Annotated in this window: 54 protein-coding genes and 1 pseudogene (2 of these 55 only partly in view); 15 read left to right on the forward strand and 40 right to left on the reverse strand. The window is 66.3% G+C overall.

The window, feature by feature from the left end; translation table 11 throughout:
• The 8 genes from AB0O89_RS01415 to dnaE all read right to left on the reverse strand — a co-directional run.
• Positions 1-262: the beginning of an alanine racemase gene (locus tag AB0O89_RS01415; RefSeq protein ID WP_363493550.1), read on the reverse strand. Its footprint begins 770 nt before the window's first position; 262 of the gene's 1032 nt are visible here — the first part of the coding sequence; the start codon lies at positions 260-262; its stop codon lies beyond the left edge, outside the window.
• Positions 259-972, reverse strand: a complete 714-nt coding sequence (locus tag AB0O89_RS01420) for an alanine racemase C-terminal domain-containing protein (RefSeq protein WP_363493552.1) — start codon at positions 970-972, stop codon at positions 259-261. The genes AB0O89_RS01415 and AB0O89_RS01420 overlap by 4 nt, the downstream gene beginning before the upstream one ends.
• Positions 969-1988: a sugar-transfer associated ATP-grasp domain-containing protein gene (locus tag AB0O89_RS01425; protein ID WP_363493554.1), complete on the reverse strand. Its 1020-nt coding sequence runs from the start codon at positions 1986-1988 to the stop codon at positions 969-971. Before AB0O89_RS01425 ends, AB0O89_RS01420 begins: the two co-directional genes overlap by 4 nt.
• A gap of 81 nt (positions 1989-2069) precedes the next feature.
• Positions 2070-3050 (reverse strand): TauD/TfdA family dioxygenase, encoded by a 981-nt coding sequence (locus AB0O89_RS01430; protein WP_363493556.1) that lies wholly within the window; start codon positions 3048-3050, stop codon positions 2070-2072.
• Positions 3051-3204: 154 nt separating this feature from the next.
• The gene (locus tag AB0O89_RS01435) at positions 3205-4233 is read right to left on the reverse strand and encodes a quinone-dependent dihydroorotate dehydrogenase (protein WP_363493558.1); all 1029 of its coding nucleotides are present in this window, start codon (positions 4231-4233) and stop codon (positions 3205-3207) included.
• Positions 4234-4235: 2 nt separating this feature from the next.
• Positions 4236-4709, reverse strand: coding sequence for a transcriptional regulator NrdR (gene nrdR, locus AB0O89_RS01440; RefSeq protein ID WP_292708129.1), 474 nt, complete (start codon positions 4707-4709; stop codon positions 4236-4238).
• 12 nt (positions 4710-4721) lie between these two features.
• Complete coding sequence (gene hisD / locus AB0O89_RS01445) at positions 4722-6023, reverse strand: histidinol dehydrogenase (RefSeq protein ID WP_292708126.1); 1302 nt, start codon at positions 6021-6023, stop codon at positions 4722-4724.
• A 65-nt stretch (positions 6024-6088) separates the two neighbouring features.
• Positions 6089-9607: a DNA polymerase III subunit alpha gene (gene dnaE, locus AB0O89_RS01450; RefSeq protein ID WP_363493561.1), complete on the reverse strand. Its 3519-nt coding sequence runs from the start codon at positions 9605-9607 to the stop codon at positions 6089-6091.
• Between the two features lie 67 nt (positions 9608-9674).
• On the opposite strand from dnaE, the gene AB0O89_RS01455 reads away from it, so the two are divergent.
• A complete protein-coding gene (locus AB0O89_RS01455; RefSeq protein WP_363493563.1) occupies positions 9675-10172 on the forward strand; it encodes an NUDIX domain-containing protein in 498 nt (165 codons plus the stop codon).
• Positions 10173-10227: 55 nt separating this feature from the next.
• The gene (locus AB0O89_RS01460) at positions 10228-10821 is read left to right on the forward strand and encodes a vitamin K epoxide reductase family protein (RefSeq protein ID WP_363493566.1); all 594 of its coding nucleotides are present in this window, start codon (positions 10228-10230) and stop codon (positions 10819-10821) included.
• A 21-nt stretch (positions 10822-10842) separates the two neighbouring features.
• Here AB0O89_RS01460 and AB0O89_RS01465 read toward each other — a convergent pair whose 3' ends face one another.
• The 9 genes and pseudogenes from AB0O89_RS01465 to murC all read right to left on the reverse strand — a co-directional run bounded on the left by AB0O89_RS01465 (position 10843) and on the right by murC (position 18685).
• The gene (locus tag AB0O89_RS01465) at positions 10843-11772 is read right to left on the reverse strand and encodes an RluA family pseudouridine synthase (protein WP_363493568.1); all 930 of its coding nucleotides are present in this window, start codon (positions 11770-11772) and stop codon (positions 10843-10845) included.
• A 303-nt stretch (positions 11773-12075) separates the two neighbouring features.
• A pseudogene (gene lspA / locus AB0O89_RS01470) lies at positions 12076-12594 on the reverse strand (signal peptidase II); the annotation flags it as partial.
• Between the two features lie 8 nt (positions 12595-12602).
• The gene (locus tag AB0O89_RS01475; protein WP_363493570.1) at positions 12603-13190 is read right to left on the reverse strand and encodes a DivIVA domain-containing protein; all 588 of its coding nucleotides are present in this window, start codon (positions 13188-13190) and stop codon (positions 12603-12605) included.
• A gap of 97 nt (positions 13191-13287) precedes the next feature.
• The gene (locus AB0O89_RS01480) at positions 13288-13587 is read right to left on the reverse strand and encodes a YggT family protein (RefSeq protein ID WP_341579554.1); all 300 of its coding nucleotides are present in this window, start codon (positions 13585-13587) and stop codon (positions 13288-13290) included.
• A gap of 3 nt (positions 13588-13590) precedes the next feature.
• Positions 13591-14055, reverse strand: coding sequence for a cell division protein SepF (sepF, locus tag AB0O89_RS01485; RefSeq protein ID WP_228178597.1), 465 nt, complete (start codon positions 14053-14055; stop codon positions 13591-13593).
• Positions 14056-14086: 31 nt separating this feature from the next.
• A complete protein-coding gene (locus tag AB0O89_RS01490) occupies positions 14087-14761 on the reverse strand; it encodes a YggS family pyridoxal phosphate-dependent enzyme (protein WP_363493671.1) in 675 nt (224 codons plus the stop codon).
• A 58-nt stretch (positions 14762-14819) separates the two neighbouring features.
• Complete coding sequence (gene ftsZ, locus AB0O89_RS01495) at positions 14820-15953, reverse strand: cell division protein FtsZ (protein WP_363493573.1); 1134 nt, start codon at positions 15951-15953, stop codon at positions 14820-14822.
• A 180-nt stretch (positions 15954-16133) separates the two neighbouring features.
• On the reverse strand, positions 16134-17102 hold the full coding sequence (locus AB0O89_RS01500) for an FtsQ-type POTRA domain-containing protein (protein ID WP_363493575.1): 969 nt from the start codon (positions 17100-17102) through the stop codon (positions 16134-16136).
• A 176-nt stretch (positions 17103-17278) separates the two neighbouring features.
• Entirely contained in the window at positions 17279-18685 is a 1407-nt protein-coding gene (gene murC, locus AB0O89_RS01505) for a UDP-N-acetylmuramate--L-alanine ligase (protein ID WP_363493578.1), read from the reverse strand.
• Between the two features lie 105 nt (positions 18686-18790).
• Between murC and AB0O89_RS01510 the strand changes: the two genes are divergently transcribed.
• Genes AB0O89_RS01510 through AB0O89_RS01530 form a run of 5 tightly spaced genes read left to right on the forward strand, consistent with a single transcriptional unit; the run spans position 18791 to position 21877 of the window.
• Positions 18791-19159, forward strand: coding sequence for a helix-turn-helix transcriptional regulator (locus tag AB0O89_RS01510; RefSeq protein ID WP_363493580.1), 369 nt, complete (start codon positions 18791-18793; stop codon positions 19157-19159).
• Positions 19156-20490, forward strand: a complete 1335-nt coding sequence (locus AB0O89_RS01515; RefSeq protein ID WP_363493582.1) for a hypothetical protein — start codon at positions 19156-19158, stop codon at positions 20488-20490. Before AB0O89_RS01510 ends, AB0O89_RS01515 begins: the two co-directional genes overlap by 4 nt.
• Before the next feature lie 53 nt (positions 20491-20543).
• Complete coding sequence (locus AB0O89_RS01520) at positions 20544-21095, forward strand: hypothetical protein (protein ID WP_363493584.1); 552 nt, start codon at positions 20544-20546, stop codon at positions 21093-21095.
• Positions 21096-21098: 3 nt separating this feature from the next.
• Complete coding sequence (locus AB0O89_RS01525; RefSeq protein WP_363493586.1) at positions 21099-21503, forward strand: hypothetical protein; 405 nt, start codon at positions 21099-21101, stop codon at positions 21501-21503.
• On the forward strand, positions 21500-21877 hold the full coding sequence (locus AB0O89_RS01530) for a GntR family transcriptional regulator (protein ID WP_363493588.1): 378 nt from the start codon (positions 21500-21502) through the stop codon (positions 21875-21877). Before AB0O89_RS01525 ends, AB0O89_RS01530 begins: the two co-directional genes overlap by 4 nt.
• Before the next feature lie 112 nt (positions 21878-21989).
• Here the strand turns inward: AB0O89_RS01530 and AB0O89_RS01535 are convergent, their stop codons facing one another.
• From AB0O89_RS01535 to AB0O89_RS01580, 10 genes are all read right to left on the reverse strand, one after another.
• Positions 21990-23060, reverse strand: a complete 1071-nt coding sequence (locus AB0O89_RS01535; RefSeq protein WP_363493590.1) for a UDP-N-acetylglucosamine--N-acetylmuramyl-(pentapeptide) pyrophosphoryl-undecaprenol N-acetylglucosamine transferase — start codon at positions 23058-23060, stop codon at positions 21990-21992.
• A 45-nt stretch (positions 23061-23105) separates the two neighbouring features.
• Positions 23106-24338, reverse strand: a complete 1233-nt coding sequence (ftsW, locus tag AB0O89_RS01540; protein WP_363493592.1) for a putative lipid II flippase FtsW — start codon at positions 24336-24338, stop codon at positions 23106-23108.
• Complete coding sequence (gene murD / locus AB0O89_RS01545) at positions 24295-25845, reverse strand: UDP-N-acetylmuramoyl-L-alanine--D-glutamate ligase (RefSeq protein WP_363493673.1); 1551 nt, start codon at positions 25843-25845, stop codon at positions 24295-24297. The genes ftsW and murD overlap by 44 nt, the downstream gene beginning before the upstream one ends.
• The gene (mraY, locus tag AB0O89_RS01550) at positions 25842-26951 is read right to left on the reverse strand and encodes a phospho-N-acetylmuramoyl-pentapeptide-transferase (RefSeq protein WP_363493594.1); all 1110 of its coding nucleotides are present in this window, start codon (positions 26949-26951) and stop codon (positions 25842-25844) included. Before mraY ends, murD begins: the two co-directional genes overlap by 4 nt.
• Entirely contained in the window at positions 26948-28360 is a 1413-nt protein-coding gene (gene murF, locus AB0O89_RS01555) for a UDP-N-acetylmuramoyl-tripeptide--D-alanyl-D-alanine ligase (RefSeq protein ID WP_363493596.1), read from the reverse strand. The genes mraY and murF overlap by 4 nt, the downstream gene beginning before the upstream one ends.
• 23 nt (positions 28361-28383) lie before the next feature.
• Positions 28384-30168, reverse strand: coding sequence for a penicillin-binding protein 2 (locus AB0O89_RS01560; RefSeq protein ID WP_363493598.1), 1785 nt, complete (start codon positions 30166-30168; stop codon positions 28384-28386).
• Positions 30165-30752 carry a hypothetical protein gene (locus AB0O89_RS01565; RefSeq protein WP_363493600.1) on the reverse strand — a complete coding sequence of 196 codons (588 nt, stop codon included), beginning with the start codon at positions 30750-30752 and terminating at the stop codon, positions 30165-30167. Before AB0O89_RS01565 ends, AB0O89_RS01560 begins: the two co-directional genes overlap by 4 nt.
• Complete coding sequence (gene rsmH, locus AB0O89_RS01570) at positions 30749-31702, reverse strand: 16S rRNA (cytosine(1402)-N(4))-methyltransferase RsmH (RefSeq protein ID WP_363493675.1); 954 nt, start codon at positions 31700-31702, stop codon at positions 30749-30751. Before rsmH ends, AB0O89_RS01565 begins: the two co-directional genes overlap by 4 nt.
• 99 nt (positions 31703-31801) lie before the next feature.
• Complete coding sequence (gene mraZ / locus AB0O89_RS01575; RefSeq protein WP_363493602.1) at positions 31802-32233, reverse strand: division/cell wall cluster transcriptional repressor MraZ; 432 nt, start codon at positions 32231-32233, stop codon at positions 31802-31804.
• Between the two features lie 283 nt (positions 32234-32516).
• Entirely contained in the window at positions 32517-32882 is a 366-nt protein-coding gene (locus AB0O89_RS01580; RefSeq protein ID WP_363493604.1) for a DUF3040 domain-containing protein, read from the reverse strand.
• A 66-nt stretch (positions 32883-32948) separates the two neighbouring features.
• On the opposite strand from AB0O89_RS01580, the gene AB0O89_RS01585 reads away from it, so the two are divergent.
• A complete protein-coding gene (locus tag AB0O89_RS01585) occupies positions 32949-34043 on the forward strand; it encodes a polyprenyl synthetase family protein (protein WP_363493606.1) in 1095 nt (364 codons plus the stop codon).
• A 22-nt stretch (positions 34044-34065) separates the two neighbouring features.
• On the opposite strand, the gene AB0O89_RS01590 is transcribed toward AB0O89_RS01585, so the two are convergent.
• Positions 34066-34422, reverse strand: coding sequence for an Rv2175c family DNA-binding protein (locus AB0O89_RS01590; RefSeq protein ID WP_363493608.1), 357 nt, complete (start codon positions 34420-34422; stop codon positions 34066-34068).
• Between the two features lie 117 nt (positions 34423-34539).
• Between AB0O89_RS01590 and pknB the strand changes: the two genes are divergently transcribed.
• The gene (gene pknB, locus AB0O89_RS01595) at positions 34540-36513 is read left to right on the forward strand and encodes a Stk1 family PASTA domain-containing Ser/Thr kinase (protein WP_363493610.1); all 1974 of its coding nucleotides are present in this window, start codon (positions 34540-34542) and stop codon (positions 36511-36513) included.
• Positions 36514-36552: 39 nt separating this feature from the next.
• Here the strand turns inward: pknB and AB0O89_RS01600 are convergent, their stop codons facing one another.
• Together AB0O89_RS01600 and AB0O89_RS01605 are read right to left on the reverse strand one after the other, a co-directional pair.
• Positions 36553-37890: a class II 3-deoxy-7-phosphoheptulonate synthase gene (locus AB0O89_RS01600; protein WP_363493612.1), complete on the reverse strand. Its 1338-nt coding sequence runs from the start codon at positions 37888-37890 to the stop codon at positions 36553-36555.
• Positions 37891-37894: 4 nt separating this feature from the next.
• Complete coding sequence (locus tag AB0O89_RS01605) at positions 37895-38608, reverse strand: lysophospholipid acyltransferase family protein (protein WP_363493614.1); 714 nt, start codon at positions 38606-38608, stop codon at positions 37895-37897.
• Positions 38609-38807: 199 nt separating this feature from the next.
• Here AB0O89_RS01605 and AB0O89_RS01610 point away from each other — a divergent pair, with 199 nt between their 5' ends.
• Positions 38808-40634, forward strand: coding sequence for a long-chain fatty acid--CoA ligase (locus AB0O89_RS01610; RefSeq protein ID WP_363493616.1), 1827 nt, complete (start codon positions 38808-38810; stop codon positions 40632-40634).
• Between the two features lie 22 nt (positions 40635-40656).
• On the opposite strand, the gene AB0O89_RS01615 is transcribed toward AB0O89_RS01610, so the two are convergent.
• Genes AB0O89_RS01615 through AB0O89_RS01625 form a run of 3 tightly spaced genes read right to left on the reverse strand, consistent with a single transcriptional unit; the run spans position 40657 to position 46046 of the window.
• A complete protein-coding gene (locus AB0O89_RS01615) occupies positions 40657-41148 on the reverse strand; it encodes a peptide deformylase (protein ID WP_363493618.1) in 492 nt (163 codons plus the stop codon).
• 7 nt (positions 41149-41155) lie between these two features.
• Positions 41156-42679, reverse strand: coding sequence for a MinD/ParA family protein (locus tag AB0O89_RS01620; protein WP_363493620.1), 1524 nt, complete (start codon positions 42677-42679; stop codon positions 41156-41158).
• Positions 42639-46046, reverse strand: coding sequence for a pyruvate carboxylase (locus AB0O89_RS01625; protein WP_363493622.1), 3408 nt, complete (start codon positions 46044-46046; stop codon positions 42639-42641). Before AB0O89_RS01625 ends, AB0O89_RS01620 begins: the two co-directional genes overlap by 41 nt.
• Positions 46047-46117: 71 nt before the next feature.
• Between AB0O89_RS01625 and AB0O89_RS01630 the strand changes: the two genes are divergently transcribed.
• Positions 46118-46927: a ParA family protein gene (locus AB0O89_RS01630; RefSeq protein WP_228178571.1), complete on the forward strand. Its 810-nt coding sequence runs from the start codon at positions 46118-46120 to the stop codon at positions 46925-46927.
• Between the two features lie 87 nt (positions 46928-47014).
• On the opposite strand, the gene AB0O89_RS01635 is transcribed toward AB0O89_RS01630, so the two are convergent.
• From AB0O89_RS01635 to AB0O89_RS01645, 3 genes are all read right to left on the reverse strand, one after another.
• Positions 47015-47560, reverse strand: a complete 546-nt coding sequence (locus AB0O89_RS01635) for a MerR family transcriptional regulator (protein ID WP_292708342.1) — start codon at positions 47558-47560, stop codon at positions 47015-47017.
• Positions 47561-47653: 93 nt separating this feature from the next.
• Positions 47654-48346 (reverse strand): MerR family transcriptional regulator, encoded by a 693-nt coding sequence (locus AB0O89_RS01640; RefSeq protein ID WP_300593953.1) that lies wholly within the window; start codon positions 48344-48346, stop codon positions 47654-47656.
• The gene (locus AB0O89_RS01645; protein WP_363493677.1) at positions 48346-48822 is read right to left on the reverse strand and encodes an FHA domain-containing protein; all 477 of its coding nucleotides are present in this window, start codon (positions 48820-48822) and stop codon (positions 48346-48348) included. Before AB0O89_RS01645 ends, AB0O89_RS01640 begins: the two co-directional genes overlap by 1 nt.
• A 155-nt stretch (positions 48823-48977) precedes the next feature.
• On the opposite strand from AB0O89_RS01645, the gene lpdA reads away from it, so the two are divergent.
• Positions 48978-50378 (forward strand): dihydrolipoyl dehydrogenase, encoded by a 1401-nt coding sequence (gene lpdA / locus AB0O89_RS01650; RefSeq protein ID WP_363493625.1) that lies wholly within the window; start codon positions 48978-48980, stop codon positions 50376-50378.
• Between the two features lie 15 nt (positions 50379-50393).
• Here lpdA and AB0O89_RS01655 read toward each other — a convergent pair whose 3' ends face one another.
• From AB0O89_RS01655 to AB0O89_RS01670, 4 genes are read right to left on the reverse strand one after another with little or no spacing between them, the layout of a single operon-like run.
• On the reverse strand, positions 50394-51026 hold the full coding sequence (locus AB0O89_RS01655) for a CYTH domain-containing protein (protein WP_363493627.1): 633 nt from the start codon (positions 51024-51026) through the stop codon (positions 50394-50396).
• A 16-nt stretch (positions 51027-51042) separates the two neighbouring features.
• On the reverse strand, positions 51043-52278 hold the full coding sequence (locus AB0O89_RS01660) for a YihY/virulence factor BrkB family protein (RefSeq protein WP_363493629.1): 1236 nt from the start codon (positions 52276-52278) through the stop codon (positions 51043-51045).
• A gap of 42 nt (positions 52279-52320) precedes the next feature.
• Positions 52321-52806: an A24 family peptidase gene (locus tag AB0O89_RS01665; RefSeq protein ID WP_363493631.1), complete on the reverse strand. Its 486-nt coding sequence runs from the start codon at positions 52804-52806 to the stop codon at positions 52321-52323.
• Positions 52807-52817: 11 nt separating this feature from the next.
• Positions 52818-53804 (reverse strand): LacI family DNA-binding transcriptional regulator, encoded by a 987-nt coding sequence (locus AB0O89_RS01670; RefSeq protein ID WP_363493633.1) that lies wholly within the window; start codon positions 53802-53804, stop codon positions 52818-52820.
• A gap of 154 nt (positions 53805-53958) precedes the next feature.
• Between AB0O89_RS01670 and AB0O89_RS01675 the strand changes: the two genes are divergently transcribed.
• The 3 genes from AB0O89_RS01675 to AB0O89_RS01685 all read left to right on the forward strand — a co-directional run.
• Positions 53959-55494: an ABC transporter substrate-binding protein gene (locus AB0O89_RS01675; protein WP_363493635.1), complete on the forward strand. Its 1536-nt coding sequence runs from the start codon at positions 53959-53961 to the stop codon at positions 55492-55494.
• Positions 55495-55567: 73 nt separating this feature from the next.
• The gene (locus tag AB0O89_RS01680) at positions 55568-56509 is read left to right on the forward strand and encodes an ABC transporter permease (protein WP_363493637.1); all 942 of its coding nucleotides are present in this window, start codon (positions 55568-55570) and stop codon (positions 56507-56509) included.
• Positions 56506-57107, forward strand: partial view of a dipeptide/oligopeptide/nickel ABC transporter permease/ATP-binding protein gene (locus tag AB0O89_RS01685; RefSeq protein WP_363493639.1) — the beginning only. The gene runs 1279 nt beyond the window's last position; 602 of the gene's 1881 nt are visible here — the first part of the coding sequence; the start codon lies at positions 56506-56508; its stop codon lies beyond the right edge, outside the window. The genes AB0O89_RS01680 and AB0O89_RS01685 overlap by 4 nt, the downstream gene beginning before the upstream one ends.

Here is a 57107-nt window from a genome sequence, read left to right on the forward strand (position 1 = left end):
TCTCGGGCGGCGTGACCGTGACCCAGGAGAACACCCGCGCTTCCGCGCCTGCCGCGGCGCGTGCCCTCACGCCCATCGGCACATCGAAGGCGCCGAACCAGCGGACGCCGTGAGCTGCCGCAGCCGCGACGACACGATCGACGCCGTGACCGTACGCGTCGTTCTTGACGACGAGCATGTAATCGGCCGGCGCGATGCGCTCCCGCAGCACGTCGATATCGGCAAGGATCCGACCGAGGTCGATGACCATGCGCGCGCTCACGCGACCACCTCGCGCGGTAGCCGCAGACCCAACGCACAGACGAGCTCGGCAGCCGCAAGTCCGGATGCCGCTTCCCACGCTGCCAGCGCTGATCGTGCCGGGCCCTGGCCACCGAAGTAGATGACCTCGTCACCGCGCGCGATGTCGGCCTCACCGATATCGACGACGCAGACATCCATAGCGACGCGGCCGACGATGGGGTACAGCCCGCCGCGGATCTCGACGGTGGCGTGGTTGCCGAGCGAGCGGGCCACCCCCTGGCCGAACCCGCCCGAGACCAACGCAATACGCGTGTCCTGCGACGCGATGTGCGTGTAGTTGTATGAGACGCCCTCGCCGGCGCGGAGCGCCTTGATCGAGAGCACGGAGCCGAGGAGGCTCATGACGGGCCCGGGGGCGTCTTCGGTGTCGCCGCCCGCCCCGGTAGAGGCACCGGGGAAACCGAAGACGATGGCTGGATCCAGCGTGGGTGCGTCCGGGACCGCCGCGATCCCGACGCCCTGCGCCACGTCGACCGACTCCGGATCGAGCACTGCGGCACGGATGCCGACCTGCGCGAGAGTCTCAGCAACGAACAACACCCCGTGGCCGTAGGCGTCGCGGCGAAGGTCGGCGACGGCATCCGCTCCCCCGGCCTCGATCGCCTGGCCGACGCCGGCGACGAGCGCCGAGCGGCTCAGCCGAACGCGCGGCCCGGTCGGACTGATCAAAAGCCCATCGCCTTCTGGTACCGCGGGCGGTGTCCGGTGCGGATGCCGAGCACGCTCGGCTTGTTCTCGTAGACGCCCGTGGCCCAGTTTCCCTCGATGAGCACGGGGCCGTCGGGTGTCACGGCGATGTCCCAGCCGACGTACTGCACCTGGGGGACGTGACGCGCCACCTTGTCGACGAAGGCGATGACCTCATCGAACATCGGCAGCTGGAAATCGGCGACCGGGTAGCCCGAATCGGGGTGGAGCTTGTGGACATGTCCGTGCGAGTCGTAGCCGTCGCCGAGCGAGGCTCCGGTCTCGGGATCGAGCATCGTGTAGAAGCCGCCAAAATCCATCTGGTCTGCCACCTGACCGCGACCGAACTTCTGCGCGATTGCCAGGATGTGGGTCTTTTGACCGTCGAAGAAGGCAGCAACACGGGTCGAGTTGACCGTACCTGCACAGACGGCTGCGACATCCGGATGCTGCACGATGTTCTCTTCGATCAGCAGTTCGCCGCGCTCGCGCAGCTGCGCGTGGAAGTCGGCCCAGTCCTCGATCTCGGTCGAGTAATACCGGTTGATGGCCGCGCCCGATCGACCCGCCTGCTTCTTGGTGATGAGCACCGGGTGTGCCTCGCCGAAGGCGCGCAGCTCGTCGACGTTCTCATCGGTGACCATCATCCAGTCACGGCCGAGGTACTCCGAGAAGACGCGGTCGAACTCCCACTTGTCGTAGAAGATTCCACGGTATTCGGGGTCATCGAACGTGTAGGAGTACTTGTTCGAATGGGGGTGCGTCATCATCGTGCGCCGCTCACGGCGGTTCAGGATGGCGAAGTCGTAGTCCACGTAGTCCTGGAAGCCGACCTGGTGGAACGTCGCCTGCCAGAACATGTCAACGACCACCGCGGGTGTCCACTTGTGGAACTGCGTTGATACTTCCCGGGCCCGCTCGATGACCGAGGGGAGGTCGATGACCTTCAGCCGGGCCACCATGTATCCGAAGCGCGAACCGAGTCCTCGCGATGCCATCGATCTCTCTTTCCGAAGGGTGCTGCCCTCACACGTCGGCCGGCACCCTCGGGGGCGCCGGCCGCGTGCGATCAGCGAATGTCAGGCGCTTACCAGCTCGTTTTCGACCACACGGTGGTGGTTGATGCGGCGGTCGGCCGAGCGGCCGAGGTCATCGGTGATGATGACGCGCTGCAACCAGCGGTCGGTGCCGTCGTAGCGGGGTTCGAAGGGGGTGCGAGCGTGCATGACGCGGCGGTTGTCGAAGAGCAGGATGTCGCCGGCGCCGAGGGTCACGTAGATACCCTCCTTGTCGGCGCCGTCGTGGAACGCCTTCAGCGCCGCGGCAGCCTCGTCATCGCCGGTGACGGCGGCGGCGCAGTCCATGTCGATGCGAACGAAACGCTTGCCGTCCTCGCCGTAGAGCGCCGCACCCTGGACGCCGTCTTCGGGGCGACCCGTTCCGCCGGATGCCTTGTCGATGCCGTGCATGAAGCGCGGCTGACGGAGAACCGCCTCGTCGTCGGCCGAGAGGTCGATGCGGTCGACCGGCGCCAGCGCCGTCTGAACCCGCTCGTCTCCGCGGACGCAGAACAGGCCGACGAACTGCGGGTGCGCGTCGTCGAAGGCATCCTCGGAGTGCCAGTCGAGCAGGCTCCGGCTCCCGGTGCCGACGGCGTCGTACTCGTGGCCGGGGATCGGCGTGACGTTCTGAATCAGCGCACCACGGTGCTGCCGTGCGAACGAGAAGACCTCACCGGCGACAGCGGCGAAGGCCAACAGTGCAGCCTCCGTTACGGGGTCACGATCCTTGCCCTCGAACGCCACCGGGTCACGCGGGCTCTCGCCCATGTCGTCCTGGTCGACCGTGAGTCCGTGGAAGAGCACTCCCCCGTCCGGGACCTCGGCCCGCGCGAACTGACGGATGATCTCGACGGTCTCGGGGTCGGCTGCATCGAAAGCCGCCTTGGCATCGGCGAGCAGGTCCTCGAAGGCTGCGTCATCGGAGTAGATTCCCCGACGGCCGCGGGCGACATCGATGAAGATCGCGGCGACTTCGGGCTTGATGTGACGTTCGATCACAGAGGTTCCTTCCCATGGCGCGACTGCCGCGCTGAAGCACTCGACGACGCGAATGCCGGTGTTGTGCTGTCGGGAGTATATCCGAGGAGGTTCCTCGGATCCCGGATGAAGTTAGGGTTTCCTAAGTCTTTTCGAGACGGTGTGTGACATACCGTCATCGGCGGACAAGACCCCGATTGATCTGTCGCGCCCAGAGCGGGCCGCGGTATAGAAAGCCGGTGTATCCCTGCACCAGGGTTGCCCCGGCATCCAGTCTCTCGCGCACATCGGCAGCGGTCTCGACCCCGCCAGCGGAGATGACGCAGAAGCTGTCGGGCACGAGAGAACGAACGAGCCGCAGCACCTGCACGGCCCGCGGAGCGAGCGGCTTGCCCGACAGTCCACCGGCGCCCGCGGCGGCGATGACCGCCTCGTCAGTCACGAGCCCCAGGCCCTCACGCGCGATCGTCGTGTTCGTCGCGACGATACCCTGCAGGCCGAGCTCGAGAGCCAGGGCTGTGATGTCACGGATGTCATCGTCGGAGAGGTCAGGCGCGATCTTGACGAGCAGCGGGGTGTCCTCGGCAGCATCCTGCACCGCGCTCAGCAGGGGCCGCAGCGACTCGACGGCCTGCAGGCTCCGCAGCCCCGGGGTGTTCGGCGACGACACGTTGACGACGAGGTAGTCGGCGACAGGCGCGAGCAGGCGCGTACTCGTGACGTAGTCGACGACGGCGTTCTCGACATCCACGATGCGACTCTTGCCGATGTTGACGCCCAGAACCGTGCGGTGACGCCGACGACGGGCACGCTCGAGCCGAGCGGCGGCCGCGTACGAGCCGCGATTGTTGAAACCCATACGGTTGATGACAGCCCGATCGGGAATGAGGCGGAACAGGCGCGGCTTCGGGTTTCCCGTCTGCGGGATCGCGGTCAATGTTCCGACTTCGACATGGCCGAATCCGAGGGCGTGCAGGCCGTCGACGCCCACGGCATCCTTGTCGAACCCGGCTGCCACGCCGAACGGCGCCTCGAAAGTCAATCCGAGCGTCTGCACGCGCAGCGACGGATCAGGCTTCGTGAGGGCTCTGGCCGCCCACGAGAACGGCGGGAAACCGAGCAGCCGGATGACGAGCATCGCCGAATGGTGCGCTGCCTCGGGGTCCATCTTCGAGAGGAACGTGCGAAACAGCCACGGGTACATGCTTACTCCTCGAGATCGGATGCCAGGCGATGATGATCCGCGCGCAACTGTGCGATCGCCGATTCAAAATCCTCCAACGTATCGAACGCCTGGTATACGCTCGCGAACCGGAGATAAGCGATCTGGTCGAGTTCCCGGAGTGGACCGAGGATTGCCAGGCCGATCTCGTTGGTGTCGACCTGCGACGAACCAGTCTGCCGGACCGCCTCTTCGACCGTCTGCGCCAGGACGGCAAGATCACCCTCGGTCACCGGGCGCCCCTGGCACGCCTTGCGCACACCCGACATGACCTTTTCCCGGCTGAACGGTTCGATCACACCCGACCGCTTGATGACGTTGAGGCTCGCCGTCTCGATGGTCGAGAATCGACCACCGCATTCTGGACACTGGCGGCGACGACGGATGCTGAGACCGTCGTCGCTGGTGCGGGAATCGATCACGCGTGAGTCGGAATGACGGCAGAAAGGGCAGTGCATAGCAGCCCCAGACTACGCGGTGAAGCGCGCGCGGACGGCTTCGCCGTGCGCGGGGAGCACCTCGGCGGTCGCAAGCGCCACGATCGCGTCGGACACCTCCGCCAGGGCATCCCGGTCGTACTCGATGACCTGCTGCGGTCGCAGGAACGTCGAGGCAGAGAGCCCCGCAGCGTACCGCGCCTGTCCGCCCGTGGGGAGCACGTGATTGCTCCCCGCGAGGTAGTCGCCCAGGCTCACCGGCGAATACGGGCCGACGAAGACGGCCCCGGCGTGCACGAACCGGTGCGGCACGGGGTCGGCGAGGTGCAGCTCGAGGTGTTCAGGAGCGTACGCGTTGGAGAAGTCGACCGCGGCGTCGAGGTCGTCGACGAGCACGATCGCGGACTGCGGGCCCGTGAGCGCCACCTCGATGCGCGCGGCGTGGAGAGTCTGTGCAGCCAGCGCGGCCACCGCGGTCTGCACAGCATCGGCAAGCTCCGCCGACGCCGTGACAAGAACCGCGGATGCCTGCTCGTCGTGCTCGGCCTGACTGATGAGGTCAGCTGCCACCAGCCGAGGGTCCGCCGTGTCGTCGGCGACGATGAGGATCTCGGTGGCACCTGCCTCCGAGTCGGTGCCCACGCGACCGGCCACCGCGCGCTTTGCGGCAGCGACGAAATTGTTCCCCGGCCCTGTCACGACATCCACCGGATCCAGGCTCAGGCTTGCTGCCCCGTATGCGAAAGCGCCGATCGCACCAGCGCCTCCCATCGCGTAGACCTCGGTGACCCCGAGGAGTTTCGCGGCGGCGAGAATCACGGGGTGGACTCGCCCACCCTCCGCCCGCTGGGGCGGGGATGCGAGGGCGATCTGTTCGACACCGGCTGCCTGAGCCGGCACGACGTTCATCACGACGCTCGAGGGGTACACGGCCTTGCCGCCGGGCACATAGACCCCGACGCGGCGCACGGGCTGCCACCGCTGGTGCACGAAGGCTCCCGGGGCAAGCGTCGTGGTGGTCGGCGGCGGAACCTGCACGGCAGAGGCCGCCCGCACACGATCGATAGCGCGCTCGAGGGCCTCCCGAACCGCAGGATCGAGAGCATCGAGCGCCTCATCGAGGTGCGCGGCGGGCACGCGGATGTCGTGACCGGTCACCCCGTCGAACTGTTCGGCCTGCTCGCGCAGCGCCGTTTCGCCGCGAGCGGCGACGTCATCGACAAGGCGCGCGGCGGTGGCGAGCGCCTCGGAACGGGCGGCGGTCGCGCGGGGAACGGCGGCGAGCAGCTCTGCGGGCGTCAGGGATTGCCCGCGCAGATCGAGGGTGCGAAGCATCCATCTACGCTATCGCCCGCGCGGGGTGTGGATCGCCGGGGCGCGGTGCAGCGGCGGCACCGAGGCTACCCGAGGCACTGCGGCCCGAGCAGGCCCTTGAGTTCGCCGTACAGGTCCGCGGTGACGGTCACCGGGTGCGGCACCTCGAAAACCTTCGCCACGCCGCCCTTGTGAAGCTTGATCGTGACCTCTGTCTCGCCACGATGGCGGCGCAGGCAATCGGCAAGATCGCCGATGACTGCTTCGGTTGCACGCTGCTCCGGGATCATGAGCACGAGCGGTCCGGATGCGTCGACGGAGCCGAGGTCGGGTGAGAACGCGGCCTGCGCGTGGAGGTTCATGCCGTCGTCGCGCCGCGACACGCGTCCTCGAACAACGAGGATCGAGTCAGCCTGCAGCATCGGCTGGAACTCCGCGTAGGTCTTTCCCATGAACATGACGGTGATCTCACCGTCGAAGTCCTCGACCGTGATCATGCCGTAGGGATTGCCGCTGGATTTGGCGACGCGGTGCTGCACGCTCGTTACCAAGCCCGCGATGGTCACCTGATCGCCATCCGCCAGGTCTTCGGAGGCCAGGAGGTCATGGATGTTGATCGATGCATGCTTGGCAAGCGGTACCTCGAGGCCCGCAAGTGGATGATCCGAGACGTAGAGCCCCAGCATTTCGCGTTCGAACGCCAGCTTGTCTTTCTTGGTCCACTCCGGACGCTCGGGAACCTTGTTGACCTGCTGCGGCTCGTCCTCCCCCCACAGCGAATCGAAATCGAACCCGACCTCGCCGTTGGCCTCGCGGCGCTTGTCAAGCACAGCCTGCTCGGTCGCGTCCTCGTGGATCTCCAGGAGTGCGCGGCGGGTCGCACCGAGGGTGTCGAACGCGCCGGCCTTGATCAGTGACACCACCGTTCGCTTGTTCGCGACCGACACCGGCACGCGAGCGAGGAAGTCGTGGAACGACACGAAAGGCTCATCCGCGCGCGCCTGCACAATCGCTTCGACGACATTCGCACCGACGTTGCGCACGGCACCGAGCCCGAAACGAATGTCGTCGCCGACTGCCGCGAAGTAGCGGATCGACTCGTTCACGTCCGGCGGCAGCACCCGGATACCCATCCGTCGACACTCGTTGAGGTAGACGGCCATCTTGTCTTTCGAGTCGCCGACGCTCGTGAGCAGCGCCGCCATGTACTCCGCGGGGTAGTGGGCCTTGAGGTACGCGGTCCAATACGACACGAGCCCGTAGGCGGCGGTATGAGCCTTGTTGAACGCGTAATCGGCGAACGACTCGAGAACCTTCCACAGGGTCTGCTGGGCGGCATCCGAGAACCCGCGCTCGGTCATGCCGCCGAAGAAGACCTCCTGCTGCTTGTCGAGCTCGGACTTCTTCTTTTTTCCCATCGCGCGGCGAAGGAGGTCAGCCTGACCGAGTGTGTAGCCGGCGACGCGCTGGGCGACGGCCATGACCTGCTCCTGATAGACGATGAGGCCGTAGGTCGTGTCGAGGATGTCGGCGAGGGGTTCTTCGAGCTCTTTGTGGATCGGCTCGATCTCTTGCTGCTTGTTCTTCCGCAGCGCGTAATTGATGTGCGAGTTCACGCCCATAGGGCCCGGGCGGTAGAGCGCGAGGACCGCCGAGATGTCCTCGAAGTTGTCGGGCTTCATCAGGCGAAGCAGCGATCGCATGGGGCCGCCGTCGAGCTGGAAGACTCCGAGAGTGTCTCCCCGAGCGAGCAACTCGTACGATGCTCGGTCGTCGAGGTCGAGCTCCTCGAGGATGAGCGGCTCGCCGCGGTTGGCTTCGATGTTGTCGAGCGCGTCGTTGATGATCGTGAGGTTGCGAAGCCCCAGGAAGTCCATCTTGATCAGGCCGAGCGACTCACACGACGGGTAGTCGAACTGGGTGACGATCTGGCCGTCCTGCTCGCGGCGCATGATCGGAATGATGTCGATCAGCGGTTCACTGGACATGATGACGCCGGCGGCGTGGACACCCCATTGGCGCTTCAGATTCTCAAGACCCACCGCCGTATCGAAGACCGTCTTGGCTTCCGGGTCGGTCTCGATGAGCGTGCGGAACTCCCCCGCCTCCTTGTAGCGGGGGTGATCCTTGTTGAACATGTCGGTCAGGGGGACGTCCTTGCCCATGACCGCCGGAGGCATCGCCTTGGTCAGGCGCTCCCCCATGCTGAACGGGAAGCCCAGCACACGGCCGGCATCCTTCAGCGCCTGCTTGGCCTTGATCGTGCCGTACGTCACGATCTGCGCCACCCGGTCGTCGCCGTACTTCTCGGTTACGTACTGGATCACCTCGCCGCGGCGACGGTCGTCGAAGTCGACGTCGAAGTCGGGCATCGAAACGCGGTCGGGGTTGAGGAACCGCTCGAAGATCAGGCCGTGCTGCAGCGGATCAAGATCGGTGATGCGCATGGCGTAGGCAGCCATGGAACCGGCTCCCGACCCACGGCCCGGACCGACGCGGATGCCGTTGCGCTTTGCCCAGTTGATGAAGTCGGCGACGACGAGGAAGTAGCCGGGGAACCCCATCTGCACGATGACGCCGACCTCGTACTCGGCCTGCTTGCGAACCTCGTCGGGGATTCCTGCCGGGTAGCGCTCCTCGAGCCCCGCCTCGACCTCTTTGACGAACCAGCTCTCCTCGGTCTCGCCGTCGGGCACGGGAAAGCGGGGCATGTAGTTGGCGCTGGTGTTGAACTCGACCTCGCAGCGCTCGGCGATCAGCAGCGTGTTGTCGCACGCGTCGGGATGCTGACGGAAGATCTGGCGCATCTCGGCTGGGGTACGGATGTAGTAGCCGTCGCCGTCGAACTTGAACCGCTTCGGGTCATCCAGTGTCGACCCGGACTGAACGCAGAGCAGGGCCGCGTGACTGTTCGAATCGTGCTGGTGGGTGTAGTGGGAGTCGTTGGTCGCGAGAAGCGGGATGTCGAGGTCTTTCGCGATCCGCAGCAGATCGGTCATGACCCGGCGCTCGATATCGAGGCCGTGATCCATGATCTCGGCAAAGTAGTTCTCTTTACCGAAGATGTCTTGGAACTCCGCCGCCGCAGCACGGGCGGCGTCGTACTGTCCCAGGCGCAACCGGGTCTGCACTTCGCCGGAGGGGCATCCGGTGGTCGCGATCAGACCCTTCGAGTAGGTCTCCAGAAGCTCGCGGTCCATGCGGGGCTTGAAGTAGTACCCCTCCATCGACGCCTTCGACGAGAGCCGGAAGAGATTGTGCATCCCCGCCGTCGTCTCCGACAGCAGCGTCATGTGCGTGTATGCGCCCGATCCGGACACGTCATCGTCGCTCTGCTCGGGAGACCCCCATCGCACCCGTGACTTCTCGGACCGGTGCGTACCCGGGGTCACATACGCTTCGATGCCGATGATCGGTTTGATGCCGACATCCTTCGCTGCCTTGTAGAACTCGAAGGCGGCGAACGTGTTGCCATGGTCGGTGACGGCGATCGCCGGCGACCCCTGAGCTGCAGCTTCCTGCACCATCGCCCCGATGCGGGCGGCTCCGTCGAGCATCGAATACTCGCTGTGCACGTGCAGGTGGACGAAGGAGTCGGACGCCATGCCGAGAGTCTACGTTCGGGCTCCGACGCCGGCTCACCCGGCCCGCCGGGGCGGCTACGGTTACCGTGTGCCAACTCCCGACTTCATCCTTGAGCTCCGCCAGTTCATCGGAACCCGCCCGCTCCCGCTCGTGGGCGTCACCGCTGTCATCATCCGCGGTGACGAGATCCTCCTCGGTCGCCGCTCCGACAATCACGCCCTCACCCCGATCACCGGCATCGTCGATCCCGGGGAGGAGCCGGCCGACGCCGCGGTGCGGGAGGCAGCCGAAGAGGCAGGTGTCGTCATCCGTGCCGACCGCCTCGCGTGGGTCCATCAGATCCCGAGGATCACCTACGCCAACGGGGACCAGAGCGACTACCTCGACCTGACGTTCCGATGCACGTGGGTCTCCGGCGACCCGGTTCCCATCGACGGCGAGATGACAGAGGTCGGCTGGTACCCGCTCGATGCGCTGGGAGACGTGGGGCCCGACATGCGTGCGCGCATCGATGCCGCGATCGCGGAACGCGGCGAAGCGCAGTTCGTGTCCGCCGGCAGCGGGGCGCAGCATCCGTCGGCCTGATTAAGTCCGGCTCGGCCGGCCACGCAGCGCCCTGACCGGTGCCGACAATGGGCGGGTGGCCCTGCACCGACCCACCGTCCCCCTCGCCGTCTTCTGGATCGTCGGCGGCATCCTCGGTGCCGTCGTCGCGTTCCTCCTGTACCTGGAGTACATCGGTCAGCTCACCGGCGCGGATGCGATCATCTCGTGTCAGTGGGGCGTGCTCGTCACGTGCGGACCCAACCTGCTCTCCCCCGGCGGCAACATCCTCGGATTCAGCAACTCGATAGCGGGGATGGTGCTGTTCCTCGGACCCGTCTACGCCGGCGTCAGCGGGCTCGCATCGCCATCCGGCCTTCGTCGCTGGTACTGGCGGACGTATGGCATCTTCGTGGCCGGGGCTTTCGTTCTGGTGCACTACTTCGCGTTCGAGAGCATTTTCGTCTACGGGTCGCTCTGCCCCTGGTGCATGATCATCTGGCTCGTCACGATTCCGATCTTCTGGTTCACCACGGGCTGGATGCTGCGCGACGGCGTGTGGACCGAAGCGGTCGCAGCGCGTCGCGTGGGAAGCGCGATCTTCTCGTGGGCGCTGCTTGCCACCGTCCTGGACTACGCCCTCATCGCGATCACGGCGCAGCTACGACTCGATCTGCTCGGCAGCTTCTGAGCCCTCAGGGCGTCAGCTCGCTCAGTCGAGCTCCTCGCCGCGGAGGATCGCCAGCGCATGAGCGAGATCGGGTGCATACGGCGAATCGAACGAGACCCGCTCCCGTGTTGCGGGATGCGTGAAGGCAAGCGTATGGGCGTGCAGCCACTGGCGGGTAAGTCCGAGGCGCTCTGAGAGCGTGGGGTCGGCTCCGTAGAGCGGATCACCGACACACGGATGCCGGTGCGCCGCCATGTGGACGCGGATCTGGTGGGTCCGCCCGGTCTCGAGGTGGATCTCCAGCAGTGAGGCCCCGGGGAATGCCTCGATGGTCTCGTAGTGGGTGACCGAGGGTTTGCCGTCCGGGGTGACCGCGAACTTCCAGGAGTGCGACGGATGACGTCCGATCGGCGCATCGATCGTTCCTGCGAGCGGGTCGGGGTGCCCCTGAACCACCGCGTGATAGATCTTCTCGACGGTGCGGTCTTTGAAGGCCGCCTTCAAGACGCCATAGGCGTGCTCCGACTTGGCCACGACCATGAGCCCGCTGGTGCCGACATCCAGGCGGTGAACGACGCCCTGCCGCTCGGGGGCACCGCTCGTCGCGATCTGGAATCCTGCCGCCGCCAGCGCCCCGAGCACCGTGGGGCCCTCCCAGCCCACCGACGGGTGCGCCGCAACGCCCGCGGGCTTGTCGACGACCACGATGTCGTCGTCGTCGTACACGATGCCAAAGCCCGGCACGACGACAGGGACGACCTCGGGCTCGCGACGATCGGTCCACTCGACCTCGAGAACCGTTCCTGCCGTCAGTCGGTCTGACTTCCCGAGGATCCTGCCGCCTTCGCTGACACCTCCGGCCTCAGCGACGTCGGCCGCAAAAGTGCGCGAGAATCCCAGCATCTTGGCGACTGCCGCATCGACCCGGGCACCATCGAGTCCGTCCGGCACCGGCAACATCCGCGCCGGCACGTCAGCCTCCGCCTGGATCGCGTCGGCGGTCGGGAACAGCAGCTGCTCGCCTACCGAGACGACTCACGAGTCGCGGCGGGATTCCTCGTCGGCGATCCGGTCGGCCTCCCGTGCCACAGCCTCCTGCTCGGCCTCCGTGAGCGGAGGAAGCCCAATCTCGTCGCGAGGCACGCCCGCGTAGGGGTCGGCGACGGGGAACTCCGAGTCGAACCCGCCGGCGACACCGCCACCGGGAGGAAATTCGTCCCCAGCGGCGCCGAGAATGGTCTCCTCTTCGGCGGGATTCGTTTCATGGTGATGGTGTCGCTTGCCGTCCATCTGTACTCCTACGATCACGAGCAGGGCCACGCCGATCATCATCGACACGATGAAGATGTCGGCCACGTTGTAGATGGCGGGGCTCATCCAGAACCACATCCACGGTGTGTTGATGAAGTCTACGACGTGCCCCACGGGGAATCCGGGCTCCCGGAAGAGGCGGTCGGTGAGGTTTCCGAGCACACCTCCGAGCAGCAGTCCGAGCACGATCGCCCAGAGGCGTGACTGCACGCGGGTCACGGCGAGCCACACGATCACACCGGCAACCACCGCGAGGGCAATCGTGAAGATCCAGGTGTATCCCTCCCCGAGCGAGAAGGCTGCACCCGGGTTCTTGACCAAGTAGAACTGCAGAAATTCCCCGAGCACGGGAACCGATTGCTGCAGCGGGAGGTTGCTCAGCGCAAGGTATTTGGTGAACTGGTCGACGGCCAGCACCAGGATTGCGAGCAGCGCAATCGTGATGCCGGCCGCCGCGTGACGCAGAGGTGGCCGAGACGCCAAGAGCGTCCTCAGTTCGTGATGTTCGCGACCGACGCGCTGTCGGTCGAGGAGGAGTCGAGGTCCTTCAGGTGGCCCTCGATGAAGCCGCGAAGCTGCGAACGATAGTCGCGTTCGAACTGGCGCAGCTCGCCGATGCGGGCATCCAGCTCGGCCTTCTTCGCCTCCATGCGGGCGATCTCGTCGCGACCGCGAGTTTCAGCGTCGGAAATGATCGAGGCGGCCTGGGCCTGGGCCTCGGCGATGAGCTGGTCGTGGCGCGCCTGGCCTTCGGCGACGTGCTCGTCGTGCAGGCGCTGGGCAAGCTCGAGCAGGCCGGCGCTTGCCACCGTGGGAAGCGGGGTGCCCGCAGGAGCTGCGGGGGCGGGCGCGGGAGCGGCCTCTTCGACCGGGGCCTCTACAGGTGCGGCGGGGGCGGCGGGAGCGCCCGATTCGAGCTCGGCGATACGAGCCTTGAGCTCTTCGTTCTCGGCCAGGGCCTTACGCCACTCGACCACGATCTCGTCGAGGAAGTCATCGACCTCGTCGGGGTCGAACCCTTCCTTGAACCGGACGTGCTGGAACTGCTTGGTGACGACGTCATCCGGAGTCAGTGGCATTTCTTCCCTCTTTTGTTCGCCCGACCACTGGCCGATCGTGCGTTCCGGCACGCGGTTGTGGACGGTTGATAACAGCAAAGCATAGTCGTGGGTGGATTCATCCTGCGAAGGCGCGTGTCACCGACAGGAGGATGAAGCACGACAGCATCGTGAGCGCGAATGCGAAGTCGATGGCAACGCTTCCGATGCGCAACGGCGGGATGAAACGACGGAGGAAACGGATCGGAGGGTCCGTCGCCGTGTACACACCTTCAGCGACGACCAGCATCGCGCCACGAGGACGCCACTCACGGTCGAAGACGGGGATCCACTCGAAAATGAGCCGAGCCAGCAGCACAAGAATGTAGATCAGGAGTGCCGCATTGAGGATTCCGGCGACGATCTGGATGACGTTCACGTATCAAGTCTGCGGGAAAGGAACCGCCTCCGGATCCGCTTGCGCCACGGCACCCTCGCCTGACACAGCGACGTTCTCGGGCGAGAGCAGGAAGACCTTGCTGGTCACGCGCTCGATGCGGCCGTACAGACCGAGTGACAGACCGCTCGCGAAGTCGATGAGGCGCCGTGCGTCGGCGTCTGACATCTGCGAGAGGTTGATGATCACGGGAACGCCCTCACGGAAGCTCTCGGCGATGACCTGAGCGTCGCGATACTGCTTGGGGTGCACCGTGACGATCTCGTTGAGAGCACCCACTGCGGGCTGACGAACAACCGCCGGGCGATGGATCGGCGTGACCGGAGCGGCCTTCTCGACGGATGCCGCAGCAGACTTGCGCGTCGGCGCGGGCGCCGGCGTCTCGTCGTAGACCTCTTCCTCATCGGCGAGGCCCAGGTAGACCATGGTCTTCTTCAAGGGGTTCGACATCGCATCCTCCGTTTGCTCGTCTGCTCCGAGGTTAACCGCGCACAGGGCGCGGACCCGTGATTGCCGTGCCGATGCGCAGGTGTGTCGCGCCGGCATGAATTGCTGCTTCGAAATCGCCGGTCATTCCGGCCGAGATCCAGGTGGCATCCGGAAAGACACGGCGGACGGTCTGCGCGTGGCCGGCAAGCCGTTCGAACGCCGCCGCGGGTTCCTCGTCAAGGGGAGCAACCGCCATGACGCCTCGGACGCGCAGTCCCGCGCAGCCTGCTGCGTGCTCGGCGAGCGCTGAGAGATTCTCCGGAGCGACTCCCCCACGACCGGGGTCGTCGGTGAGGTTCACCTGGATCAGCACGTCCAGCGGCGCCTCACCCTCGACATCCAGCGCGTCAGCGAGCTTCGCCCGGTCAAGTGAATGGATCACCGAAACCACGCGTCGAACCGCTCGTGCCTTGTTGGTCTGCAGTTGCCCGACGAAATGCCACCGCAGGTCGGGAAGATCTCCGACCTCGGCGACCTTCTCCAGAACTTCCTGGACCCGGTTCTCGCCGACGTCGCGCACGCCGAGGCCGTAGAGGTCATCAACCAGCGCTGCGGGATGGAACTTCGTCACCACGATGCGCGTGATGTCTTCGGCTGGGCGTCCCGCTTGTCGTGCGGCAGCGGCGATGCGGTCGTCGATCGACGCGAGACGATCAGCGAGCGGCACCTCCGACCCGCTCACGCCTGTCGCCTCGAGCCGCACACTCCCGCTGGTGCGGATGCTGTCACTTCAGGAAGTCCGGGATGTCGAGGTCGTCGTCCCCGAACGCCGAATCGTAGGCTGCATCCGAGATCGAGGGCACCGGAGCCAGCTGCTCGGGACGCTGCGGCTCGTCCTCGGAGCTTGCGGCTACCTGCTGCTCGACGGGCTCACGACGGATCACCGGCGTGGCATCCAGGCGCGTCTGCGGCTCACCGCCATCGAACCCTGCTGCGATCACCGTCACCCTCACCTCGTCACCGAGGGTGTCGTCGATCACGGTACCGAAAATGATGTTGGCCTCGGGGTGGGCGGCTTCCTTGACCAGCTGCGCCGCATCGTTGATCTCGAAGATGCCGAGGTTGGACCCCCCCTGGATCGACAGCAGCACGCCGTGTGCACCCTCGATGGATGCCTCCAGCAGCGGCGACTCAACGGCAAGCTCTGCAGCCTTGATCGCGCGGTCTGCGCCGCGCGCCGAACCGATGCCCATGAGGGCTGAGCCCGCGCCCTGCATGACCGATTTGACGTCGGCGAAGTCGAGGTTGATGAGCCCGGGTGTCGTGATGAGGTCGGTGATGCCCTGGACACCGGCCAGCAGCACCTGGTCTGCCGTCGCGAAAGCTTCGATCATCGAAATGCCGCGGTCGCTGATCTCGAGCAGACGGTCGTTGGGCACCACGATGAGGGTGTCGACCTCTTCCTTCAGCCGCGACACACCCGATTCGGCCTGGCTCTGGCGGCGGCGGCCTTCGAACGAGAACGGCTTGGTCACCACACCGATCGTGAGCGCACCGATCGACTTCGCGATCTTCGCGACGACGGGCGCACCGCCCGTGCCGGTTCCGCCACCTTCACCGGCGGTGACGAACACCATGTCGGCACCGCGGAGAGCTTCTTCGATCTCTTCCGTGTGGTCCTCGGCGGCACGTCGCCCCACCTCGGGATCGGCGCCGGCTCCCAGGCCTCGGGTGAGTTCACGCCCGACGTCGAGCTTGACGTCGGCATCGCTCATCAGCAGCGCCTGAGCGTCAGTGTTGACGGCGATGAACTCGACCCCGCGCAGGCCGAGCTCGATCATCCGGTTCACGGCGTTGACGCCTCCGCCACCGACGCCGACCACCTTGATGACTGCAAGGTAGTTCTGGTTCTGGCTCATGCCGACTCCTGTGCTCGTGTCCTGCAACCTTCAACCTCAACTGGAGGTATAAAGTATTGCTGGGTATGTATTTCCTAGACACGAAGCTAAGCGTCGACTCCCCCGATTCCGCGCGCTTGCGGGGGCGTGTCGCACATCCCGTTCGTTCGTGCGCCCGCTCGGGCCAGTGCATTCAGCAGATCACTGGATGACGACAGCTGAGGGCGACGAGACGTCGTAGCGCGACACCGTGTCGGGCGGCCGCGACTTCATCGCCGCAGCCAGCGCGACCGCCTTGTTCGAGGACTCGTCAGCGTTGCCCCAGACGATCTGGGTGCCGGTTCCGCCGAGGGTGAGGGTCACGTCGTTGGGTGTCGTCGCCGAGGCCTCCGTCACCTGAGACATGATCGAGTCGGGCAACGATCGCAGTACGTGGCCGACTGCCTCGAAGGCTTCGGATGCCGTTCCACCCGCGATCTGCAGCACGGGCCTTCCAGGCGCGGGGGTCTGCGTGGTCGAGAGCGCCACTCCGGCGGCATCCACGAGGGTGTACCCGGCAGGGGACGCAATGACCCCGATCGGGGTGCGTTCAACGACCCGTACGACCAGATCATGCGGCGGTCGAGCTTCCACGGTGTAGGACTCGACGAGCGGGAACGCGATGAGCGCCGCTTTGATGGCGCTTTCGTCCACGAGCGGTAAGGGGGTACCCAGCTGCGACGACAGCGCGTCGGACACTGCCGCGGCATCCAGTTGCTGAGCCCCCGCTACCGTGATCGTCTCGACCGCGAAGAGGGGGCTGTATGCCGCGGCGACACTGCCCAGGGCGACCAGCACGACAGCAGCGATGGAGCCCAGCCACACGGCGCGTCGCCGACGAGCGCGAACGGTGAATCGACGCACCTCGGACTTGAGCGCACGCCGCCGAGCACGCGCAGCCCGCCACACGTCGCGCATACCGACCGCTTCGGGCCCGGCCGCCTCCGACGCGTCCGACTCTCCCGGGAGCGGGTCGGTGGCTCCAGGCTCTCCGCCTCCGATACCCGCTGGTGACAGATCCGGAGGGACGGATGCTGCATTCGGCGCCGGGAGGCCGGTGTCGGCATCCGGCGGAAGGGGCCAAATCGGCGCGGGACCGGCAATTCCCCGGAGATCGATCGGCTCCGTCACGGCACTCTCGACGGAAACGGATGCCGGTTCAGCCGCCAGCTCAGCGCCGGCGGATACTTCCGCTTCGGGTGACTTACTGCGCCTCCCCCGCCCGCCGGACTGCGGGGGCGAGGAGGCCTTGTCGTCAGAGCCCGAGGGAGGCCCGGAGGACGGGAGCGGGGTCGGCCGGCGCACGGCTACTCCGCCGGTGCGCCCTGCTGGCCGAGCGCGGCGAGCACATCGGGAATGATGAGGTAGACGTTGCCGCAGCCGAGAGTGATGATGTAGTCCCCGTCCCGCGCGACCGAAGCCGTGTAGGAAGCCGCGGCAGCCCAGTCCGGTTCGAAGTGGACGCGATCGGCATCCGTGAACCGGCGCGAGACGAGTTCGCCGGTAACTCCCGGGATCGGGTCCTCTCGTGCGCCGTACACATCGAGCACGACGGTGTGATCCGCGTGGGTCTCGAGCACCTCGGCGAACTCCGCGGCCATCTGTTGCGTTCGCGAGTAGGTGTGGGGCTGGTGCAGCGCGATGATGCGTCCATCACCCACGACGGTGCGGGCCGCAGCAAGGGCCGCGGCGACCTCGGTCGGATGATGGGCGTAGTCGTCGTAGACACTGACGCCGCGTTCGATCCCGTGCAGTTCGAAGCGGCGCACCGTTCCGCCGAAGCTCTCGACGGCCTTCACGGCGTCGGAGAAGTCATGCCCGAGGGCCAGGAGCACAGCGACGGCTCCCGCAGCGTTTACCGCGTTGTGCTCACCGGGGATGGCCAGGGCGGCCGAGACCGTGCGCCCGTCATGGGTCAGCTCGAACGACACAGGCCCGTCGGTGCGGATGCCGTGCACGCGCACGTCGGCGTCCTCGGCCTTTCCGAAGGTCACGACCCGCGGGTGGGTGAGGTGGGGAAGGATGCGACGCGCACCCTCGTCGTCGGATGAGAGAACAACAGCCTCGCGCGCCTTGTTCGCGAAGCTCGCGAACGCGGCATCGAAGGCTTCCCGACTGCCCCAGTGGTCCAGGTGGTCGGGGTCGATGTTCGTGATGAGCGCGATCGCGGTGTCGTAGAGCAAGAACGTGCCGTCCGACTCGTCGGCTTCGATGACGAACAGGTCGTCGGCACCGGTGCCGCTCGAGACACCGAGATCAGCAATGACTCCCCCGTTGACGAAGCTCGGGTCGGCACCGAGCGCACGCAACGCCGTGACGATCATCCCTGTCGAGGTGGTCTTGCCGTGCGCACCCGCGACAGATACCAGCGGGCGGCGACCGATCAGCCAATAGAGCGCCTGCGAACGATGGATGACGGGCAGTCCCCGTTCCTTCGCCGTGACGAATTCGGGATTCTCGGGCCAGATCGCCCCGGTGTGGATGACGGTGTCGGCATCCTGCAGATGCGCAGCGTCGTGGCCTACGTGGACGCGCGCTCCGCGGGCAGCGAGAGCCTGGAGTGCCGCACTGTCAGCGCGGTCGGATCCCGAGACGCGGATGCCCCGATCCAGGAACATTCCCGCCAGGCCCGACATCCCCGAGCCGCCGATACCGATGAAATGCGCTGCCTCGATGGACTCGGGAATCGGGAGGCTGAGGTCGGGTCTGATCATGACCCGACAATCCTAGGTCGGACCCGCTGTGGATCTCCCTCGGCGCGCTGTGTGGCTGGCTCGCGGCACTTGTTATATTCCGTTATCGGGAATATGCTCGCAGACATGAGCACCTCTCGACCTGACACGACATTCTGGATCCTGACGGCGCTCGCGAGCGGTCCGCAGCACGGCTACGGCATCCTGCGAGGCGTGTCCGAGGCGTCGCAGGGCACAGCGACGCTGAAGACCGCGACGCTCTATGCGACCCTCGATCGCCTCACTGCCAGTGGCGCCGTCGAGGAATCGGGGGAAGAGATCGTGGATGGGCGCGCTCGCCGCTACTTCCGCCTCACACCCCACGGCCGGACTCAGCTCGAGAGCGAAACTGCTGAGCTCGAGCAGCGGGTGGCCGCCGCGCGCAGGGCGCTGAGCCTCGCAGCAGGCGGGGGCGCGAGACCGCGGCCCACTCATCCGCGGAGCGCTCTGGCATGAGCCTCGACCGAGACCGCTTCGAGCGCCTCGTCCGCTGGTACCCGCGCTGGTGGCGCGACGCGAACGCTGCGACGTTCGTGGGCACCGCGATGGATGCTGCAGACGCAGCCGGTCTGCGCGCACCATCGCGCGGTGAGCGCATGGCGGCCGCACTGGCGGGCCTGGGTACCCGGCTCGACGCCACCACCGCGCGCGTTGCAGGCGTTGCAGCCCTGTTCTTGTCGGCGCTCGTCGCAGCGGCTGGCCAGTTCGGGCTCACCTACGCTACCCCCTGGCTGTCCACGACGATTCTTGTGACTCAGGTCGGGCTGGTTCCGGCTCTGTGGTGGACAGTCGCGCTCGCCTGCGCGCGGCACCGTCTTCATCTCGATCCAACCCGCACGCTCGTCGCGCTTGGCATCGCCATGATGGCGACAACCGGCGCTGCACTCGCCTTCGCGTCCTGGGGCGTCGGCTTTGATGAGGCAGACGCCGGCGACCCACGCTCGCTCTTCGCGGCTCTGTTTCCTGCTTTCCTCGCACTCGGATCGACAGCAGCAGCCTGTGCGGTCGTCGTCGCGATGAGCGACCGGCTCCCGCGTCGCCGCGGGATGCGGGTACTGATCGTCGTCACGAGCATGATGGGTGCCGCGCTTTCGCTTCCCTTCGTGGCAGTCATGCTCGCGTCACCGATCACGACGCTCCTCGTCTCCGCCGGGGCTGTCGTGATCATCGCTCTCGCCTGGCCCGACCACCGCGAGCGCAGCAGTCCCCCATCCTCGACGGCCGACACCGACGCGGACGTGGTCGAACGACGACGCGCAGCGCGCGCGCTCGCTATTGCCGCCGGCATCACGTCACTCCTGGGGATCGCCTTCGCGGTTTCGGGGTCGCTGTATACGAGCCTCGACGGCACCGAGGCGATGATCGTCGGCATGCGTGCCGCGGCCGGGTGCGGCATCCTCGTCATCCTCGCTCTCGCTCTTCGCGCTCCGCGGCGGACCGCGACGCAGCAGAGGGCAGTGTGGGGGGCTGCAACGTTAGGTGCACTGACTCTTGTGCTCGTCGTGACCGGATGGGGAACGATGCTCCCCTCGGGCAACCCTCGCCTGATCGGCGCCGTGGTCTGGCTTCTTCCGGCGGCAGCGATCGTCTGGCTCGTGTGGGCCGCCTCGTGGCGAAACCGATCCCTCGCCCTGGCCATCAGCCTCATCGCCGCAGTGTCGTTGCCGATCATCGGGCAGATGCTTGCGGCCGTTCTCGGCATCCTGACGCCGATCGTTGCGATCGTGGTGGTGTTCTTGCGTGTGAGGGCACCAGCGCAGCAGCGAGTGCAGGTCGAACCCGCCTGAACCATTCATGTCAATGTATCGACACATTGCGACAATGTTGATACAAAAGAGACATGTCTTTCGAGTTCGACATGGTCTGGTTCACCGCCGTGATCCTGTGCGCGCTGGCCCTGGTGCCGATCATCTACCTGATCGCCAGTCGGCGGAGGAATCTGAGCGCGCAGCAGGCTGCGCAATATTCGCGGTCCTCGAAGCTCCCGTTCGGCACGGGGGAGAACTATGTGCGGGTGCGCGAGCGGCTCGGTCGACGCGGCCGCGCATCGATGTGGGGCGTGCTGGTCGCGCTCGTCGTCTGGAGCCCCTTCGTGCTTTGGGGCGCTTCGTGGGGCTCGTCACTGGTCATGTGGCTGGTCACGCTCTCGATCGTCATCGGCGTACTGACTGTCTCCTCAGTGGCTGAGACCATTCGCGATCAGCTGCGGGCGCCGAGCGCGGATGCCCCGCGCGTCGCGCACTCACGGCAACTCACCGCGCGGGATTATCTGCAGCCCTGGCGGCGTGTTCTGGCCCCGATAGCACTCGGTGCCGCAGCCGCGGGTGTGGCAATTGTCGTCGCATGGTGGATGGCGCAGCCCGGCCGCATCGCGACCGACACCGTCTGGTAGTCTGTGGGCTTTCTCGCCTTCGCGATCATCGTTTTCGTCGTGATGCAAGTGTTGGAGCGCGTCGTCCTGTCCCGGCCGCAGCTCGCGAGCGATGACCTTCAGCTCGCGTGGGATGACCTGTTCCGCGCCGATGCGCTGTGGACCTTACGCAGCGCCGCGACGATGGCCTCAGCACTGCCCCTGGGGATGGCGGCAGGAGCGCTCATGCTCACCCCGCTCGCCGTTTCCCCGCCGGACCTCACGACGATCATGAGCACCTGGACTCCGGTGTTGATCGCCGCGGCCCAGGTGACGTACTCCCTGGGGCTCGGGAAGATGGCGGCATCGCGCTATCCAGCCACATTCCGCCCTCAGAGTCGGCGACTCGCGAGCCCGCCAGTCGAGCTTGCCCGGGGAGAGAGCGCATGATCGTCATTGACCCCGCCTCGCCCACTCCTCCGTTCGAGCAGCTGCGCGCGCAGTACGTTGCGGCGATAGCGAGCGGCGAACTGCCCCCGGGATCACGGCTTCCCACGGTGCGCCGACTCGCCGGCGACCTCGGACTTGCGCCGGGCACGGTGGCTCGGGCCTACCGGGAGCTCGAGACCGCGGGCCTCATCGAGACCCGCGGCCGCCACGGCACGTTCGTCTCCGTCGATGAGAACGCCGCTCTCGGCCAGATTCAGCGAGCTGCCGCAGCCTTCGCGGAGCAGGTCCGTGGCCTGCGCGTCGACACCGATCAGGCCGTCGCGGCTGTGATTGCGGCCCTCAAGACGACCGAAACCGACGAACTCCCCGCCTGAGGTCGCGGCGCCGGGTCCAGATTCGGTCGGAGGATGCCGTTTCTGTCGGATCCGCGAGCCTGAGCCATCCGACAGAAGGCAGCGTCTCCGACGCAATCGTGCGCGGCGACGGCTAGGCGAGGGCCTCATCGATCATCGCGATGAGGTTCTCGGTGCCGGTGCGGATGCCGATCTCCGAGGCACGATCGGCCATCCGCGACCGCTCGTCGGGATCGGTCAGCAGGGGCAGGATGCGGCCTCGGACTGCCTCCGGGGTGAATTCGGCGTCCGAGATCAGGACCGCGGCGCCATGTGCCACCGCCGAGGAAGCGTTCAGCGCCTGCTCGCCGTTGCCGACGGCGTAGGGCACGTAGACGGCGGGGATGCCGAGGGCGCTGATCTCGCTGACCGTTGCGGCCCCCGACCTCGAGACGATGAAATCGCACGCCGCGAAAGCGAGGTCCATCCGGTCGACGTAGCGGCGGAGGGCGTAGCCCGACACGCCTGGGTCCTCGAGGTCAGACCGGTCGCCCGTGACGTGGATCAGCTGCCAACCGGCATCCAGCACCTCGCGCCAGGAACCGGCGAAGGCCGTGTTCAGCCGCAGCGCCCCGAGAGACCCCCCGAAGACCAGGAGCGTCGGGCGGTCGGGGTCGAGTCCGAAATGCGCGGCTCCCTCTCGACGCAGGGCAGACCGATCGAGATCCTCGATCTCGCGGCGAAGCGGCATCCCCACCAGTCGCGCCCGCGGCAGCGGCGTCCCCTCGAAAGCAACACCCACGCCGGCGGCACGCCGCGCACCGAGTCGGTTGGCAAGCCCCGGTCTCGCGTTGGCCTCGTGGACCACTAATGGGATGCCGGCGCGCCGAGCGGCGACGTAGGCGGGCGCCGACGCGTATCCGCCGAACCCGACGATGACATCGACCTCGTGCCTCGCGATGTGTTCACGGACCTGGGCGACCGCGCGACGGAACCTGCCGGGAAAGGTTGCTGCCGCACGGTCGGGTCGCCGCGGAAACGGCACCTTGTCGACGACGAGCAGCTCGTAGCCGCGTTGCGGCACCAGCCGAGATTCCAGACCCTCTGCTGTCCCGAGGACGCGCACATCGGCATCAGCATCGCGCGCGCGGAGGCCGTCGGCAACGGCCAGCAGGGGGTTCACGTGCCCGGCGGTCCCGCCGCCGGCCAGCAGGTAGGTCGTCACCGTCCGACCCTATCTCGCCCCACGGAACGTCGGCGGGCGACGGCCTCAGCGGCGAGCCGCGGCCCGGGGTGCTTGCCGCGTCGTCACCGGAATCGTGCGGGCGAAGGCCAGCAGCACACCCGTGGCAACGAGCACCGACACCAACGACGTGCCTCCCTGGGACATGAAGGGTAAGGGGACGCCAAGTGGCGGGAACAGGCGCAGCACGACGCCGATGTTGATCAGCGCCTGGCCGACAATCCACACGGTGATCGCGCCCGCAACGATCCGCACGAACGTGTCGTCAGTCTTGCGGACGATGTGGAAGGCACCGATCGCGTAGATCGCGAACAGCCCGAGCACGACGATCGCGCCGATGAGTCCGAGCTCTTCACCGACGATGGCGAAGATGTAGTCGCTGGATGCCGCCGGCAACCACTCGTACTTCTCTTTCGAGTTCCCAAGTCCCAGGCCGAAGATGCCGCCGCCGGCGAGTCCCCAGATTCCGTGCAGCGGCTGGTAGCAGGTGCTGAGGTAATCCGCCGTGCAGTCGGTGTTGAAGACGCTGAGGATGCGCTCCATGCGGTTCGGGCTGGTCACGGCCAAAGCAGCGACCGCGACGATGGCGCCGAGCAGCGGAATGATGAAGACCCGCAGCTTCACGCCCGAGAAGAAGAGGGCGCCGAGCGCGAGGAGGAACAGCACCATCGCTGTCCCGAGATCGTGGCCCGCAAGCACCGTGGCGATCACCGCGGCGGCGACCGGCACCACCGGGATGAACACGTGCCGCCAGTCCCCCAGCAGCGTGCGCTTTCGGAACAGGATGAACCCCAGCCACAGCGCGAGCGCGAGCTTCAGGAACTCCGAGGGTTGCGCCTGGATCCCCGCGATGAGGATCCAGTTGCGATTTCCGCCGTCTTCGACGCCGAGAGGCGTGAAGACGAGGAGCTGGAAGGCGGTCGTGACGATGAGGGCTGGCCACGCGATCCGCTTCCAGAAGCTCACCGGCAGCCGGCTGGCGATGAACATGAGCGGCAGGCCGATCACGGCGAACACCGCCTGCTTGATGACGGCATCGTACGGCGCCTGACCTGCGGCGGTCGCCGTCGCGCTGGTGGCGGAGAGCACCATCACGAGGCCGAAGATCGTCAGCAGGACGGCGCTGGAGGAGATGAGTAGGAACTCACCGGCAACCGGGCGGAAGAGTGACCCGAGCGAGACGCGGGCGGCGAGCCCGCGCTTGGGTGTGGGCTCGTCAGGCTCCTGCGGGAGCGGACGGATCGGCGTCGGTGTCGCCATGTTCGCCCCTTCCCACTCGGTGTCTCACTGCCGCAGCGAACTTCTCACCGCGGTCGGCGTAGGAGGCGAACTGGTCGAAGGATGCCGCAGCCGGTGCGAGAAGGACGACATCCCCCTCGGCCACGAGTCCGATCGCCAGGTCCACGACCTGCGCCATGACGTCCCCAGTCTCATCGGCAATGACCTCGTGCAGCGGAACGTCGGGCGCGTGTCGCTCGAACGCCGCGCGAACGGCATCGCGTTGGTCACCGATCACGATCGCTGCTTTTGCGAGGCGTCCCCGGGTCGAGACGAGCGTGGTGATGTCGACGCCCTTGAGAAGGCCCCCCACGATCCACACGGCACCGGGGTAGGCAGCAAGCGAGGATGCGGCAGCGTGTGGGTTCGTCGCTTTTGAGTCATCCACCCACGTGACGCCGGCGGCGGTGGCGACGATCTCCATCCGATGGGGATCCAGGCGGAACTCGCGAAGCGCACGCGCGATGGCCTCGGGCGGCACGTCGAGCGAGCGAGCAAGCGCGCTGGCGGCGAGGATGTTGGCAACGACATGGGGCGCAGCGAGACCGAGCTCCCGGAGCTCGTCGATCGTCGTGAGCTCGAGAGCGCTGGTGTGGCGCTCGGCCAGGAAGGCGCGGTCGACGACGATCCCGTCGACGACGCCGAGGTCGCTCGGGCCGGGAACACCGAGGTCGAACCCGATGGCGCGCGCCCCCTCGATGACATCGGCTTCTTCGACCATCTCGCGCGTCGCAAGATCGGCTTTGTTGTAGATGCAGGCGACGCGGGTGTGGTCGTACACCTGCGCCTTTGCATCCCGGTACGCCTCGAAGGATCCGTGCCACTCGAGGTGGTCGTCGGCGAGGTTCAGGCATACTGCCGCGTGGGGCGAGACAGGCTCCGGCGAGGACTGCAAGCTCAGGTACCAGAGCTGATGGCTGGACAGCTCCACGACCAGCACATCGAAGCCCGACGGATCACGGACGGCATCCAGGATCGGCGTGCCGATGTTGCCGCACGGAACTGCTCGAAGTCCCCCCGCCACCATCATGGTTGCGGCGAGCCCTGTGGTGGTGGTCTTTCCGTTGGTGCCGGTGATCAGCACCCAGTCGGCGGGAGCGCCGCCGGGACGCACGACCTTGTCGCGCACGCGCCACGCAAGCTCGATGTCCCCCCACAGCGCGATGCCGCTTTCGAGCGTCCAGCGCACGAGCGGATGCGTCGGGCTGAAACCGGGCGAGGCGATGACCACCTCGGGAGCGAAGTCGACGAGCTCGACGGGAGGGATGCTGAGCGAGCCGATCGATGACCGCACTCCGATGACAGGCAGCAGGCGCTCATACGCGGGGTCAGCCGACTCGGCCAGGACAAGGACGTCAGCGCCGAGCTCCGCGAGCGTGTCGGCCACCGAGAAGCCCGTCACCGAGAGGCCGAGGACGGCAACCCGCAGGCCGCGCCAGTCGGCGTGCCAGCTGGTCAGTCCATCCAGCCGCGAGGACTCGCCGGTCATGTGCGCGCGAGCCATTCGACGTAGAAGAAGCCGACGCCGGTAACCGCCAGGCCCGCGGCGATGATCCACATCCGGATGACGATGTTGGTTTCCGACCACCCCCGCATCTCGAGGTGGTGGTGGAAGGGGCTCATGAGGAAGAGGCGTTTGCCACGGGTGAGTTTGAAGTACACCCGCTGCAGGATGACCGATCCCGGTCCGATGATGAACGCCCCGGCGGTCAGCACAGTGAGGATCTCGGTGTGCGAGAGGATCGAGACCGCGGCGATGACACCACCGATCGCCATGGACCCGACATCCCCCATGAAGACCTGCGCCTTCGGCGCGTTCCACCACAGGAATCCGACGAGCGATGCAGCAAAAGTCGCCGCGATGATCGTCAGGTCGAGCGGATCCCTCGTTTGGTAGCAGGCCTGCTGGTAGGCAGCGACAAGGTCCTCGCCGACGCATCGCTGCTGGAACTGCCAGAACGTCGTGAGGCTCATGGCGCCGACCGTGAACACGCCCACGCCGGTGGCGAGCCCGTCGAGGCCGTCGGTGACGTTCGTGCTGTTCGACCAGGCGACGCCGATGAAGCTGATCCAGCCGATGTAGAGCAGGATGCCGACAGCAACCGGCAGAGCCAGGAAGTTCAGCACGGAGATGTCACGGAAGACCGAGACGTACGCCGTTGCGGGAGTCTGACCCTGGGCATCCGGAAACTGCAGCGCCACGATCGCCCACGGCACGATGACGATGACCTGACCGACAATCTTGCGCCAGCCTGACAGGCCGAGGCTTCGCTGGCTGCGCAACTTCATGTAGTCGTCGATGAATCCGACCAGCGCGAAGCCGATCATCATCCAGAGCACGAGGAAGCCTGAGATCGTCGGCGGGTTTCCGCCCGCGTAGGTGCCGATCAGGTACGCGATCGTCGTTCCACCCACGAAGATGACGCCACCCATCGTGGGGGTGCCTCGCTTGAACCCGTGCTGAGGGTTGTTGCCAGCCTCGGGTGTGCGGATGACCTGACCCCAGCCCCACCGGCGGAACAGGCGCAGGAACACCGGTGTGAGAAAGAGCGAGAACGACAGGGCGATCGCCGACGCCATCAGGAGGGATCTCACGAGAAGGATTCTCCCAGACGGTCGCCGAGGTGCCGCAGGCCCGCGGAGTTGGACGATTTCACCAGCACCCGATCGCCGTCGCGCAGCTCGGTCATCAGGTAGTCATAGGCCTCATCGGCTGTCTCGAAGAAGACCGCCTCACCGTCCCACGACCCCTCGCTGATCGCCGAGAGGTACAGTCGACGCGCAGCAGAGCCGATGACGACGATCCGCTGGATGCGCAGCCGCACTGCGAGAAGACCGACGCGGTCGTGCTCCTCCCCCGCGTATTCGCCGAGTTCGCTCATCGCGCCGAGAACGGCGACGGTGCGCTGATCCGGTGTCGTGATCTGCGCGAGTGTACGCAGCGCCGCGGCCATGGAGTCGGGGCTCGCGTTGTAGGCGTCGTTGATGATGCGGACGCGCTCGGAGCCCATCGGCTGCATCCGCCACCGCTCTGCCAACTCCATCGCCTCGAGCCGCTCGATGCAGGCTTCGGGACGGATGCCGAGCCTTGTCGCGGTGGCGATCGCGGCCAGCGCGTTCATGACGTGGTGCTCGCCGAGCACGCGGAGCACCACGGGGAACTCTCCGCCGTCAACGAGCAGTCGGAATCGCGTTCCCTCGGGCGTGACTTCGACGTCCTCGGCACGTACTTCGGCTGCCGAGGAGCGCCCGAACCAGCGGACTGTCGCACCACGCTCGGCGGCGATACCGGCCATCGCGGCAACGCGCGGATCATCCGCGTTCAACACCGCAATGCCTCCGGGCCGGACGGCGTGGATCAGCTGCGACTTCTCGACGAAAGTCGACTCAATGCCACCGAACCCGCCGGCGTGCGCCATCCCGACCATGAGGACGACACCGATGTCCGGGTGCACGAGGCCGGCAAGGCGCGCAATCTCTCCCGGAGCGCTCGCCCCGAACTCGCTGACGAGATAGCGGGTGCTTTCTGTGATGCGCAGCATCGTCAGCGGTGCCCCGACTTCGTTGTTGAAGGATGCCTGGGGTGCGACGGTCTCGTCCTCGGCCTCGAGGATGCGCGCCAGCATGTTCTTGGTGGTCGTCTTGCCGTTCGATCCCGTGATCCCGACGATCTGCAGAGCGCCCCGCGCCCGCACCTCGCCGACGACGAAGCGAGCGAGATCCGCCAACGCGTGGACCGCCCCGGGAACCACGATCTGCGTGATGGCGGCATCCAGCGGTCGCTCCACAATGGCGAGGACTGCACCTCGCTCGATCGCGGCCGGCACGAAGTCGTGTCCGTCGGCGTGCTCGCCGGGTTTGGCGACGAAGATGTCGCCGGGGCCGATGAGTCGAGAATCGGTATCGACGGTGCCCGAAACCACCGTGTCCGCGGAATCGGCGCCACGAAGGACGAGGTTTCCGCCGAGGACATCGGCTATTCGGGACAGAGTCAGACTGATCATGCGCAGGAAGCGTGCCGTCGAGATCAGCCGAAAGTCGGAAGATCGGGTGAGGCGGAGTTCGAAGGCATGATCCGGTAGGTCTTGAGCACCTGGGTCATCGCCTCACGGAACGCCGGAGCGTTGGCACTAGACGACTTTATCGTGGTCGGCTCGTCGAGCGTCACCACGACGACGTACTGGGGATCGTCGGCAGGAGCAAAGCCCGCGATCGTCGTGAAGTACGAACCGACCTTGTAGGTGCCGGCACCGGGGTCGACCTTTTCTGCCGTTCCGGTCTTGAGCGCGATCCGGTACCCGGCGATGCCGACCTTCTCAGAGACCGAACCCTTCGTGGCGACGTTTTCGAGCATGTCGGTGACCTGACGGGCCGCCTCGGGACTGATGACCTGCGTCGGCTCGCCGTTGTCTGGGGTCGTGACCGTGCCGTCAGCAGCCGTACAGGACTCGACGAGTCGCAGCGGCAGCTTCAGTCCACCGTTGGCAATCGCCTGATAGGCGTTCGCGAGCTCGGGCACCGTCGTCGTCAGACCCTGACCGTAGGCGGTGTTGTACTTCGTCTGGTTGTCCCACTGGCTCGGGTCACGAACGAGGCCGTTCGCCTCGCCGAGGAAGTCGACATCCGTGCCCTGCCCAATTCCGAACTTCGTGAAGTAGTCATAACGAGCCTGGTCGCTCATCATCCCGGCGAACGTGGAGATACCGACGTTCGAGGAGTTCACGAGCACGCCGTTGAGGGTGTAGTCGTAATCCGGGTGCTGCAGATCGTCGCGCACGCTCGCACCGTTGTCGAAGGTCTGCCGGAAGGGCACGTGGACGACCGAGAACGGGTTGGCGGTACCGGAGTCGACGAGCATCGCCGCCGAGAGCGCCTTGAAGGTCGACCCCGGCTCGAAGGTGTTGCGGAAGATCCGGCTCGCGCGATCGGATTCCTCAACGGCAGTCGGAGCGTTCGGATCGACGGTCGGGTACTCGGCTGCCGCACGGATCGCGCCGGTCTTGACCTCGACGACGAAGATCGAACCAGCCTTGGCTCCCGTATTCTGCGTCTGCTCAGCGATCAGCTGCTGCAGGTACCACTCGAGGTCGCGGTTGATGGTGAGTTGCAGCGTTCCGCCGTCGACGGCGGGCTTCTCGGTCATCGTTCCCGGGATGACGACACCGTCGCCGCCGCGCTGGTAGCGGATCTCGCCGTCGGTCGAGGCGAGACATCCGTCCTGGGAAACTTCGAGTCCCGCCAGCGGGGTGCCGTCGGACCCGACGAAGCCGACGAGGTTGCCGGCGACTGCACCATCCGGGTATGTGCGAGCAGGATGCGCAACAAACGCGAGGTACGGGATCTTCATATCCGCGAGCTCCCGGTACTGCGCCGTCGTCAGACCGCGCGTGAGCATCGCGTATCTGCTTTCGGGGTTTTCCGCCAGGGCCGCGGTAACGATCGCCTGGATCTCTTCAGCAGTCTGACCCGTCACGGCGCCGATCTCGGCCGAGATCGTCTCCCACGGAACCTTCACCGTCTCACCGTCGACCTCACGGTCGATCGGGCCGACGAGTTTGGGGTCCAGCTGTGCGTCGTAGAGCACGATGCTGCCGGCGAGGGTCGCACCGTTCTCATCGACAATGGTGCCGCGGGTCCCGTAGGTCTTCTGCGAACTCGACAGGCCGAGCTCGAGAGACTGCTCGATGTGATCGTTGGCGTTGACGACCTGAATGTCGACAAGACGGATGACGAAGGCCCCGATGACTGCCAAAACGATGAACATGGCGACGACGGTGCGACGCCGAGGGCTGCGGGTGCTGCGTCCGGTCATCGCGTCGTGGGGGTCGGTAGACCGTCGGTGAGCGCTGGCGGGATGACCGACTGCCCGGTCTCGTCCGTGACCTCGACGGGAGTCCCTTCGATGGTTGCGGCGGGGTCGGTGACCAGGGGCGTCTGGGTGATGAGGGCGTTGGCCACTGCTCCCCTTCCGACTGCGTCGATCGATGACTGCCAGCCTGCGGCCTGCGAGGCTCCGACCAAGGCTCCGTCCGACAGGCGGAGGAAAGTTGGCGCTTCGCTGATGACCATACCCAGGGCCGACGCGTTTGCCGCGAGGTACTGCGGCGAGCTGAGACCTGCGACTTCGTCGTAGAGGATCTGCCGGTCCCACGTGAGTTGTCGCTGCTGCGAGGTGAGAGTCGAGATCGCGTAGGTGTCCTGCGTGGTCAGAATCGACACGACCATCTGCGCGGCGACGATCGCCGCAGCCCCGAGAACCGCGACGATGCCGTACGCCAGACGCGGACGGCGTCGCGCTGCAGCCTGCTCGACCGGGCGAAGGCGCGGCGCACGGTCATCGGCCGGCCGGGTACTCGGGGCGAACTCATCGAGGGCTGCCAGCAGGTCCGCGCTCATGCGGCATCCTTCACTCGTTCGGCCGCGCGCAGCCGCACGGGCGTGGCACGGGGATTGCGTAGCTTCTCGTCGTCGGAGGCCATTTCGGCGCCCTTGACGATGAGACGGAACTGGGGGGCGTGCTCGGGGAGTTCTACGGGTAGGCCCGCGGGGGCTGTCGAGCGGACCGCCTGGGCGAGGACGCGCTTGACCAGGCGGTCCTCGAGGGACTGGTACGACATGACGACGAGGCGTCCGCCGACTGTCAACGCCTCGAGGGCGGCGGGAAGTGCCGTCTCGAGGGCCGCAAGCTCCGCGTTCACCTCGATGCGCAGGGCTTGGAACACCCGCTTGGCAGGATGACCGGCGTTCTTCAGGGCAGCGGGAGTCGCGTCCTGCAGGATGTCGACGAGCTGACCCGACCGCTCGATGGGCTGCTCGCCCCGCGCCTGGATAATGGCCCGGGCGTAGCGTCCCGCAAGCTTCTCTTCGCCGTACCGCTCGAAGATCCGGCGCAGGTCGCCTTCGCCGTACGTCGCGAGCACGGTTGCGGCTGTCACTCCCCCGGACTGGTCCATCCGCATGTCCAGCGGCGCATCCTGGGCGTACGCGAACCCGCGGTCGGCGACATCCAGCTGCAGCGACGAGACACCGAGATCGAACAGGATGCCATTCACGCGTGTGAAGCCGGAGCGTTCGATCGCGCCGGCGATGCCGTCGTACACGGTGTGCACCGGGCGCAGTCGGTCACCGAACCGGGCGAGCCGCTCAGAGGCGATGCGCAGAGCGTCGGTGTCGCGGTCGAGCCCGATCACCGTGAGCGCGGGGAACCGTTCCAGGAGCGCCTCGGTGTGGCCGCCCATGCCGAGGGTGGCGTCGACGACGACCGGGCTCTGGCCTGCGAGCGCGGGAGCGAGCAACTCGATGCAGCGCTCGAGCAGGACGGGGGTGTGGATGTCGCGCAGGTCCATGATGTCGGGCCGGACCACTGGGCTCTGATCCCCATCCGCTGAAGACCTGGCGCCGGGGAAGTGCGTCAGGGCCCCGCAGATGGGCATCACAACCGAGGGTCAGAACAGGCCAGGGATCACCTCCTGCTCCATCTCCGAGTAGGCGGCTTCGTTTCCTTCGAGGTAGTCGTTCCAGGCCTGCGCATCCCAGATCTCCGCGTGAGCGCCGACACCCGTGACCACGAGCTCGCGCTCAAGCCCGGCGTAGGCACGCAGCGGAGGCGGGATGGTGATGCGGTTCTGGCTGTCGGGGGTCTCAGCGCTCGCGCCCGAGAGGAACATGCGCAGAAAGTCGCGCGCCTGCTTGTTCGTCAAGGGCGCTTCGCGGATGCGCTCATGGACGCGCTCGAACTCTGCGGCCGAGAAGACGTAGAGGCAGCGTTCCTGGCCGCGGGTCACGACGATGCCGGCGCCGAGATCGTCGCGGAACTTGGACGGCAAGATGACGCGTCCTTTGTCGTCGAGCTTCGGAGTGTGAGTCCCCAGCAACATCCCGCGTCACCCCCCTTCGTCCGGCCCCTCCAGGTTGCACGCCACTTTACTCCACTTCCCTCCACTTTGTCACCACATTCCTGCCACAGCACTCCCCTGGCGCGTCTCTCCGCGCCCGGGCGCGACAAATCCTGACGGGAAGGCGGGATCCACTGGATGCCGAAACCGCGCGGTTAACGACGAAACGCCGACCCGGAGGTCGGCGTTCGATGGCCCGTCAGAGGGCGGTGGAGAGGTGGGGAGTCAGGCGGTGGAGCGCAGTGGAGGGCAGAGCCTCAGCCGATCAACGGCCTTCCTGGCGGCGGTCCCAGCGCTCGTTCATGCGGTCCATGAAGCTGGCGCTCGTGCGGGTCGCGGCGGGACGCTGGTCAGCGCGCTCGGGCTCGGGTCCCACGCGCTTGGCGGGCGTAACGGCGACGATGACGCCGGCGATCATCGCAAGGAACCCGAGAACACCGACGACGATCAGCTGCATCGCGACACCGACGATGAGGGCACCGATGCCCGCGAGGACGAGGATCGTGCCGTACACGACATTGCGATAGGAAAGACCACCGCCGCTGGACGCCGAAACGACATCGGCGTCGTTGCGCATGAGATGGCGCTCCATCTCGTCGAGCAGACGCTGCTCCTGTTCGGAGAGTGGCATGAGATCCCCCTCGGGCTGGATCGGTGGCACGATTCTACGCGCGCCGTCGATTACTAGGCTAGGCCCGTGTCAATAGGTAGTGATCCGGTCGGGGCAGTTTCTCAGCGAGTCGAGGACTTCTTGGCAGCGCGGGAGGCCGAGTCAGAGCTCTTCGGTGATGAGGCGCTGCTCCTCCACGGCGCTGCCGCCGAGTCCGTTCGCGGCGGAAAGCGGCTGCGCGCGCGGTTCTGCTTTGCCGGATGGCGTGCGGTTCGGGAGCATTCTGGCGCCGAACTGGAGCCGACCGAAGACGTGTTGGCCGTGGCGGCGGCACTGGAGGTTTTCCACGCAGCTGCCCTCGTGCACGACGACATCGTCGACAACTCCGACACGCGACGTGGCCGTCCGGCATCCCACCGCGCCCTTGAAACCGCCCACCGCGAGCGCGGCTGGGTCGGCGATTCCGCCCGCTTCGGTCGGTCGGGCGCGCTCCTGCTCGGCGATCTTCTGGTCGCGTGGAGCGACGACCTCCTCGAGGAGGGCCTTGCTCTGGCAGCCCCGACAGCCGCAGCCGCCGGTCGCCGAGAGTTCGCACTGATGCGTCGCGAAGTGACGATCGGGCAGTTCTTGGACGTCGCAGAGGAGTCGGCGTACGTGACGGATGCCGACGATCGCCACGCCGAGCGCGCGCTGCGGGTGGCATCGCTGAAGTCGGCAAGGTACAGCATCCAGCAGCCCCTGGTCATCGGTGGGGCGATCGCCGGAGCTGACACAGCGCAGCAGGCCGCCCTCGTCGCGTTCGGGCACCCGGTCGGGATGGCCTTTCAGCTGCGCGATGACGTCCTGGGTGTCTTCGGTGACGCCGAATCAACAGGCAAACCCGCCGGCGACGATCTTCGCGAAGGTAAGCGCACGGTGCTGGTCGCTTACACGCGCGAAGCGCTCCCCTCCGGATCGCGCCGGCTGTTCGATGAGATGCTCGGCGACCCGTCTCTCGAACCCGACCAGATCGCGGCGATGCAGCAGACGATACGGGAGACCGGAGCGCTGGATCGGGTCGAGAACCTCATCCTCGACTACACGCGGACTGCCGAACGCGCACTGTCGGGTGCACCGCTGGGCAACCGCTCCGTGAGCGAGCTGCGAGAACTTGCCCGCGCAGCGACGGTGCGCACGACCTGAGCGCGAACCGCAGATCTCACTCTTAGGCGAGCGTCTGGGCTACCCGCCGAACCTCGCTCTTGCGCCCCGCCCGCAGCGCCTCGATGGGTGCCACACCGATCGATTCCTCGGGTGCGAGCATCCAGTCGATCGCTTCGTCGTCGGTGAAGCCGGCGTCGTGCAGCACGATGATCGTGCCGCGCAGCGACGGTAGCGGATGACCGTCCACGATGAAGACGGCGGGCACCGCGAAGGCGCCGTGGCGCTTGGACCCGATGAGCTGTGACTCGTCCAGAAGTCGACGCACGCGGCCGAGCGGTTCGCCGAGGACCTCGACGAGTTCGGGCATCGTGAGCCAAGCGGTTTCGGTAGCAGGAGATGGGGTGGTCACGACAGCCATGATCTCACCATGAGCCGCATCCCGACCGCGGCGCCGACCGATCGACGCCCGATACTGCTCATCCGCTTCTGTGAGCCGCTCCCAGGCCGGGCCGCTCGCGCTCCGTAGACTCGGTGCGTGAGCACCAGCGCGCAAACCGATCCTCTGATCGGCCGTCTCGTCGACGGCCGATACCGGGTGCGCGCCCGAATCGCTCGTGGCGGCATGGCCACTGTCTATGTCGCGACCGACTTGCGCCTCGAGCGCCGCGTCGCGCTCAAGGTCATGCACGGGCACTTGAGCGATGACACGGTCTTCCAGAGCCGGTTCATCCAGGAAGCCCGGGCGGCCGCGCGGCTCGCAGACCCGCACGTCGTGAACGTGTTCGATCAGGGCAGCGACGGCGAGATCGCTTACCTCGTGATGGAGTACCTCCCCGGCATCACCCTGCGCGAGCTACTTCGCGAAGAGAAGCGGCTGACGGTGCCGCAGACGATCTCGATCATGGATGCCGTACTCTCCGGTCTTGCCGCCGCCCACCGTGCCGGCATCATCCATCGCGACGTCAAGCCCGAGAACGTGCTGCTGGCCGAGGACGGGCGCATCAAGATCGGTGACTTCGGCCTCGCGCGCGCGACGACCGCGAACACCGCGACCGGCGCTCAGTTGATGGGCACGATCGCATACCTTGCCCCTGAACTGGTGACCCGGGGAACCGCGGATGCGCGCAGCGACATCTACAGCCTCGGGATCATGCTCTACGAGATGCTCACGGGCGAGCAGCCGTATCGCGGTGAACAGCCGATGCAGATCGCCTTCCAGCACGCCACGGACTCGGTGCCGCGACCGAGCGTCAAGAACCCGGGTGTCCCCGAGCAACTCGACGAGTTGGTGCTGTGGTCGACTGAGAAGAAGCCCGACGATCGCCCCGCCGACGCAATGGAGATGCTGCAGCGGCTGCGCGAGATCGAGCGCAGCCTCGGCATCTCACCGCAGGTCGTCACGGCAGCGACAACCGGGATGATTGATCGCGACGATCCGAGCGAACTGACCAAGGTCCTACCCGCCACTACCGGCGCGACGGCCGTGCATGCCGAAGTCGACAACGCGGCACGCCTCCGGCGATCAGCGAACCGTCAGGGTGCGCGCACCGCCTGGATCGTCACCGTCGTCATCCTTCTCGCTGCCCTCGCCGCGGGAATCGGATGGTGGTTCGGGTCCGGCCCCGGCTCCCAGGTCTCCGTCCCCACCGTGGCCGGAATGGACTACGACGGCGCGGCTGCGGCGATCAAGGCCCAGAACCTCGTTCCCGAGCAGGTGGGTGAGAACAGCCTCGAGGTCGATGAGGGGCTGGTCATCCGCACCGATCCCCCGGCTGGCAACCGGGTCGACAAGGAGTCGACGGTCAAGGTGATCGTGTCGCTCGGCCCTGCTCAGCACGACCTTCCCTCGGTCGTGGGCCAGCCCGCCTCCGATGCCCGCACCACGCTGTCGGGGTATCAGCTGATCGTCACCGAACCAGATGCTGAGATGTTCACCGATGCCGCGGCTGGGACGGTCGTTGCCGTGTCCGTCACTCCACGCCTGGGCGGAGACCCGCAGGACTGCACGAACGGGTGCACCGTCTTCGAGGGCGATACCGTCACGCTGACCGTTTCGCTGGGCCCGATTCCCGACGTCCGCGGCATGTCGGTGAGCTCCGCGACCCAAACTCTTGAAGCCGCGCGCCTGACTGTGTCGGACGAGCGCGTCGAGCAGTACGACAACGACATCGCAAAAGGCGAGGTCATTGGCATCGCCGAGCATCCAGATGGCGGGCAGTGGCGGCCCGGCGAGACAGTGACACTCATCGTGTCCAAGGGTGTTCAGCCGGTCGAGGTCCCAGACGTGGGCGGCGAGACCATCAACTCCGCCGTGTCAATCCTCTCGGGCCGAGGCTTCGAAGTAAGCACTGATGCGCTGCCGCCCAAGGTGTTCTGGGACCTCTACACAGTGACCGGCACGGATCCCGCCGCTGGGGCGCTCGAACCCCCTGGGTCGAAGGTCACGTTCACTGGGCTCACGCTGGGCAGCTCATCTAACGGAAACAGCGGAAACAACCGAAACAACTGATTCGCTACCCCGCCTTTATCGACGAGCACCCGAACGCGCTTAGCGCTTCTCGAGCTCCTCGGCCACGAGGAACGCGAGCTCCAGAGACTGCATGTGGTTCAGTCGTGGGTCGCACAGTGACTCGTAGCGAGTCGCCAGACCTGCTTCGTCGATCATCTCGGAGCCACCGAGGCACTCGGTGACGTCATCCCCGGTCAGTTCGACATGGATGCCGCCCGGGTGCGTCCCGACAGCGCGGTGAGCCTCGAAGAAGCCGCGCACCTCGTCGACCACGTCATCGAAGCGGCGGGTCTTGTAGCCCGTCTGCGACGTGATGCCGTTGCCGTGCATGGGGTCGGTGACCCACAGGGGCGTCGCACCGGATGCCTTGATTGCCTCCAACAGCGGGGGAAGGGCATCGCGGATCTTGCCAGCACCCATGCGGGTGATGAAGGTCAGGCGACCGGGCTCGCGCTCCGGATCGAGCTTGTCGATCAGGGCCAGCGCGGTCTCGGGCGTCGTCGTGGGGCCGAGCTTAACCCCGATGGGGTTGCGGATGCGCGAGAAGTAGTCGACGTGCGCGCCGTCGAGCTCGCGGGTGCGCTCCCCGATCCACAGGAAGTGGCTCGACGTGTTGTACGGGGTCCCGGTTCGGGAGTCGATCCGGGTCATGGGGCGCTCGTAGTCCATGAGCAAGCCCTCGTGGCCGGTGTAGAACTCGACGCGTCGCAACTCGTCGAAGTCGGCGCCGGCAGCTTCCATGAACTTGATGGCGCGATCGATCTCGGTTGCCAGGCGCTCGTAGCGCTGGTTCGCGGGGTTCTGCGCGAAGCCCTTGTTCCAGCTGTGCACCTCACGAAGGTCCGCGAACCCACCCTGCGTGAACGCGCGGATGAGGTTCAGTGTCGATGCCGACGTGTGGTACGCCTTCAGCATCCGTGCCGGGTCCGCTCGTCGCGACGCCTCGGTGAAGTCATATCCGTTGACGATGTCGCCGCGGTACGCGGGAAGCGTGACATCCCCGCGGGTTTCGGTGTCGGAAGAGCGGGGCTTTGCGAACTGCCCGGCCATGCGCCCCATCTTGACGACCGGCATGGAGGCGCCGTAGGTCAGGACGACTGCCATCTGCAGCACAGTCTTGATGCGATTGCGGATCTGTTCGGCGGTCGCGCCGGCGAAGGTCTCGGCGCAGTCGCCGCCCTGCAGCAGGAATGCCTGACCCGCGGCGGCACGGCCGAGCTTCTCACGAAGGATGTCGACCTCACCGGCAAAGACCAGCGGCGGAAGCGTCGCGAGTTCAGCCGATACCTCGGCAGCGGCCTCCGGCGCATACCACGACGGCTGCTGCTTGATCGGGAGCGTACGCCAGTGGTCGAGCGGGTCGGTCTTGAGGAGCATCCGCTCAGTCTATCGGGGCGGGAACCTGCTCAGCCCGCGCCGGCACAGCGCGGTCCTTCACCGTCGAGGCATACACGTCGTCGTACTTCTGCTCCCCCAGACGCTGCAGCGCCACCATGATCTCGTCGGTAATGGAACGGAGGATGTAGCGATCCCCCTCCATTCCGTGAAAGCGGGAGAAATCGAGGGGTTCGCCGATGACGACGCCAACGCGCACGACGTTGGGAACGCGCTGACCGATCGGCATCATCGTGTCGGTGTCTACCATGACGCACGGAACGACAGGGACCCGTGCTTCGAGGGCCATCCTGGCGATACCCGTGCGCCCGCGGTAGAGCTGCCCGTCGGGGCTGCGGGTGCCCTCCGGGTAGATGCCCAGAAGGTCTCCCCTGCCGAGGACCTGAAGTCCCGTGTTGAGGGATGCCTCGGATGCCTTCCCGCCGGAGCGGTCGATGGGCAGCTGTCCGGTCGCCTTGAAGAAGACGCGGGTCGCCCAGCCCTTGATCCCTTTGCCGGTGAAGTAGTCACTCTTGGCGAGGAAGGTGACGGGACGGTCGATCATCAGGGGCAGGAAGATCGAGTCGGCGAAAGAGAGGTGGTTGCTCGCGAGGATCGCGGCCCCGGTCTTGGGGATGTTGCGACGACCCACGATCCAGGGGCGGAAGATCGCCTTGACGATGGGGCCGATGACCACGTACTTCATGAGCCAGTAGAACACCGCTCGCACGCTCCTTTCCCCGTCGCCGACGCCTCTGAAGTCTAGTCACGCCCTCCTATCCTGCTGCGACCACGGTGAACCCGGAAAGAAGCAGCAGGACCCGGAGTGGAACGTGGTTCCATCCCCCCTGAGATCGAGTCTCATCAGGTAGCATTGGCGGTCAACCGATCCGCTTTTCACCGGTACCGAAGGAGTTGCCGTGGTTCAGTTCGATACCCCCGCGGTCGTGGCCCCCGATCCGCAGGCCAATGTCACCGATCTGCTCGTGGAACGGGTGAAGAAGACGCCGCAGCTGGCGCTGTTCGCCGTTCCCGACGGCACCGGATGGCGAGACATCACCGCATCCGACTTCCTGAACCAGGTCGTCGCACTCGCGAAGGGGTTGGTCGCCGGTGGCATCGAGCCCGGCGACAAGGTCGGCTTTATCGCGCGTACGACGTACGAGTGGACTCTGGTGGACTTCGCGATCTTCTTCGCGGGGGCTGTCATGGTCCCGATTTATGAGACCAGCTCCCCCACCCAGATCGCGTGGAACCTCTCGGATTCGGGCGCCGTTGCCTGCATCTGCGAGTCCGCCGATCATGAGGCTCGACTGCAGGAGGCGCTCGCTGAGCTCCCGAACGTGCGATCGACGTGGGCGATGCACAAGGGCGACCTTGACGCTCTCGTCGAGCAGGGCAAGTCCGTCACGGATGACGAGATCGAGCGACGCCGGTCGCTTGCTGTGGGCGCCGACATCGCGACGCTGATCTACACGTCCGGCTCGACCGGACGCCCCAAGGGCTGTGTGCTGACCCACAGCAACTTCGTCGAGCTCTCTCGCAACTCCGCCGAGGCGTTGAAGGAGGTCGTCGCCAAGCCTGGCGCGTCGACCCTGCTGTTCATCACGACGGCGCACATATTTGCGCGGTTCATCTCCATGCTGAATGTCCACGCGGGCGTCAAGACCGGTCACCAGCCCGACACGAAGCAGCTGCTTCCGGCGCTCGGCTCCTTCAAGCCCAGCTACCTGCTGGCGGTGCCGCGCGTGTTCGAGAAGGTCTACAACTCGGCCGAGCAGAAGGCAGAGGCCGGCGGCAAGGGCAAGATCTTCCGAGCCGCAGCCCACACCGCGATCGAGCACTCCAAGTACGTGCAGGAAGGGCGCAAGGTCCCGTTCATGATGGGCCTGAAGTTCCGCCTGTTCGACAAGCTCGTCTACTCCAAGCTCCGCGAGGCGATGGGCGGCCGCGTCGAGTATGCCGTATCGGGTTCCGCCCCGCTGGGTGAGCGCCTCGGCCACTTCTTCCACAGCCTCGGCGTCGACATTCTCGAAGGCTACGGCTTGACCGAGACCACGGCGCCCGCGACGGTGAACCTGCCCGGGAAGTCCCGGATCGGAACTGTCGGTCCGGTGCTCCCGGGCGTGGGCGTGCGAATCGCGGACGATGGCGAGATCGAGGTGCGCGGCATCAACGTCTTCCAGGAGTATTGGCGCAACCACGACGCCACAGCTGCTGCATTCGATGGCGAGTGGTTCAAGACCGGCGACATCGGTGCTTTCGACAAGGACGGCTTCCTGCGGATCACCGGCCGCAAGAAGGAGATCATCGTCACCGCGGGTGGCAAGAATGTCGCTCCGGCCGCGCTGGAGGACCCGATTCGGGCGAACCCGATCGTCGGGCAGGTCGTGGTCGTCGGCGATCAGAAGCCGTTCATCTCGGCCCTGGTAACCCTCGACCCCGAGATGCTGCCGACGTGGCTGTCCAACAACGGTCTGCCGAGCGACATCTCGCTCGAGGAAGCGGCAACTAACGACGCCGTCCGCGCCGAGGTGCAGAAGGCCATCGACCGCGCCAACGCGTTCGTCTCGCGCGCCGAGTCGATCCGCAAGTTCATCATCCTGCCCACGGAATGGACCGAAGCTAGCGGGCACCTGACTCCGAAGATGAGCATCAAGCGCAATGTGATCATGGCCGACTTCGGCGACCACATCGAGGAGCTGTACTCGGTTCCGGTCTCGACGTCGAACCTGTCGCTGTCCTGACCGGCCACGCCGTCCGGCGGGCCTAGAACCAGTCCGACTCGCGGACCTCGCGCATCGCTTGCTTGCGACGCGCGGGGTCCAGCCGGTCGAGGTAGAGCGTCCCGTCGAGGTGATCGGTCTCGTGCTGCAGCGCCTGAGCCATGAGTCCCTCGCCCTCGAGCACCACGGGATTGCCGTCGAGATCGATGCCGTGAACGACAGCGTGCGGATAACGCAGGGTGTCGTGCCACAACCCCGGCACCGACAGGCATCCTTCGCCCACGAGCTCGGGCTCCCCCGACACCGACACGAGCACGGGGTTCAGGACGTAGCCGATCTCGCCGTCCACGTTGTAGCTGAACGCGCGCAGGCCCACCCCGATCTGGGGGGCGGCCACTCCCGCGCGCCCCGGTAGGGCCACGGTGTCGAGCAGGTCGGTGACAAGCGCCGCGGTTCCCTCGTCGATCACGTCGATCGGAGCGCTGGGCGATTTCAGGACGGGGTCGCCGAACACCCGGATCGGACGAACTGCCATGGGAGCCTCAGACCGTTGCCGGAACGCGCAGCGACTCAACGACCGCTGCGGCCAGCTGACGGGCAGCTTCCCGGGTCGCCGGGTTGATCTCGTGGAAGCCGATCGCAGCTCCCGACGCGATGTGGGAGTCGTACGGCATCCGGATGACGGAGCGGACGCGGGTGCGGAAGTGGGCCTCGACCTCGTCGGCCCGCACGAGCGGTGAACCGGGGCGCGTCGTGTTGAGCACGACAACGGCGTTGCGCACGCGTTCGCCGTACCCGTTGGTCTCAAGCCACGTCAGGGTCTCGGATGCCAGACGCGCTTCGTCGATGCTGAGACCTGCGACGACCACCAGCGAGTCGGCACGTTCGAGGGTTGCTGACATCACGGAGTGCACGATGCCGGTTCCGGTGTCGGTGAGCACGACCGAGTAGTAGTGCGCGGCAACCTCGGCAGCGGCGCGGTAGTCGTCGTCACCGAAAGCCTCCGAGACGCGCGGGTCGGCATCCGAGGCGAGAACGTCGAGGCGCGTCTCGTCGCGCGCGACGATCGTCGAGAGGTCGTTGTAGCCGACGACGTCGTCCTTGATGCGCACGAGATCGCGAATCGTCTTGCCGCTGGTGCGGGCGATGCGCTCCGCGAGCGTGCCACGATCGGGGTTCGCGTCCACGGCCACGACACGGTCGTCGCGTGCATCGGCGAGCGCCATCCCGAGGAGCGTCGTGACGGTGGTCTTGCCGACTCCGCCCTTGCGGCTGAGGACCGGCACGAAGCGCGCGCCGCCCGTCAGCGGCGCCGCGATGCGCTTGCTCAGTTCCTTGCGCTCGCGGGCCTTCTTGCTGTCGCCGACGTTGATGAGCGTGCCGGATGCCCGGTACAGCGCGCTCTGCCAGAATCCCTCGGGTTCGACCTTCGCGACGTGATGCGGATCAAGGAGACGGTCGGCGGTGAGCACATCGGCGCCCTCGCGACTGACCTCCAGTTCACCCAGCCGCTTCGAGGCAAGCGTCACGTCGAAGGCGACCGGCGACGGCTCCACCGCGCGAACGGGCTGAGCCACGGGAACGGCGATGCGGCTGGCGGGGGCTGCGGGCTCGGATTCGTGGGCTGCCACGGCGTCCTCCAGTGCGTCCTCCACGGCATCCTCAATGTCGGCGTCGTGGGTGTCGGTGTCGTCGATATCTGTCGTGTGCACCGCTGTGTCGTCGACATCCTCGATGATCTCGGCTTCCGCTGTGTCGGTGTGCACGGGGGCGCCGAGGTTGGCCGCGATGCGTCCCCGCCCCGTCGTTTCGTCGAAGTCCTCGTCGATGGCGTCGTCGTCATCGGCGGGCACCGGAAGGGTCACATCGACCTGCGCGGTCGACCCGCCGAGGAAGATTCCGGAGGTGTCCACGCGCTCTTCGTCGAGGATGCCGTGCTCTTCGGTCTCCGCTCGTTCCGGGTCCGATCGATCTGCCACGTGCTCTCCCTGCCGTCGTTGTGGCGGCGATGCGCCACCCCTCAGGCTATCCGGCGGGTCGCACGACGAGCAAAAGATCCCCAGCATCGACCTGCTGCGGCGACCCGATCACGAGGCGTTCGACGACGCCGTCGACCGGCGATGTGATGGCCGCCTCCATCTTCATCGCCTCGATCGAAGCCACCGGCTGACCCGCGGAAACCCGGTCGCCTTCGGCGATCTTCAGGGTCACGACACCCGCGAACGGTGCAGCAACCTGACCGGGCTTCGAGGTGTCGGCTTTCTCGGCCTGACGGACTTCGACTGAGATGCTGCGGTCACGCACAAAGACGGGGCGAAGCTGGCCGTTGAGCGTGGTCATGACCGTCCGCATGCCCTTCTCGTCGGCCTCACCGATCGCTTCCAGCCCGACGAACAGCTGCACCCCGCGCTCGATCTCGACGACGTGTTCGGCGCCGTGTTCGAGCCCGTAGAGATAGTCGACGGTGTCGAGCACGCTGACATCGCCGAACGTGTCGCGAATGCGTTCGAACTCCTTCGTCGGCGCCGGGAACAGCAGCCGATTGAGCGTCGTGCGGCGCTCGTCGGATGACCCGGCCAGCTTCTCGGCGTCCTCGGCCCCGAGCGGGGCCGATCCGACGTGGTACTCACGTCCCTGCAGCACCTTCGAGCGGAACGGCTCGGGCCAGCCACCCGGAAGATCGCCGAGTTCGCCGGCCATGAAGCCGACGACGGAATCGGGAATGTCGTAGCGTTCGGGGTTCGCCGCGAAGTCGGCGGGATCGGCCTTTACGGCGGCGAGGTGGAGCGCGAGATCGCCGACCACCTTCGAGGACGGGGTCACCTTCGGAACGCGGCCCAGGATGTCGTTGGCCGCCGCGTACAGGTCTTCAATGAGCTCGAAGTCCTCGGCAAGTCCCAGCGCGATCGCCTGCTGGCGCAGGTTCGACAGCTGCCCGCCGGGGATCTCGTGCCGGTAGACCCGGCCGGTCGGACCCGGAAGACCGGACTCGAACGGACGGTACAGGTGGCGCACGGCCTCCCAGTACGGTTCCAGGTCGGATGCCGCCGCCATGTCGATTCCGGTGTCCCGGTCGGTGTTGGCAAGGGCAGCGACAAGCGCCGAGAGGGAGGGCTGGCTTGTCGTTCCCGCCATCGGTGCGGCTGCCACATCGACGGCATCCGCACCGGCATCCGATGCCGCCAGCAGCGTCGCGAGCTGCCCACCGGCGGTGTCGTGAGTGTGGACGTGCACGGGCAGGTCGAAGCGGTCGCGCAGCGCCGTGACGAGCCGGGATGCCGCCGCCGGCCGCAACAGCCCAGCCATGTCCTTGATCGCGAGGATGTGGGCACCGGAGGCGACGATCTGGTCGGCAAGCCGCAGGTAGTAGTCGAGGGTGTAGAGGTCCTCGGTGGGGCTCAGCAGGTCGCCGGTGTAACACATGGCGACTTCCGCGACAGCAGTGCCGGTCGCCAGCACGCAGTCGATCGCAGGACGCATCTGTGAGACATCGTTGAGGGCGTCGAAGATACGGAAGATGTCGACGCCGCTGGCTGCAGCCTCGGCGACGAAGGCGTCGGTGACCTCCGTCGGGTAGGGCGTGTAGCCCACCGTGTTGCGCCCGCGCAACAGCATCTGGATCGCAACGTTCGGCAGGGCTTCACGAAGACGGTCGAGCCGCTCCCAGGGGTCCTCGCCGAGGAAGCGCAGCGCCACATCGTAGGTGGCGCCGCCCCACGCTTCGACCGAGAGCAGCTCGGGCGTGAGCCGGGCGACGTAGGGCGCGACAGCGACGAGATCCTTCGTGCGCACGCGCGTGGCAAGCAGCGACTGGTGGGCGTCACGGAAGGTCGTCTCGGTGACTGCGAGTGGCGTCTGTTCGCGCAGTGCGCGGGCAAATCCCTCCGGTCCGAGCTCGAGCAGTCGCTGCCGGGAGCCGGCGGGCGGGTCCTGTGTCAGATCGACCGCGGGAAGCTTCAGCGCGGGACTGACCGTCAGCGGGTTCTCGCCGTTGGGGCGGTTGACGGTGACGTCGACCAGCCAGTTGAGCATCTTCGAACCACGGTCCTTGGACTCGCGCCCCCGCAGCAGCTCGGGCCGCTCGTCGATGAACGCCGTCGAGAGGTCTCCGACGAGGAAGGCAGGGTCTTCGAGCACCGCCTGCAGGAACGGGATGTTCGTCGAGACGCCCCGGATGCGGAACTCGGCCAGGGCGCGTCGGGCTCGCAAGACAGCGGCGCCGAAGTCTCGCCCGCGGCAGGTGAGCTTGGCGAGCATCGAGTCGAAGTGCGGGCTGATCTGGGATCCTGCCGCGGTCGTGCCGCCGTCCAGGCGGATGCCGGCACCGCCCGGCGACCGGTAGGTCGTGATCTTGCCCGTGTCGGGACGGAACCCTTGGGTCGGGTCCTCAGTGGTGATGCGGCACTGCAGCGCGGCGCCCCGAAGTCGGATGTTCTCCTGTTGCAGCCCCAGCTCGTCGAGGCTCACCCCCGAGGCGATGAGCATCTGCGACTGGACGAGGTCGACATCCGTGACCTCTTCGGTGACGGTGTGCTCGACTTGGATGCGGGGGTTCATCTCGATGAAGACGACTTCGCCGGCGCGGGGGCCTGCCGTTTCGAGGAGGAATTCGACGGTTCCCGCGTTCTGGTAGCCGATCGACTCGGCGAAAGCGACCGCGTAGCGGTGCAGGTCGTCGCGAACTGTCGGGTCGAGGTTCGGGGCTGGTGCGATCTCGATGACCTTCTGGTGGCGACGCTGCACCGAGCAGTCGCGCTCGAACAGGTGCACGGTGTGGCCCACACTGTCGGCGAGGATCTGCACCTCGACGTGCCGCGGACGCTGCACTGCCTGCTCGAGGAACACCCGCGAGTCACCGAAGGCGCTACCCGCCTCACGCATGGCCTCGGCAAGAGCCGGCGGCAGCTCCTCTGGAGTCTCGACGCGACGCATCCCGCGCCCGCCACCGCCGGCGACGGCCTTCACGAAGATGGGGAAGCCGATCTCGGCCGACTGTGCCACCAGCGCGTCGACGTCGTCTGAGGCATCCGTCGACCGCAGGACGGGCACCCCGGCGCTCACGGCGTGCTGCTTGGCCGTGACCTTGTTTCCCGCCATTTCGAGGACGGCGGCGGGAGGCCCGATGAAGGTGATGCCGGCTGCCGCGGCTTTCTCGGCGAGCTCCGGATTCTCGGAGAGAAAACCGTAGCCGGGATAGATCGCGTCGGCGCCGCTCTCCCGGGCGACACGGATGATCTCGTCGACGTCCAGGTAGGCACGCACCGGATGCCCAGGCTCACCGATCTGGTAGGCCTCGTCGGCCTTGAGTCGGTGCAGGGAATAGCGATCCTCGTAGGGATAGACCGCCACGGTGCGGGCTCCGAGTTCGAACGCTGCTCGGAAGGCTCGGATCGCAATCTCGCCGCGGTTTGCTACCAGGATCTTGCGAAACATCACACCTCGCTGTTGGTGACGGGGCTTGCCTGAGTGTGCACCCAGCCTAGGGGACGGTAACGTAGAGCCTCGTGCACGTACTGTCGGTGAGCTCGCTCAAGGGTGGTGTCGGCAAGACCACTGTCACGCTGGGGCTTGCCTCCGCCGCCTTCGCCCGCGGTGTCCGCACCCTCGTGGTGGATCTCGACCCGCAGTCAGATGTCTCCACAGGCATGGACATCCAGGTTGCCGGCAAGCTCAATGTCGCCGACGTCCTGGCCAACCCGAAGGAAAAGGTCGTCCGTCAGGCCATCACCGCGAGCGGCTGGGCCAAGGTCCACCCCGGCACGATCGACGTCATGATCGGGTCGCCCTCGGCGATCAACTTCGACGGCCCGCACCCGAGCGTCCGCGACGTGTGGAAGCTCGAGGAAGCTCTCGCGACCATCGAGGCCGACTACGACCTCGTCCTCATCGACTGCGCGCCCTCGCTGAACGCGCTCACGCGCACCGCGTGGGCCGCAAGCGACCGCGTGATCGTCATCACCGAACCGGGTCTGTTCTCCGTTGCCGCAGCCGACCGGGCGCTGCGTGCGATCGAAGAGATCCGCCGCGGCCTCTCCCCCCGTCTTCAGCCGCTGGGCATCGTGGTTAACCGGGTACGCCCGCAGTCGATCGAGCACCAGTTCCGCATCAAGGAACTGCGCGAGATGTTCGGCCCGCTCGTGCTTTCGCCCCAGCTTCCCGAACGGACCTCGCTGCAGCAGGCTCAGGGCGCGGCAAAACCCCTCCATATCTGGCCGGGCGACTCGGCGCAGGAGTTGGCTGCCGATTTCGACGCCATCCTGGATCGCGTCATGCGCACCGGGCGGATTCCCTCCCCCGACGCCGCCGCCTCCTGATCACGCCACAGTACTGATCACACGCGAGCGACGAACGCGCGCGGGATCTGATCAAGCGCGAGGAGCAGCTGAGCTGGGTTGATCGGCTCAGGCAGAGCGTGCGGCGCGCCGGGCAGAAAGCTCGTCAACGACATCCGGTGCCTGCGGATCGAACTCGACGAGCGTCGACTCGACCTCACGCCACACCTTGCCGACGGCGATACCGAACACACCCTGACCGCGGCTAACAAGGTCGATGACCTCATCGTTCGAGGTGCACAGGTACACCGAAGCACCATCGCTCATGAGCGTGGTTCCGGCAAGATCACGGATGCCGGCCGCGCGCAGCTGCTCGACGGCGGTTCGGATCTGCTGCAGCGATATGCCGGTATCGAGGAGGCGCTTGACGAGCTTGAGCACGAGGATGTCGCGGAAGCCGTAGAGACGCTGCGACCCGGAACCGGATGCTCCCCGCACTGTCGGCTCGACGAGTTCCGTGCGAGCCCAGTAGTCCAGCTGCCGATACGTGATGCCCGCAGCTCGTGCAGCGACAGCTCCGCGGTAGCCGACCTCGTCGTCGAGGGCTGGAAGGCCGTCGGTGAACAAGAGGTCTGCCGTCAGGCTGGGCGTCGATTCCGCCTCGCGTGCCGTCATGGCAACCTCCCCAGTTCGATCGGACATGTCAACGCTAGATCAGCCGAGAGGCTCGGGCAACGACATCCGGCCGTCGCGTCTCGGCGTGTCGCACTACGAGAGGAATCGCTCGAGGGCAGAGCGCAGGAAAATCGAGCGTACTTCTTCCAGGCGACGCGCGAGTTCGGGCGCGAGTTCCTCGGCTCTGCCTCGCGAGGTCGCGTCGGTTCGGCGCGCGAGGGGCGCAACCGCAGATTCAACGAGGGCTGCGTCACGCTCGGCGCTCTGGCGGAGAGTGCGGATGTGACGCGGCTCGATGCCGTGGCGATCGAGGGCTACGAGGCACCGAAGCAGAGCCACCGTCTGCTCCGTGTAGTGTTCCGCGGCGGTGATGATCCCGGTGCTGATCGCGTCATTGAGGAGTTGCGGCGCTGCTCCGGCGGCAGACAGCAACTCGTCGCGCCGGTAACGCCGCGGGGCAGCAACGATGGAGGTCGGCGGCGCCGGGATCGGGGTGACGGGGTCACGACCGGCATCCACGTCATCGAGGTACGCCCGGATGACGTGCAGCGGCAGATAGTGATCGCGCTGCAGGGTGAGAGCAAGCCGCAGCCGCTCGACATCCGCGGGAGCGAACTTGCGGTATCCCGACTCGGTGCGGGTCGGAGTGACGATTCCCTGCACCTCGAGGAAACGCAGCTTGCTCGAACTCAGCCCGGGAAACTCGGGAGAAAGGCGCGCGAGAACTTGACCGATGCTCAAAAGCCCCGGGGACGAGGCGCGATCACGGGCGGGAACCCCCGCCATCACTGATCCGCCGGGGGCTCGAGGTCGGCCGGGGAGACGAAGAAGTTCAACCGGAACTTGCCCACGCGCGCTTCCGAGCCGTTCGTCAAGACAGCACGATCCACGCGCTCGCCGTTGACGTATGTGCCGTTGAGCGAGCGCTGATCGACCAGCTCGAAGGTCGTACCGGAGCGGGTGATCTCGGCGTGACGTCGCGAGACCGTTACGTCGTCAAAGAAGATGTCTGCCTCGGGATGGCGGCCGACTGTCGTCACGTCGGCATCCAGCAAATAGCGGGCTCCGGCGGTGGGGCCGGACCGCACGATCATGAGCGCTGATCCCGACGGCAATGCGTCGATCGCCTCGAGCTCGATCTCGGTCAACTCACTGCCGAACGGCACGAAGGACAGGTCGGAATCGTGTCCGAACGAAGCCGTCGTATCCGCGCCTCGACCACCCGGAACCGCGGCTCCGGGGTCGCCGGAGGCGCGACGGATCTCGTCGGGTTCAGCGGGCGCATTGTGTTCCACGGGTGCCTCCTCAGGCTCCCCAGGATAGTCGGATTTGGTCGGTGGATGTCGAGTGGATCGCCCTCCCTCTCACCCCCGGACGGCGGCGCCATCGGGGTGGCTCCGAGAGATAGGCTGGGATCATGCCTCACTATGACGTCGTCATCCTTGGTGCCGGCCCCGGCGGCTATGTCGCGGCCGTTCGCAGCGCTCAGCTGGGCCTGTCCACAGCGGTCATCGAAGAGAAGTACTGGGGTGGGGTGTGCCTGAACGTGGGCTGCATCCCCTCGAAGGCACTGCTGCGCAACGCCGACCTCGCTCACACGTTCCACGCGAAGGCCGATCTGTTCGGTATTTCCGGCGACGTGCACTTCGACTTCGGTGTCGCCTGGGACCGCAGTCGTGAGGTGGCGGCCGGCCACGTCAAGGGCATCCACTACCTGATGAAGAAGAACAAGATCACGGAGTACGACGGCCGTGGCTCGTTCATTGACGACCACACGATCGAGGTCAAGACCTCCGAGGGCGGCACCGAGACCGTCACCTTCGACAACGCGATCATCGCTACCGGTTCCACGGTGCGCCTGCTCCCGGGTGTGAGCCTGAGCGAGAACGTCGTGACGTACGAAGAGCAGATCCTGACGCGTGAGCTACCGACCTCGATCGTGATCGTCGGGGCCGGCGCCATCGGCATGGAGTTCGCGTACGTGCTGTCCAACTACGGCGTCAAGGTGACGATCATCGAGTTCCTCGACCGCGCACTTCCCAACGAGGATGTCGAGGTCTCGAAGGAGATCGCGCGTCAGTACAAGAAGTACGGCATCGAGATCCTGACCTCGACCAAGGTCGAGAGCGTCACCGACCACGGTGACCGGGTCACCGTCGCCTACACCGGCAACAACGACGGCGCACAGGGCTCGATCGATGCCGACAAGGTACTCATGTCGATCGGATTCGCACCGCGGGTCGAGGGCTTCGGGCTCGAGAAGACCGGCGTGAAGCTCACCGAGCGCGGCGCGATCGACATCGACGACTACATGCGCACCAGCGTGCCGCACATCTACGCGATCGGGGACGTCACTGCCAAGCTGCAGCTGGCCCACGTTGCTGAGGCCCAGGGCGTTGTCGCCGCCGAGACGATCGGCAAGGCCGAGACCATGCCGCTCGGTGACTACCGCATGATGCCGCGCGCCACCTTCTGCTCGCCGCAGGTCGCGAGCTTCGGCCTCACCGAAGCGCAGGCGCGGGATGCCGGCTACGACGTGAAGGTCGCGAAGTTCCCCTTCAGCGCCAACGGCAAGGCGAACGGCCTGGGCGAAGCTGTCGGCTTCGTGAAGGTCATCGCCGACGGCGAGCACCTCGAGCTGCTCGGCGCCCACATGATCGGCCCGGATGTCTCGGAGCTTCTGCCCGAGCTCACCTTGGCTCAGAAGTGGGATCTTACCGCTCTCGAGGCGGCGCGGAACGTCCACACGCACCCGACGCTGTCGGAGGCCGTGCAGGAGGCCTTCCACGGTCTCGCCGGCCACATGATCAACATCTGACCCGCGGGTCAGGCCTCACACGCCCAGGGCGCGTGCGAGCTTCGAGTCGCTCGAGGCCTCGCGCGCGCCCGCGGCATATGCAGCGACGGTCACCGCGTCGAAGAACGAGGTGAGCGCGTCCGAGTCATCGGGAGCTGCTGGTCCGAGTTCGATCTCCCACTCGCGCCACGCCTGTTCGATCCCCCGCCGCTCATCCCGCGTGCGCACCCGGTCGTCGACCATCTCGGCGAGGACGCCGCCGTCGGCATCCAGCAACGCGTACGCGGTGCGCGTGTTGCGAATGCGGGCGATCACGACCAGTTCATGCGTGGTCAAATCGGCGATGTGCGCGGCGATCTCCGGGGGCACGCCGGGCACGGATGCCGCGTCACTACCGATGTCGAGCGGCCAGCCGGTCTCCATCCGGCCGGAGCCCTGGCGAGGCCCTTTCAGGTGCCAGCCCGCATCCGGCCCACCTTCTCGGCGCCGGAGCGCGTAGCCAGCTCTGCCGAGGATGTAGTCCGCGGTGTCGTAGTAGACGGCATCGAGTTCTCGGACTTCCGGCTCGGCAACGCTGACGACCAGCGGAACCTGAGTCCAGTCGGGGACGTCGATGTCGGCATCCACATCGAACGTGATCTCGACCTCGAGGGACTGCGATGGCTCCATCGATGCGAGTGCTGGTTCAGTCGTCAGAGGGCGCGATGTCTTCGGTGGACTCGACGAAGAAGAACTCACCCTCCGTCGGTCCGTCGTGATCGCCCGTGTGCCCGAGAGCACCGCGTCGCTCGTAGACGACCTGACCCTCGCCGTAAGGAACAATCATCGTGTCTGCATCCGGGGATTCCAGGGGCAGGACCTGCCCGTCGAGCGGGCCTCCGTGAAGTCGTGCAATGGCCATGCCCCGAGCATAATCCCCGAGGTCCTCTGCCTCGGCGATGGCGGCGGCGCGTGCCTCCAGAAGCTCGGCGGTCGCAGCCCGAGATCCGGCTTGCGCGCGGCGGAGGCGGCGTTGCGCGAAGGTAACCGGAGGCGCCGTCGGCACGACGCCCTGCGACTCCTCGGCCGCCACGACGATGTACGTACAGGCGATGAGGATGACCTGTGCCGAGAAGTTCAGCCAGAGCAGCAGCGCGATCAGGGACACCGATGCGCTAAGCAGTGGATTGCTCGAGGCCCCCTGCACGAACAGGCCCGAAAGCTGTTGCAGCACGGTGAGCCCCAGAGCGCCGAGGAGCGAGCCCGCCCAGAGAGCGCGCGCGGGTGGACGGATGCCGCCGAGCACGAGGAAGATTGCGGCGATCAATGCCGCATCCAGGATGAAGACAGCGACGATGACGACGGCGCGCGTCAGCACGCCCACCAGCACGGTTCCCGGGGAAAATCCCAACCACCCGGCGACAATCGACACCCCGGCGGTACCGAAGTAGGTCACTGCCGCGGTCACGACCAGAGCAAGTCCGACCCCCAGGGCCATCGCGAGGTTCCTGAGCTGAACCCACAGGAAGAAGCCGTCGTCGAAGACCGTTCCACCGAGGACGTGCAGCGCCGCGCGCAGCGTCCCGATAGCGCCCAGGGATGCGAGCACGAGTCCGACGAATCCAACGACGCCGGCGATCGTGAGTCCGGACTCGAGCGTGTCAAGGCTGATCACCCCGCCTTCGCCGATGAGGCCAGGGATCACGGTGTCGACAGCCTCGACAAGCGCATCCCACGCCTCCGGATTGTCGGCAAGCCACCTGCCCGCGAACCAGAAACCGATGAGCGCGGCCGCGAAGATCGAGAACAGCGCCCGGTAGGTGACGCTGTCAGCTAGGACGGGCCCCCGCCGCTCTCCGTAGAGCAACATGGTGCGGACGATGCGCAACGACAGTGCCCATCTCGTAACCGCGGCGACGAACGTTTTCAGGGCGGCCGGCATGAATCCAGGCTAGCCGCGAAGCTCGCCGTCGAGCCGTGACGGTCAGGGGCTTGACACGGTCAGCGTGATGGCCACCCAGGCGCCAGCGATCATCCACGGTCCGAACGGGATGGCGGTGCGGCGCTCCGCACGCCGAATGAGGAGCATCGCGGCCGCGAAGAGACCACCGAGCACGAACCCGGCCAGTGTTCCCACCAGCACACTCCCCCACCCCAGCCACCCGAGGTACAGCCCGATCACCGCCGCGAGCTTGACGTCACCGCCGCCGACTCCGCCGGCCGACAAGATCCGCAGCATCAGGTACGCGGTGAAAAGAACCAGCGCCGCCAGCAGAGCCCGGATCAGCGCATCCATTCGACTGCCGGTCAGTGCTGCCGCAACCAGGAGCACGAAACCCGTGCCGCCGACCGTCGCGACGAGGCGGTTAGGAAGACGGTGAGTGCGGATGTCGATGATTGCGAGGATCGCTCCGATAACCGCGAACGCGACGAAGGCTACGACCGTGAGGGCGGTCGAGATCGTCGGCATGGCGACTGAGCCTAACGGACCGCCGCGTGCGTGTGGACCGGGCCTGTGGATTCGCGAACCAGTAGGTGAGTAGGAATGAGGGTGGTCCCCTTTCGCGGTGCCTCACCGTTCAACGTGGCGATGAGGCGGCTCGCCGCCAACCTTCCCGCCTGTTCCGTATCGCCGGCGATGGTCGTCAGAGGCGGCGCGCTGAAGTCCGCACCGAAGATGTCATCGCAGCCCACCACGCTGAGATCATCGGGGACGCGGACACCGCGCTGACGCAGCCGCTGTAAGACGCCAATCGCCAGGAGATCGTTGAAGGCCACACACGCCGTGGCGTCGGTCATGAGTAGCGCGTCCGCTGCGGCGGCTCCCCCCGCCCGCGTCGGCGCATAAGGCCCGACAAGAACCGGTGTGAGCGACTGTCCCGCGACCTGCTCCTCGAACTCTTTCCATCGCCACCGGTTCTGCCATGACTCTGGTGGGCCGGAGATGAAAGCAATGGTTGCGTGGCCGAGAGCCTTCAGGTGATCCACCGCCTGCGTCAGGCCGATCCGGATGTCGATCAGCACTCCGGGGATCTCTTCCTGCTGCCGATTGATAACTGTCAGCGGCAGCTCAGCGGCAGCGGCGGCGAGCGCGACAGCATCTAGACGAGTGGCCGAGAGGATGACGCCGTCGACCACACCCTGGAGCTGCGAGATGATCTCGGCTTCGGTTCGTCCGGATTCACCGGTGTCGATCAGCAGCTGCATGAAGCCCGCCGCGCGCAGCTGCTCTTGAGTGGAACGGATGATGTCGAAGTAGAACGGGTTGGTGATGTCGGGTACCAAGAGCGCGACGAGTCCCTTGCGATCGAAAGTCCTCGGCGCGGTCGAGTAGCCCAGGTCTCGTGCGGCGTCGAGGATGCGCTGACGAGTCTGTTCGTTGATCCGCCCGGGACTGTTCAGGGCGCGCGATACGGTGGACGCCGCCACGCCGGCACGCTCAGCCACATCTTTGGCAGTGACTCGCATCACGGCTCCTCTCGTTCAACAGGGTCGATTGTTACGGGAGATCCCGCAGAATGGCAAGCTTTGGCAATTTCTTGACGGAATGTTCCGTCAAGGTTTCCATGAGGAGTGCGGACCCACCGCACTTACTCTTTCCAACGACGTGAATGAGGGAACGATGAAGTCCATCACCAAGAAGGTCGGCCTAATCGCTGTCGGCGCCTTGCTACTCAGCGGGTGCACTGCGGGCGGCGCCGACACAGCCAACACCACAGGAGCGACAGCGCGCGGCGGAACACTCACGCTCGGGCAGCTCGGCGATGTCGCCTCGTGGGACCCAGCACAGGCGCATGTCGGTCACGCGCTCGTGCCCTATCAGCTGGTCTACGACACGCTCATCCTGCGGGAGCCGGATGGCGAGCTCAGCCCGATGCTCGCCACCGATTGGGAGTACAACGACGACCGCACTGTTCTGACTCTCGATCTGCGCACGGACGTCACCTTCTCGGATGGGGAGCCTTTCGACGCTGACGCCGTCAAGGCGAATCTCGAGCACTTCAAGGCCGGTAACGGACGCCAAGCGGTCCAGCTGACACAGTTCGAGTCAGCCACCGTGGTGGATGACGACACCGTCGAGATCACCCTTGCCGAGCCCGACCCGGCCATGGAGTACTACCTCAGCCAGGCCGCCGGGCTCATGGCCAGCCCTGCAGCCATCGACGCGGGAACCCTCGAGACCGATCCCGTCGGAACCGGCCCGTACCTCTACGACAAGGCCAACTCCGTCCGCGACTCGCAGTCGCTTTTCATGGCAAAGGACGGGTACTGGAATCCGGACCTGCAGAAGTTCGACGCGGTCGAGCTGCGAATCCTCGAAGACCTCACCGCACGCGTGAACGCCATCATCTCGGGTCAGGTCGACTGGACGACTCTTGACGCGAGGACAGCCGACCAAGCCGAGAGCGCGGGCCTTGAGATCATCCCCAACTACCAGGTCGACTGGACGGGCGTCACCTTCTTCGACCGTGACGGCGCCATCAACCCCGCCCTCGCAGACGTACGAGTACGCCAGGCGATCAACTACGCGATCGACCGCGAAACTCTCCTCGACGAGCTCCAACTCGGCCGCGGCACGGCCACCAGCCAGGTCTTCGGTCCCGAAAGTGGTGCATTCGTCGATGACCTCGAGGACTATTACCCCTACGATCCCGAGAAGGCGCGCGAACTCTTGACTGAGGCGGGATACGGGGACGGACTTGAGATCACTCTTCCGGTGATCGACGGGTTCGCGACACAGATCACCGCCATCGCGCAGCAGCTCAGCGAGGTAGGAATCACGGTCAACCAGGTGAGCGCCGTTCCGGCCAACTATGTCGCCGACGCCGTCCAGCAGAAGTTCGAGGCGTTCAACTTCAACCTGTTCCAGGGCGAGGCGTGGGTCGCGATCAACCAGATCATCGCTCCGAACGCGACGTTCAACCCGTTCCACACGTCGTCTCCTGAGCTGGAGGATCTCATCGCCGTCGTCCAACAGGGCGGCGACGACAGCGAAACTGCTGCGCAGGATGTGAACCGATACGTCACGGAGAACGCCTGGTTCATGCCGCTGTACCGGATCGACCAGATCAGCGTCTACGACCCGGAGGCGATCACGGTCCAGGCCCAGATCCAGTCCGCGATGCCGTCGATCTACAACTTCGCTCCGGCGGAGTAGGCCGCACACGGACCGGGTGGGGCGGGCGCGCAGCACGCGCACCCGCCCCACCCTTCAACCGGAGGCACCCATCATGATTGCTTTCACTCTTCGGCGACTCGCGTCTGGCATCGGGCTGCTCATCGTCATCTCGATGTTGGCGTACACCCTGCTCTTCTTTTCGAGCTCGAGTATCGCTCGCAACATTCTGGGCGAGCAGGCCACACCGGAGCAGATCGCCCTCAAAGAGGCCGAGCTCGGACTCGACCAGCCCCTTGTCGCTCGCTACCTCGCCTGGGCGAGCGCGGCATTGCGTGGCGACCTTGGCCAGTCCTGGTTCAACGGGGAGCCGGTTACCGCAACAATCCAGAGCCGTCTTCCCGTCACCCTGGTCCTGATGCTCGTCTCCATCCTCCTGGTGGCTCTCATCGCGACCGCTCTCGGCGTCATCGCCGCCGTCCGTCGCGGATGGGTCGACAAGACGGTCCAGATCGGCGCCGTGATCGGGGACGCAATTCCCGGTTTCGTCCTCGCCATCTTCCTCGTCACGATCTTCGCGGTGAACCTTGGCTGGTTCCCGGCGGTGGCCACGATTCGGCCGGGAGCGGGACCCGAGGCGTGGATCGTCTCGCTAGCGCTGCCGGTAATCGCCATCGTCGTCAACTACGTCACCTCCAGCGCCCAGCAAATCCGGAGTGCTGTGATCAAGGAGCTCGATAAGGACTACGTCCGAACACTCCGAAGCCGTGGGCTCGGCGAGCGCGAAATCGTCTGGAGGAACGTGCTGCGAAGTGCCGCGCCAGCTGGCCTCACTGTGCTGAGCCTGCAGTTCATCGGCCTCCTCGGCGGAGTGGTGATCTTGGAGCAGATCTTCGCCATCCCCGGCTTCGGTGCTCTCGCGATCAACGCCACCGTGCTCAGCGACATCCCGCTCGTCATGGGTGTGGTCATCGTCTCGGTCGTCTTGGTCACCATCGTGAATCTGCTCGTAGACATCGCCCAAGGTGCCCTCAACCCGAAGGTTCGGCTCTCATGACCAGCGTCATCAAGACCGCTTCAGTATCCAAGAGTCCTCGCTCCGGCGCCGCACGTCGGATACTGCGAAACCCGCTGGGTATCATCTCGCTCTCGGTGCTCTCGATCCTCGTACTCGCGGCGGTGTTCGCGCCGCTGATCGCACCCTTCGACCCGGCGTACGCAGACATCGGAAACACCCTCGCCGACCCGGGGGGTCAGAACCTGCTCGGCACCGACAGCACTGGCCGCGATGTGCTCTCCCGATTGGTCTTCGGTGCACGGCTGACCTTGCTTTCCGCTCTCCTGTGCGCGGCCGTCGCGATAGCGATCGGCCTGCCAGCGGGACTCATCGCCGGGTTCTACGGCGGCGCGTTCGACAGCACCTCCAACTGGTTCTCGAACATGTTCATGGCGCTGCCAGCCATCATCATCCTGCTGTCGGTGCGCGCGGCGCTCGGTCCCTCGACGTGGTACGCGATGATCGCCTTCGGCATCCTGATCAGTCCCGCCTACTTCCGCCTGACCCGCACTGCAGTTCAGTCGGTGCGCAACGAGCTGTACGTGGATGCAGCCCGCGTCGTTGGTCTGAGCGATGCCCGCATCATCTCGCGTCACGT

The sequence above is a fragment of the Microbacterium sp. NPDC076895 genome, assembly GCF_040687115.1.
Classification (GTDB): Bacteria; Actinomycetota; Actinomycetes; order Actinomycetales; family Microbacteriaceae; genus Microbacterium.

Bases quoted from the DNA above. Each gene is read 5' to 3' on its own strand.
- lpdA (WP_363493625.1), top strand. From the start codon at position 48,978: ATGCCTCACTATGACGTCGTCATCCTTGGTGCCGGCCCCGGCGGCTAT.
- murF (WP_363493596.1), bottom strand. From the start codon at position 28,360: ATGATCAGTCTGACTCTGTCCCGAATAGCCGATGTCCTCGGCGGAAAC.
- AB0O89_RS01510 (WP_363493580.1), top strand. From the start codon at position 18,791: ATGAGCACCTCTCGACCTGACACGACATTCTGGATCCTGACGGCGCTC.
- AB0O89_RS01625 (WP_363493622.1), bottom strand. From the start codon at position 46,046: ATGTTTCGCAAGATCCTGGTAGCAAACCGCGGCGAGATTGCGATCCGA.
- AB0O89_RS01620 (WP_363493620.1), bottom strand. From the start codon at position 42,679: ATGCTGGGGATCTTTTGCTCGTCGTGCGACCCGCCGGATAGCCTGAGG.
- AB0O89_RS01530 (WP_363493588.1), top strand. From the start codon at position 21,500: ATGATCGTCATTGACCCCGCCTCGCCCACTCCTCCGTTCGAGCAGCTG.
- AB0O89_RS01435 (WP_363493558.1), bottom strand. From the start codon at position 4,233: ATGTACCCGTGGCTGTTTCGCACGTTCCTCTCGAAGATGGACCCCGAG.
- AB0O89_RS01680 (WP_363493637.1), top strand. From the start codon at position 55,568: ATGATTGCTTTCACTCTTCGGCGACTCGCGTCTGGCATCGGGCTGCTC.
- AB0O89_RS01640 (WP_300593953.1), bottom strand. From the start codon at position 48,346: ATGGCGGGGGTTCCCGCCCGTGATCGCGCCTCGTCCCCGGGGCTTTTG.
- hisD (WP_292708126.1), bottom strand. From the start codon at position 6,023: ATGCTTCGCACCCTCGATCTGCGCGGGCAATCCCTGACGCCCGCAGAG.
- AB0O89_RS01560 (WP_363493598.1), bottom strand. From the start codon at position 30,168: ATGACCGGACGCAGCACCCGCAGCCCTCGGCGTCGCACCGTCGTCGCC.
- AB0O89_RS01635 (WP_292708342.1), bottom strand. From the start codon at position 47,560: ATGACGGCACGCGAGGCGGAATCGACGCCCAGCCTGACGGCAGACCTC.
- AB0O89_RS01520 (WP_363493584.1), top strand. From the start codon at position 20,544: ATGTCTTTCGAGTTCGACATGGTCTGGTTCACCGCCGTGATCCTGTGC.
- AB0O89_RS01660 (WP_363493629.1), bottom strand. From the start codon at position 52,278: ATGCCGGCCGCCCTGAAAACGTTCGTCGCCGCGGTTACGAGATGGGCA.
- AB0O89_RS01615 (WP_363493618.1), bottom strand. From the start codon at position 41,148: ATGGCAGTTCGTCCGATCCGGGTGTTCGGCGACCCCGTCCTGAAATCG.
- AB0O89_RS01655 (WP_363493627.1), bottom strand. From the start codon at position 51,026: ATGGAGCCATCGCAGTCCCTCGAGGTCGAGATCACGTTCGATGTGGAT.
- AB0O89_RS01425 (WP_363493554.1), bottom strand. From the start codon at position 1,988: ATGGCATCGCGAGGACTCGGTTCGCGCTTCGGATACATGGTGGCCCGG.
- AB0O89_RS01665 (WP_363493631.1), bottom strand. From the start codon at position 52,806: ATGCCGACGATCTCGACCGCCCTCACGGTCGTAGCCTTCGTCGCGTTC.
- mraZ (WP_363493602.1), bottom strand. From the start codon at position 32,233: ATGTTGCTGGGGACTCACACTCCGAAGCTCGACGACAAAGGACGCGTC.
- AB0O89_RS01670 (WP_363493633.1), bottom strand. From the start codon at position 53,804: ATGCGAGTCACTGCCAAAGATGTGGCTGAGCGTGCCGGCGTGGCGGCG.
- sepF (WP_228178597.1), bottom strand. From the start codon at position 14,055: ATGTCGAACCCCTTGAAGAAGACCATGGTCTACCTGGGCCTCGCCGAT.
- murD (WP_363493673.1), bottom strand. From the start codon at position 25,845: ATGACCGGCGAGTCCTCGCGGCTGGATGGACTGACCAGCTGGCACGCC.
- ftsZ (WP_363493573.1), bottom strand. From the start codon at position 15,953: ATGAGCCAGAACCAGAACTACCTTGCAGTCATCAAGGTGGTCGGCGTC.
- dnaE (WP_363493561.1), bottom strand. From the start codon at position 9,607: ATGGCGTCCGACTCCTTCGTCCACCTGCACGTGCACAGCGAGTATTCG.
- murC (WP_363493578.1), bottom strand. From the start codon at position 18,685: ATGATCAGACCCGACCTCAGCCTCCCGATTCCCGAGTCCATCGAGGCA.
- AB0O89_RS01600 (WP_363493612.1), bottom strand. From the start codon at position 37,890: ATGCTCCTCAAGACCGACCCGCTCGACCACTGGCGTACGCTCCCGATC.
- AB0O89_RS01675 (WP_363493635.1), top strand. From the start codon at position 53,959: ATGAAGTCCATCACCAAGAAGGTCGGCCTAATCGCTGTCGGCGCCTTG.
- AB0O89_RS01475 (WP_363493570.1), bottom strand. From the start codon at position 13,190: ATGCCACTGACTCCGGATGACGTCGTCACCAAGCAGTTCCAGCACGTC.
- nrdR (WP_292708129.1), bottom strand. From the start codon at position 4,709: ATGCACTGCCCTTTCTGCCGTCATTCCGACTCACGCGTGATCGATTCC.
- AB0O89_RS01590 (WP_363493608.1), bottom strand. From the start codon at position 34,422: ATGGCTGTCGTGACCACCCCATCTCCTGCTACCGAAACCGCTTGGCTC.
- AB0O89_RS01515 (WP_363493582.1), top strand. From the start codon at position 19,156: ATGAGCCTCGACCGAGACCGCTTCGAGCGCCTCGTCCGCTGGTACCCG.
- ftsW (WP_363493592.1), bottom strand. From the start codon at position 24,338: ATGGCGACACCGACGCCGATCCGTCCGCTCCCGCAGGAGCCTGACGAG.
- AB0O89_RS01580 (WP_363493604.1), bottom strand. From the start codon at position 32,882: ATGCCACTCTCCGAACAGGAGCAGCGTCTGCTCGACGAGATGGAGCGC.
- AB0O89_RS01565 (WP_363493600.1), bottom strand. From the start codon at position 30,752: ATGAGCGCGGACCTGCTGGCAGCCCTCGATGAGTTCGCCCCGAGTACC.
- rsmH (WP_363493675.1), bottom strand. From the start codon at position 31,702: ATGGACCTGCGCGACATCCACACCCCCGTCCTGCTCGAGCGCTGCATC.